The organism is Fibrobacter sp. UWH6, assembly GCF_900142465.1.
Taxonomy (GTDB): domain Bacteria; phylum Fibrobacterota; class Fibrobacteria; order Fibrobacterales; family Fibrobacteraceae; genus Fibrobacter.
The window spans coordinates 115,343-173,013 of sequence record NZ_FRAX01000003.1; the positions used below are offsets into that span (position 1 = coordinate 115,343).

Annotated in this window: 46 protein-coding genes (1 of these 46 cut by a window edge); 10 read left to right on the forward strand and 36 right to left on the reverse strand. The window is 49.8% G+C overall.

What is annotated here, in order from left to right; genetic code table 11:
• Positions 1-7: 7 nt before the first annotated feature.
• From BUB73_RS03925 to BUB73_RS03940, 4 genes are all read right to left on the reverse strand, one after another.
• Positions 8-769: an RsmB/NOP family class I SAM-dependent RNA methyltransferase gene (locus BUB73_RS03925; protein WP_073156971.1), complete on the reverse strand. Its 762-nt coding sequence runs from the start codon at positions 767-769 to the stop codon at positions 8-10.
• A gap of 126 nt (positions 770-895) precedes the next feature.
• Positions 896-2,167: an argininosuccinate synthase gene (locus tag BUB73_RS03930; protein WP_073156974.1), complete on the reverse strand. Its 1,272-nt coding sequence runs from the start codon at positions 2,165-2,167 to the stop codon at positions 896-898.
• A 50-nt stretch (positions 2,168-2,217) separates the two neighbouring features.
• On the reverse strand, positions 2,218-3,156 hold the full coding sequence (gene mtgA / locus BUB73_RS03935) for a monofunctional biosynthetic peptidoglycan transglycosylase (protein WP_073283771.1): 939 nt from the start codon (positions 3,154-3,156) through the stop codon (positions 2,218-2,220).
• Positions 3,156-4,262 (reverse strand): CHC2 zinc finger domain-containing protein, encoded by a 1,107-nt coding sequence (locus BUB73_RS03940; protein WP_073156979.1) that lies wholly within the window; start codon positions 4,260-4,262, stop codon positions 3,156-3,158. Before BUB73_RS03940 ends, mtgA begins: the two co-directional genes overlap by 1 nt.
• Before the next feature lie 97 nt (positions 4,263-4,359).
• Between BUB73_RS03940 and murB the strand changes: the two genes are divergently transcribed.
• Entirely contained in the window at positions 4,360-5,289 is a 930-nt protein-coding gene (gene murB, locus BUB73_RS03945; RefSeq protein WP_073234596.1) for a UDP-N-acetylmuramate dehydrogenase, read from the forward strand.
• 2 nt (positions 5,290-5,291) lie between these two features.
• Positions 5,292-8,042, forward strand: a complete 2,751-nt coding sequence (locus BUB73_RS03950) for a TIGR02171 family lipoprotein (RefSeq protein WP_073234593.1) — start codon at positions 5,292-5,294, stop codon at positions 8,040-8,042.
• Here BUB73_RS03950 and BUB73_RS03955 read toward each other — a convergent pair.
• Positions 8,034-8,480 (reverse strand): VanZ family protein, encoded by a 447-nt coding sequence (locus tag BUB73_RS03955; RefSeq protein ID WP_073283774.1) that lies wholly within the window; start codon positions 8,478-8,480, stop codon positions 8,034-8,036. The two genes, BUB73_RS03950 and BUB73_RS03955, sit on opposite strands and share 9 nt — an antisense overlap.
• Before the next feature lie 26 nt (positions 8,481-8,506).
• A complete protein-coding gene (locus tag BUB73_RS03960) occupies positions 8,507-8,848 on the reverse strand; it encodes a hypothetical protein (protein ID WP_073283777.1) in 342 nt (113 codons plus the stop codon).
• A 61-nt stretch (positions 8,849-8,909) separates the two neighbouring features.
• On the opposite strand from BUB73_RS03960, the gene BUB73_RS03965 reads away from it, so the two are divergent.
• Positions 8,910-10,103 carry a class I SAM-dependent rRNA methyltransferase gene (locus BUB73_RS03965; protein ID WP_073156995.1) on the forward strand — a complete coding sequence of 398 codons (1,194 nt, stop codon included), beginning with the start codon at positions 8,910-8,912 and terminating at the stop codon, positions 10,101-10,103.
• A 51-nt stretch (positions 10,104-10,154) separates the two neighbouring features.
• On the opposite strand, the gene BUB73_RS03970 is transcribed toward BUB73_RS03965, so the two are convergent.
• Both BUB73_RS03970 and BUB73_RS03975 read right to left on the reverse strand, forming a co-directional pair.
• A complete protein-coding gene (locus BUB73_RS03970) occupies positions 10,155-11,612 on the reverse strand; it encodes a family 16 glycosylhydrolase (protein ID WP_073234981.1) in 1,458 nt (485 codons plus the stop codon).
• A 149-nt stretch (positions 11,613-11,761) separates the two neighbouring features.
• Entirely contained in the window at positions 11,762-13,165 is a 1,404-nt protein-coding gene (locus tag BUB73_RS03975; RefSeq protein ID WP_254795001.1) for a tetratricopeptide repeat protein, read from the reverse strand.
• 196 nt (positions 13,166-13,361) lie between these two features.
• Between BUB73_RS03975 and BUB73_RS03980 the strand changes: the two genes are divergently transcribed.
• Positions 13,362-13,565 (forward strand): hypothetical protein, encoded by a 204-nt coding sequence (locus BUB73_RS03980; protein WP_073157004.1) that lies wholly within the window; start codon positions 13,362-13,364, stop codon positions 13,563-13,565.
• A gap of 82 nt (positions 13,566-13,647) precedes the next feature.
• Here the strand turns inward: BUB73_RS03980 and BUB73_RS03985 are convergent, their stop codons facing one another.
• Positions 13,648-14,640 (reverse strand): GSCFA domain-containing protein, encoded by a 993-nt coding sequence (locus tag BUB73_RS03985; protein WP_073283781.1) that lies wholly within the window; start codon positions 14,638-14,640, stop codon positions 13,648-13,650.
• A 13-nt stretch (positions 14,641-14,653) separates the two neighbouring features.
• Positions 14,654-17,431: a glycosyltransferase family protein gene (locus BUB73_RS03990; protein WP_254795002.1), complete on the reverse strand. Its 2,778-nt coding sequence runs from the start codon at positions 17,429-17,431 to the stop codon at positions 14,654-14,656.
• 360 nt (positions 17,432-17,791) lie between these two features.
• Here BUB73_RS03990 and BUB73_RS03995 point away from each other — a divergent pair, with 360 nt between their 5' ends.
• Together BUB73_RS03995 and BUB73_RS04000 are read left to right on the forward strand one after the other, a co-directional pair.
• Complete coding sequence (locus tag BUB73_RS03995; protein ID WP_073283784.1) at positions 17,792-18,622, forward strand: phosphatase PAP2 family protein; 831 nt, start codon at positions 17,792-17,794, stop codon at positions 18,620-18,622.
• Between the two features lie 116 nt (positions 18,623-18,738).
• Positions 18,739-19,437, forward strand: coding sequence for an FISUMP domain-containing protein (locus tag BUB73_RS04000; protein WP_073157012.1), 699 nt, complete (start codon positions 18,739-18,741; stop codon positions 19,435-19,437).
• A gap of 111 nt (positions 19,438-19,548) precedes the next feature.
• Here the strand turns inward: BUB73_RS04000 and BUB73_RS04005 are convergent, their stop codons facing one another.
• From BUB73_RS04005 to BUB73_RS04020, 4 genes are read right to left on the reverse strand one after another with little or no spacing between them, the layout of a single operon-like run.
• Positions 19,549-20,532 (reverse strand): hypothetical protein, encoded by a 984-nt coding sequence (locus tag BUB73_RS04005; RefSeq protein ID WP_073283787.1) that lies wholly within the window; start codon positions 20,530-20,532, stop codon positions 19,549-19,551.
• A 36-nt stretch (positions 20,533-20,568) separates the two neighbouring features.
• Positions 20,569-21,375: a metal ABC transporter ATP-binding protein gene (locus BUB73_RS04010; RefSeq protein WP_073283789.1), complete on the reverse strand. Its 807-nt coding sequence runs from the start codon at positions 21,373-21,375 to the stop codon at positions 20,569-20,571.
• 17 nt (positions 21,376-21,392) lie between these two features.
• Positions 21,393-22,274 (reverse strand): metal ABC transporter solute-binding protein, Zn/Mn family, encoded by an 882-nt coding sequence (locus tag BUB73_RS04015; protein WP_073283792.1) that lies wholly within the window; start codon positions 22,272-22,274, stop codon positions 21,393-21,395.
• A complete protein-coding gene (locus BUB73_RS04020; RefSeq protein WP_073157023.1) occupies positions 22,274-23,071 on the reverse strand; it encodes an HAD-IIA family hydrolase in 798 nt (265 codons plus the stop codon). Before BUB73_RS04020 ends, BUB73_RS04015 begins: the two co-directional genes overlap by 1 nt.
• A gap of 38 nt (positions 23,072-23,109) precedes the next feature.
• Here BUB73_RS04020 and BUB73_RS04025 point away from each other — a divergent pair, with 38 nt between their 5' ends.
• Both BUB73_RS04025 and BUB73_RS04030 read left to right on the forward strand, forming a co-directional pair.
• Positions 23,110-23,850 carry an RsmE family RNA methyltransferase gene (locus tag BUB73_RS04025; RefSeq protein WP_249269296.1) on the forward strand — a complete coding sequence of 247 codons (741 nt, stop codon included), beginning with the start codon at positions 23,110-23,112 and terminating at the stop codon, positions 23,848-23,850.
• A 70-nt stretch (positions 23,851-23,920) separates the two neighbouring features.
• The gene (locus BUB73_RS04030) at positions 23,921-25,615 is read left to right on the forward strand and encodes an HD domain-containing phosphohydrolase (RefSeq protein WP_073283794.1); all 1,695 of its coding nucleotides are present in this window, start codon (positions 23,921-23,923) and stop codon (positions 25,613-25,615) included.
• A gap of 75 nt (positions 25,616-25,690) precedes the next feature.
• On the opposite strand, the gene purT is transcribed toward BUB73_RS04030, so the two are convergent.
• The 14 genes from purT to BUB73_RS04100 all read right to left on the reverse strand — a co-directional run bounded on the left by purT (position 25,691) and on the right by BUB73_RS04100 (position 42,820).
• Entirely contained in the window at positions 25,691-26,875 is a 1,185-nt protein-coding gene (gene purT, locus BUB73_RS04035; RefSeq protein ID WP_073283796.1) for a formate-dependent phosphoribosylglycinamide formyltransferase, read from the reverse strand.
• A 144-nt stretch (positions 26,876-27,019) separates the two neighbouring features.
• The gene (locus BUB73_RS04040; RefSeq protein ID WP_254794867.1) at positions 27,020-28,591 is read right to left on the reverse strand and encodes a hypothetical protein; all 1,572 of its coding nucleotides are present in this window, start codon (positions 28,589-28,591) and stop codon (positions 27,020-27,022) included.
• A gap of 206 nt (positions 28,592-28,797) precedes the next feature.
• The gene (gene ftsZ / locus BUB73_RS04045) at positions 28,798-30,504 is read right to left on the reverse strand and encodes a cell division protein FtsZ (protein ID WP_073157032.1); all 1,707 of its coding nucleotides are present in this window, start codon (positions 30,502-30,504) and stop codon (positions 28,798-28,800) included.
• Between the two features lie 39 nt (positions 30,505-30,543).
• Positions 30,544-31,788, reverse strand: coding sequence for a cell division protein FtsA (gene ftsA, locus BUB73_RS04050; RefSeq protein WP_073157035.1), 1,245 nt, complete (start codon positions 31,786-31,788; stop codon positions 30,544-30,546).
• Entirely contained in the window at positions 31,781-32,623 is an 843-nt protein-coding gene (locus tag BUB73_RS04055; RefSeq protein ID WP_073157038.1) for a cell division protein FtsQ/DivIB, read from the reverse strand. The genes ftsA and BUB73_RS04055 overlap by 8 nt, the downstream gene beginning before the upstream one ends.
• Positions 32,624-32,632: 9 nt before the next feature.
• Entirely contained in the window at positions 32,633-34,015 is a 1,383-nt protein-coding gene (murC, locus tag BUB73_RS04060) for a UDP-N-acetylmuramate--L-alanine ligase (RefSeq protein ID WP_073157041.1), read from the reverse strand.
• Positions 34,015-35,085, reverse strand: a complete 1,071-nt coding sequence (murG, locus tag BUB73_RS04065; RefSeq protein ID WP_073235679.1) for an undecaprenyldiphospho-muramoylpentapeptide beta-N-acetylglucosaminyltransferase — start codon at positions 35,083-35,085, stop codon at positions 34,015-34,017. Before murG ends, murC begins: the two co-directional genes overlap by 1 nt.
• On the reverse strand, positions 35,082-36,260 hold the full coding sequence (locus BUB73_RS04070) for an FtsW/RodA/SpoVE family cell cycle protein (protein ID WP_073235676.1): 1,179 nt from the start codon (positions 36,258-36,260) through the stop codon (positions 35,082-35,084). The genes murG and BUB73_RS04070 overlap by 4 nt, the downstream gene beginning before the upstream one ends.
• A gap of 15 nt (positions 36,261-36,275) precedes the next feature.
• Complete coding sequence (gene murF, locus BUB73_RS04075) at positions 36,276-37,658, reverse strand: UDP-N-acetylmuramoyl-tripeptide--D-alanyl-D-alanine ligase (RefSeq protein ID WP_073157050.1); 1,383 nt, start codon at positions 37,656-37,658, stop codon at positions 36,276-36,278.
• A complete protein-coding gene (locus tag BUB73_RS04080; protein ID WP_073283798.1) occupies positions 37,651-39,087 on the reverse strand; it encodes a UDP-N-acetylmuramoyl-L-alanyl-D-glutamate--2,6-diaminopimelate ligase in 1,437 nt (478 codons plus the stop codon). Before BUB73_RS04080 ends, murF begins: the two co-directional genes overlap by 8 nt.
• The gene (locus BUB73_RS04085) at positions 39,087-41,003 is read right to left on the reverse strand and encodes a penicillin-binding protein (protein WP_249269294.1); all 1,917 of its coding nucleotides are present in this window, start codon (positions 41,001-41,003) and stop codon (positions 39,087-39,089) included. Before BUB73_RS04085 ends, BUB73_RS04080 begins: the two co-directional genes overlap by 1 nt.
• On the reverse strand, positions 41,000-41,311 hold the full coding sequence (locus BUB73_RS04090; protein WP_073157055.1) for a hypothetical protein: 312 nt from the start codon (positions 41,309-41,311) through the stop codon (positions 41,000-41,002). The genes BUB73_RS04085 and BUB73_RS04090 overlap by 4 nt, the downstream gene beginning before the upstream one ends.
• Positions 41,308-42,354 carry a 16S rRNA (cytosine(1402)-N(4))-methyltransferase RsmH gene (gene rsmH, locus BUB73_RS04095; RefSeq protein ID WP_073157058.1) on the reverse strand — a complete coding sequence of 349 codons (1,047 nt, stop codon included), beginning with the start codon at positions 42,352-42,354 and terminating at the stop codon, positions 41,308-41,310. The genes BUB73_RS04090 and rsmH overlap by 4 nt, the downstream gene beginning before the upstream one ends.
• A complete protein-coding gene (locus tag BUB73_RS04100; protein WP_073157061.1) occupies positions 42,341-42,820 on the reverse strand; it encodes a division/cell wall cluster transcriptional repressor MraZ in 480 nt (159 codons plus the stop codon). The genes rsmH and BUB73_RS04100 overlap by 14 nt, the downstream gene beginning before the upstream one ends.
• 313 nt (positions 42,821-43,133) lie before the next feature.
• Between BUB73_RS04100 and fliB the strand changes: the two genes are divergently transcribed.
• Together fliB and BUB73_RS04110 are read left to right on the forward strand one after the other, a co-directional pair.
• Positions 43,134-44,342 (forward strand): flagellin lysine-N-methylase, encoded by a 1,209-nt coding sequence (gene fliB, locus BUB73_RS17175; protein WP_073283800.1) that lies wholly within the window; start codon positions 43,134-43,136, stop codon positions 44,340-44,342.
• Complete coding sequence (locus tag BUB73_RS04110; protein WP_073283802.1) at positions 44,339-45,319, forward strand: DUF1848 domain-containing protein; 981 nt, start codon at positions 44,339-44,341, stop codon at positions 45,317-45,319. Before fliB ends, BUB73_RS04110 begins: the two co-directional genes overlap by 4 nt.
• 25 nt (positions 45,320-45,344) lie before the next feature.
• Here the strand turns inward: BUB73_RS04110 and BUB73_RS04115 are convergent, their stop codons facing one another.
• From BUB73_RS04115 to BUB73_RS04150, 8 genes are all read right to left on the reverse strand, one after another.
• Positions 45,345-47,603, reverse strand: a complete 2,259-nt coding sequence (locus BUB73_RS04115) for a hypothetical protein (protein WP_073283804.1) — start codon at positions 47,601-47,603, stop codon at positions 45,345-45,347.
• Positions 47,604-47,622: 19 nt separating this feature from the next.
• Positions 47,623-48,321, reverse strand: a complete 699-nt coding sequence (locus BUB73_RS04120; RefSeq protein WP_371522103.1) for an ABC transporter permease — start codon at positions 48,319-48,321, stop codon at positions 47,623-47,625.
• 148 nt (positions 48,322-48,469) lie between these two features.
• Positions 48,470-50,158: an energy-dependent translational throttle protein EttA gene (ettA, locus tag BUB73_RS04125; RefSeq protein ID WP_073157073.1), complete on the reverse strand. Its 1,689-nt coding sequence runs from the start codon at positions 50,156-50,158 to the stop codon at positions 48,470-48,472.
• A 95-nt stretch (positions 50,159-50,253) separates the two neighbouring features.
• Positions 50,254-50,847, reverse strand: a complete 594-nt coding sequence (locus BUB73_RS04130) for a hypothetical protein (protein WP_139258198.1) — start codon at positions 50,845-50,847, stop codon at positions 50,254-50,256.
• Positions 50,848-50,943: 96 nt separating this feature from the next.
• Positions 50,944-51,465: an OmpH/Skp family outer membrane protein gene (locus BUB73_RS04135; protein WP_073157078.1), complete on the reverse strand. Its 522-nt coding sequence runs from the start codon at positions 51,463-51,465 to the stop codon at positions 50,944-50,946.
• 9 nt (positions 51,466-51,474) lie between these two features.
• The gene (locus BUB73_RS04140; protein WP_249269292.1) at positions 51,475-54,228 is read right to left on the reverse strand and encodes a BamA/OMP85 family outer membrane protein; all 2,754 of its coding nucleotides are present in this window, start codon (positions 54,226-54,228) and stop codon (positions 51,475-51,477) included.
• Positions 54,229-54,437: 209 nt separating this feature from the next.
• Entirely contained in the window at positions 54,438-56,135 is a 1,698-nt protein-coding gene (locus tag BUB73_RS04145) for a LamG domain-containing protein (RefSeq protein WP_175552186.1), read from the reverse strand.
• A 28-nt stretch (positions 56,136-56,163) separates the two neighbouring features.
• Positions 56,164-57,671, reverse strand: the 3' portion of a protein-coding gene (locus BUB73_RS04150; protein ID WP_073283810.1) for an ATP-dependent nuclease. The gene runs 295 nt beyond the window's last position; the window shows 1,508 of its 1,803 coding nt (coding positions 296-1,803); the start codon falls outside the window, past its right edge; it ends in the stop codon at positions 56,164-56,166.

Below are 57,671 nucleotides of genomic sequence, written 5' to 3' on the forward strand. Positions count from 1 at the left end.
GCAAACTTTAAAGAGACTTGACCAATTTAGCGCAGTAAATCGGGCCTCTTCCGTCTGATGTGTCGGGCAAAATATGCACACCGAACTCCGTACGGTCCGCGCCTGGCAAAACCTCTTCAATTTCTGCAGGCTGCATAGAAGGACGCTTCTTGAGGATCTTCTTGACCACGTCATCGTTTTCCATGGGAGAAAGGGCGCAAGTGCCGTACACAATCGTTCCGCCCGGTCGCAGGGCATCTACCGCAGAAGCCAACAGAGCCCCCTGTTCTACAGACAAACGCTTAACACGCTTCGCCGACCAAACTTTCAAATGTTCCGGAGAGTTCAGCACATGCCTGTCAGAAGAACAAGGCGCATCCAGCAGAATCTTGTCGTAGGACTCCTTCTTGTGCAGGCCAAACTTCATTCCATCATAACCAGAAATCTTGATAATGGAACGCCAGGCCTCGGGCAAAGTCTGCTCCACCACGCGCTGCAAGCGAAGTCTACGATCCGGAGAGCGGTCGTTACTTTGTAAAGAACCCTCCCCCTTCAGCATAGATGCAATCACGAGAGTCTTGCCACCCGGAGCGGCACACATATCCAGCACGTCATCACCAGGCCGCACGTTAAGCGCACGTGCCGCATAGACAGAAGCCTCGTCTAGGTAGTACGGCTCAAGGCCATCGCCAAACCTAAGTTCCATAGCCCTGCCCTCGCCCTTCAAGGACTCCAGCAAAGCCGGCCAGCGATTCCCAAACAACTTCTCGTAATAGTCAAAAAATTCCATAGGACCAAAAATAAAAATTTTCAGTTTCTCTCCAAAACAAAAAATCCCTCGGCTATTCACCGAGGGATTTTTTCTAGAAAGATTCTAGGAAGGAGTCTAGAGGGAACCATGGGGTTCCCTTTGCTACTACTTATTCGGGAGCTTCACTTCCTTACCGAACTTGACGTTGGTCTTGTTCTTGAGGAGGAGAGCGCGAGTCTTCAGCGGGAGGCCGAAGCAACGGATGAAGCCAGTAGCGTCCTTCTGGTCGTACATTTCGACATCAGAGAAGCCACCGAGGTTCATGTCGTACAGGCTGTAGGGGCTCTTCATGCCAGCCGGAATGATGTTGCCCTTGTAAAGCTTGAGGGTAACTTCACCGGTAACAACCTTGTTGACTTCGTCATAGAAGGCGTCCATGCACTGGCGGAGCGGAGTGAACCACTGACCATTGTAAACCAGGTTTGCATAGGTCATAGACATCTTCTGAGCTTCGAACAAGGTTTCCTTGTCGAGAACCAGCTGCTGCAGGCATTCGTGTGCCTTGTACAGGAGGGTGCCACCCGGAGTTTCGTAAACGCCGCGGCTCTTGAGGCCGACGAGGCGGTTTTCAACGATGTCCAGGAGACCGCAAGCGTTTTCGCCACCGATCTTGTTCAGAGTTTCGAGGAGTTCAACTGCGTCCATCTTCTTGCCGTTGACGGAAACCGGAGTACCCTTGTCGAAGCCGATGGTCACGTGAGCCGGCTTGTTGGGAGCCTTTTCGTAGGTAGCGGTATGCTTGAGCATATCGTACTTGTGTTCCTTGTCCGGTTCTTCCAGGATGCCACCTTCGTGAGAGAGGTGCCACAGGTTGCCGTCTTCGGAGTAGATCTTCTTCTTGCTGATGCCGTTCAGAGGAATCTTGCGGGCGGCAGCGTAGTCAATAGCGTCTTCACGGCTGTGGATGTTCCACTTGGAGTCCTTCCACGGAGCGATGATTTCGAGGGTCGGATCGAGAGCGGCGTAGGTCAGTTCGAAACGGACCTGGTCGTTACCCTTACCGGTTGCACCATGGGAAACAGCGTATGCGCCTTCCTTCTGAGCGATCTTCACCTGATACTTGGCGATGAGGGGGCGAGCGAAAGAAGTACCCAGGAGGTAGGTGTTTTCGTACTTGGCACCAGCACGGACGGTGGGCCATACGTAGTCTTCGAGGAATTCCTTCTTGAGGTCCAGGACGTAGCACTTGGAAGCGCCAGTTGCGAGAGCCTTCTGTTCCAGAGCCTTAGCATCCGGGAAATCGTTCTGACCGAGGTCAGCAGCGAAAGCGATCACTTCGCAGTCATAGTTTTCCTTGAGCCAGGGGATGATGATAGAGGTATCGAGACCACCGCTATAGGCGAGGACGACCTTCTTCTTGGAATCTTTCTTAGCCATTTTATTGTCCTTTTAAGAAAAAAAATTTAGACGTTGAAAATATAGCACTTTTAATGATTTTTGAAAGCCTTCGCCTTAACCTTCTTTTCGGTTGCAGGCTGTGGTTGAGCCACAGGAGTCAACGGCTGCGCAGGAGGAGCCATCAACTGCCTCAGGGAATCCACAAGAACGCTATCCTTCTTGGGGAACATATTCTGATAGATAACAGCACGGCGCTTAGCCATGAACTGGCTCTCCCTCATATTGGGGTGATGCTTTGCCGGTGCCGCAAGCATGGCGGCCAGATTGATGGCCTGGTCCAGACTGATCTTGGAGCAGCTCTTCTTGTAATAGGAAAGACAAGCCTCCTGACAACCAAAGATATCCTTGCCCCACTGGGCGTAGTTCAGGTAAAGTTCCAGGATTCGGTCCTTACCCAGTTCATGTTCCATCAACAAGGCATAGGCCAATTCCTTGAACTTACGATCAAAAGAACGCTCACCGCTAAGGAACAGGTTCTTGGCCAGCTGCTGTGTAATGGTAGAACCGCCAAACTTAGTCTTCCCGGCCATCTGGTTTGCATCCAGGGCTTCCGCAATGGCGCGAATGTCAAAACCGGGATGGAAATAAAAGCCGGCATCTTCGCTGGCAATAACCGCCTTACGCAGATGGGTGCTTATAGAATCCAGCGGTACATAGGTATGTCTGATTTGAACATTTGGATTGGAATCCCTCAAGGCTTCCATGTACTTGGAATTCTCGGGTTGAGTAACCTTCAGTTCCTCAACACTTTCATAAATGTCATAGCCGTAGATGAAGACACGATAAATCAAGTAGCTAGCCGCCACCGTAAACGCGGTAGAATAAATAATGCAGATCAACAGGGCCTGTCGGAGGATAAAGTTGATCAGTCTATAAATCCACTTGATAATGAAGGCCAAGATCCGGATGACCAGTGTACCCGATAGCCACTTGAAAAAATCTCTAACCTTTCCAAAAAACTTCTTCATCACTTCTTTCCTCCAAACCAGTCATTAATGTCCTCGCCCTCTTTCATGGCCGTCGGCAAACCCTCCATGCCTTCACCAAGAATCACACTTCGAATACCAGCCTGAGTAAACAGGTTACCGATATATTCCATACCGCTTCTCCCGGCTTCGTCATGATCAAGACAGAGAACCACATTCTTGTTCTTAAAGTAGCTTAGCCATTCCACCTTAAAGGATCTTACTCCCGGAATACCTACAGCGTTTATCTTCTGCCCCAAAAAAGTCAGCGTGTCCACACAACCTTCACAAAGGTAGACCCAGCCGGGCTTTTCATCCAGCGCCGAAAAATTATAGGGGAAGGGAACCGTAGACCTCAAGTTCATTTCCTTGGGAACCACGGAACTGTCAATCGCGCGAGACTGGAAATAGAATGCCCTGCGCTCCTTATCCAGATAGGGGAAAATCAGGGGATGCTTGTAGTAACGCAGGTTGCCCTTGTCGTTAAACAGCCCCACATACTTCAAAACCTCGACACCAAAATCCGCTTTCAGGCTGTTGTTTACCGCTTCGTAATCCGTAATGGTTCGAAGGAGCATACGGTCCCACACCGGCTTATAGATTCGACGCTTGGCCAACCAACGGGCAGCGGGAGTATTGTCTACAGGACTGAGACGTTTCAAAAAAGAAAGGACAATACGCTTGCGATCTTCTTCGGGAACAAGTTCCTTGAGATCCGGTTCAGCAGGAGGTGCCGCAGGCACACTTACCTGACGTCCATTGATTATGGTTCGCAAGCCGGGGCCATCGGAACGGGAAACGGGCTTTTGCGCATTGCCAGGCACCAGGAACGGATACTGTTCCATAAGCCAAGCCAGGGCCTCGGTAAAAGAACAATCCCGTACAATTTGCACAAGCGAAATCACATCGCCGCGAATATCATCGCAAACCCAGCAGCGGAAATACCCCCGTTCCTCAGAAACTGAAACAGAAGGAGTTCTATCTCCATGGACATGGCGCTGTGGACAAAAACAGCGGCATTTACCCCGCACCACATTCACCCCAAGGCTCTGGGCCACGGCAGTGATAGAAATGGAGGCCTTGAATTGTTTCAGTTCTTCGTTGGTCATTTAGATTATCAAAATTTAAACGTCTATAAGTATAACAAAATCACATTCAAAAAAATCAAATTTCATGCAATTCATAACCGATAACTATATTTGAGAAATGGTTATCTTAGAAAATGAACCCATGAGTAGGCACACCTCCTTCAAAGTCGGAGGAGAGGCCCGCTATTTTTTCAAGGTGGAATCCGTAGACGAAATCCTCGATGTGCGGAAACGACTGGCAGACCAGAACCTCCCCTTTTTCGTTCTTGGTAACGGAACAAACTTGTTGGTTTCCGACAAGGGATTTGGCGGCGGAATCATCACCCTGGGGAAATCATTTTCTGAAGTTCAGGATCTTGGAAATGGCAAGTTCAAGGTTGGAGCAGGCGTATCCCTCGGCGCATTTGCGCGCAAATCCATTAAGATGGGTTACAGCGGGATACACAAGCTAGCCGGTATTCCAGGAACGTTAGGTGGAGCCATCTACATGAACGCAGGCGCATACGGTCAGGAAATCTGCCAGACTTGCGTAGAAGTAGAAAGCCTTGACGCCAATGGGACCGTACATACACGAACCGCAGCCCAGTGCGACTTTGGCTATAGGCACAGCGGTTTTCAGGTTTCCTCCGACGACCGTGCCAAAGGTCAAGCTGAAATTATCTTGTCCGCAACATTCCAGTTAGAACCTGCAGAGATGTCCGGCAAAGATAGCTACACTCTGGAAACCGAAATGCAGGAGTGCATGGCCAAGCGCAAGGCAAGCCAGCCCTTAAATATGCCCAACGCAGGTTCCACATTCAAACGCCTTGACGTTGGTGCCGAAGACATGCCTCAGCAAATCGCTCCAGGCTATTACATCGAGCAGGCAGGACTCAAGGGCTACCGCATTGGCGGAGCAGAAGTCAGCACGGTTCACGCCAACTTCATTGTCAACGCAGACAACGCCACCGCTTCAGACATCAAGGCTCTTAGCGAGTACGTTCAACAAAAAGTTTTCGAAAAATTCGGAATTCAACTGAAGAGAGAAATCATTTTACTTGGGGGGTAACAATGTTGCGGTCTCTTTTTCTTCTGGCACTGATTTTTATCTGTAGCTGCACAGACACCACCTCATCTGAATCCACATTCGTAGAGGATTCAGACATTGACGGTTTTATTTTAGTTCGGGCATCAGGGTCAGACGGATTTGTAGGAACAGACGACAATTCCGCAAAGGCCAATGAACGCCCCAAAATGAAGACCACTTTCTCTTACGACTTTTCTATGGGAAGGCATGAAGTCACCTGCGGCGAATTCCGAAAAGTCATGAAGGAAGAACTGGGATCGAAGTCCCCTGTCCAGAAATGCGAAAATGATTCTCTCCCCATCGTGAACGTCACCTATTTCGACGCCATCGTCTATGCCAACGCCCTAAGCAAAAAGGAAAAACGGGATACGGCTTACACCTACACCACCAAGACCTTCGATAGCGATGGACACTGCACAAGCATTATAAATTTGGCATTGAACACCGGCGCAAACGCTTACCGCCTCCCCACCGAAGCCGAATGGATTTTTGCAGCAAACACCAGCTGGGATTTAAACAAATCCTGGAACGCCGACAATTCCGACTACAAGACTCACAAGGTCTGCAAGAAAGCCTCTGGCAGCAAGGATTTCTGCGACATGGCAGGCAATGTCATGGAATGGGTAAACGACTGGCTCGATTACCCGCAAGACACGATCATGGACAACTACGTCGGGCCTTACGAAGGCAATTCCCTTGGAGAACGCATCGTAAAGGGTGGCAGTTTTCGCAATCCCAAAAGCGCAATCAGCTTGTTCAGCCGCGGTGATGTCTACACAGTCACCTCTTCGACAAAAGCCGACTACGTCGGTTTCCGCCTCGCCTTCGGAAAGATTCCTTCGCCTTCCTGGCTAAACGGCAGCGGTCTCATGACCGAAAGCAACATCAACATGATCTTAAGCCCAGACGCAATTAAAAAGCTAACGGGAACCTACAAAACAAAACTCGTATTCCGCAACGACATTACAGAAAGACTGGTCTATATCGACTACTCCTTGACCAAGACCAAGATTGTGGAATTTTACGATACCGTTTCTGCCTATCATCCGGATATTTCCCCCGATGGGAAATACGTCGCCTACTGTACCAAGCCCGAAGGCGTTCCCGGAAAGTCTTCGATTTACGTAAGAGAGCTGAATTCCAACAACCGTACCATCCACAAATTAGACGTAGAAGCCGCTGCAATCCCCCGCTGGCAAGTATCCTCTAACGGCGATACGACTATCGTTTACGTTACCAGCCAACAAAGCAACAAGGACGAGGCACAATTCAAGTCTAATTCCACTTGGCAAGTTTCCTTTAGAGACGAGACTTTCGGCACACCCAGGAAAATCATAGACGGAGCCTACCACGGAGGCGTTAGCGTAGACCGAAAAATCGCCGTCACAGGGGCCCAGCTTTTACGAACGAAATTCGCCTACGGAAGAACTAGACTAACCAACTCTTCCAAGGATTCAATCTGGTACAACAAGGAACAGGCTTGCAACGTCAGCCTTTCTAAAGACAGCACCCGAAGAACCCTTTTCCTGGACTTCGCCTCGACCACCGGCAAAAAATTCGTTGGGAAGTCCTACCATACTCATGAAAGAATGTTCATCGCCGACAGCACCGGCAAACTGATAAAGAGCGTCGGAGCCCCCAGCAAGAAAACCTTCGATCACACCGAATGGGTTTCCAAGAATTTTGTAATTGCCTCCCTCACGAACGCAAACGAAGTACACGAAAAAATCGCCCTGGTCAATATCAAGGACAGCAGTACAACTGAACTTGTAGAAGGAGATGAACTTTGGCATCCCAGCATGTGGTTTGCTGCAAGACCAGTCCCAGATACTACAATTGACCAAGATAGCGCAGGAACCTACCTAGTAGCAAACGACGTCTGGTCCTCAGTCATCATGCGTTACAAAATGGAACTGCTCTGGAGGTACATCGACTCCATGGAAGTGGCCCTCATGGGATCATCACGTACCTTATATTCCTTAAGCCCATATCTGCTGAAAGACGATTTCTTCGCCGTAAACCTAGCCCACGCCCCCAATTCTATTTACGCCACCAAGGATTACCTCAATAAGTACATCTACAAGAATGCCAAGAAGCTAAAGTATATCGTACTTTCTATCGACATTGACTTCTGGTGGAAAACAGACGGAAAGGGCAGCGATAATTTCTTCGCCGTCAACGCTCCCAATTACCCCGGTTATGCGTACGATGCCAATCATGACTATTGGGCTAAAGGCATTCCCGCAGGTCTGTTAGACGCCACCGAAAACGGCCTCGGCGTAGAAGACGCTCACAAGTACACAACAGACAAGGGACGTCTTTTAGGAATCCCCTGTCAATCCTGGGGCGAAACCGCTGAAGTCGAAGCGGACTCCACGATTTTCGACAAGAATCCGGAGCTTCTGGAAAATTCGATGAAAGCCTTGAAGTCTATTCTCAAAACTGCCGCCAGCAAGAAAATCAAGGTCGTGGGAGTCATCTTCCCGCAGAATCCAAAGTACAAGAAGACAGGCGCTTTCGGAAGACACGGCATGAAAAGAAGCACAGCCAAGGAAGTCATCAGTCAAATCAAGAATCTGACCAAGGAATATCCGAACTTCGTCCTGCTTGACGAAAACAAGATGGGCGATCATGACTATTCCAACAGCCTGGCCTACGACAACGACCACCTCTGCAGCGAAGCCACCTACAAGATTACAGCCCGAGTGGATTCTGTACTGAAGACCCTAAAGTGATTCTTCGGAATCCGGAGATTCATCGGATTCCGTTTGGGGCAGCGGATCATAACGGTTCAGGATTTTCACAATCAGAACGTAGACGGAACCGCCAATAAGACCTCCAAGCGTATCTGCAATCAGATCCATGGCATCGCAGCTACGGCCTTCTACAAAACGCTGATGGTATTCATCAGTGCAACCGTAGGCAAGAGCCAGCAACATTACTATAACAACACGAAACCAGGTTTTAGCCGTCCATTGGCCACGAGTCCACCACATACAAAAGCACCCTGCCAAGGTGGCATATTCACAAGTGTGAGCCAACTTGTCCCAAACATGAGGGAGCCCCTCCAGTTCCGCCGAGGTCATTGACGAAAGTTTAAAGATAATCGCCATGCAAAGGATTGCAGGAATCTTACGAAAGAAAGGGTATTTTTGAAACAGGGATTCAAACATAGGTCAGTCTTATATTGAAATAAAAATCATTTTTTATAGCGTCTGCGCCATTCATCCAAAGCTTCAGCACATTCTTCAGTCTTTTTCAGTAGGACTTCGTCAAGAGATGCGGCGTCCCTCCTGGGAATATAGACAATATAGTCAGCAGAGTGTTCTCCACAGAAAACAGAATCCTCTCCAAGAGCATCTACTTCTTTCTGAAGCCTGCTGCACAGGCTTTCCATATCACGGGTAGACACGCCACTAAATTCTCCATCGTAAAAAAAGGCCGTCGGTCCTGTCGCAGACGTTCCACTATCGGAGCAACCACAAATAGCATGCAAGAGCCCAGTCAGGACCATCAGCCCCACAATGTTTTTCCTATCCATTTAACAACTTCCAAATTTTCGCGACAAAGATACATTTTATTCAATTTCTATATTTTAAAGCATGAAAGCAATTACCTTGAAAGCCGGACGCGAAAAGTCAGCCCTCCGTTACCATCCCTGGATTTTTAGCGGAGCTATCGACGAAGTGACAGGCGATCCCCAGTTGGGCGACGTCGTAGAAGTCTACAGCTACCATAGCGATTTTTTGGGCCTTGCCGCCTATTCCCCCAAGTCCCAGATTCGTGGTCGTTTCTGGACCTTTGGCGAAAAGCAGAACATCGACCGAGACTTCTTCAGCGACATTCTGGATCGAGCCATTGCCGCACGCAAGAGCCGCGGCTTCGACATCGCCGACAAGGACGTGGCATTCCGTCTGATTAACGCCGAAAACGACGGCATTCCCGGTTGCATTATCGACAAGTACGCCGACATCTACTCCGTAGAAATTCTGGCAGCCGGCGCCGAAGTGAACCGCAAGATTATTTACGAGCTGTTGGCCGAAAAGACTGGCTGCCGCGGCATCTATGAACGCTGCGATTCCGACGTCCGCAAGAAGGAAGGTCTTCCCCTCCGCACTGGCGTGGTCTACGGCGAAGTTCCCGATGAACCTGTAGTCATTAACGAAAACGGAATTCTCTTCCCCATCGACGTGAAGAACGGCCACAAGACCGGATACTATCTGGATCAGCGTGACGCCCGCCGTCGTGTTGGCGAACTGGCCAAGGGAAAGAAGGTGCTGAACTGCTTCTGTTATACAGGAGGCTTCGGCCTTTACGCCCTTCGCGGTGGCTGCGAAAAGGTTTATCAGGTAGACGTTTCCAAGGACGCTCTGGCTCTGGCCAAGGAAGGCATCATGCGCAACAAGCTTTCTACCGCCCACGCTACCCACGTAGAAGCAGACGTATTCCAGTATCTGCGTAAGTGCCGTGACCGCGCCGAGACCTTTGACTTTATCGTGCTGGACCCGCCCAAGTTCGTGGAATCCAAGGACAACTTGCAAAAGGGTTGCCGCGGGTACAAGGACATCAACCTGTTGGCCATGAAGCTTCTGGCCGAAGGCGGTATGCTGGCAACCTTCAGTTGTTCCGGCCTTATGGAAATGGACCTGTTCCAGAAGATTATCGCCGATGCCGCAGCCGATGCCCACCGTCGCGTACAAATTATCGAACGTTTCGGCCAGCCCATGGACCATCCGGTAAATACAGCCTTCCCCGAAGGACAATACCTTAAAGGTCTGCTGGTCCAGGTGATTTAAAAAATCATATAAAAACAAGAAGTCCAAGGTTAAAACCTTGGACTTTTTTTATTACTGTTTGCGGCCTCTCAAATCGAAAATTTTCGATTCCCCGGTTCCGTTTCCAAATTCCACGTAAAGCATTCCGTTCTTGCGGAAAATCCGGCTTCCATACGCGTTGCCAATTTCGCGACCTGCTACCCGAAGATTCCTAACGCCGATAGACAACGTGGAGTCCTGTTTCGTGGTATCCTGCGTTACTGTATCCTTGGCCGTTGTGTCGGCACCGGGAGCCACATATTCGCTAGGCTTCATGATGCGCCATTTCTGATTCCATTCCCAGCTATCGTTCCAGTCTTGCACCACGCGGGCACCGTCAGAGGTTGAACGCAGGTAATGATTGCTATGGAGCATCTTCAGACGGTACTGATTGCTGTACTGATTTTCAAAGACAACCTTCTGGTGATTCTTGCCGTTCCAGGCGTACACACCGGCAGTAACGCCAGGATCCGTAGTTTCGTTAGGCATTTCCAAAGTCATGTCACCAAAGTCCACACGGAAGGTATTGGCAGAACCCAGCGGCTTGATAATGGCCACAGACTTTTCATCGGCGCAGTCCCCTAGAACCAACTTCTTTTCGTCACTAGGCTGCATGCAAGTCTTGAAGGCTTCATTGTAGAAAATCACCGTATCAGGCTTTGCCGGCTTAGCCTTCCACACACGAACCCAGTCCGCCTCAAAGTAGGCCGGATTATTCGCGGTCACCTCGATGTCGTTTCCGGCCCATCCGCCCACAGCCAGGTTCACAATAATGTACTGAGCCGACAACTGCTTGATTTCTGTGGGGCGGTTATAACTGGCAAACTTCTTGTCATCAAAGTAGAAGTTCAAGTTTGACTCATCCCATTCCACCGCATAGGTGTGGAAGTCTGCGGAACGGTCTACGTTATCATCCTTGTGTCCGCCAAAAGAAGCCTCATGATCCCAGGCGGAACCATGGTCATTGTACCAGCTAGGGTTTGTATAATGCAAATAGTAATGATGCTGCTTTCGGGATGCAGGAATTTCAAGGATATCGATTTCGGGAGGCCAGCCGTCCTGCAAAGTCCAGAAGGCAGGCCAGGTTCCCTTGTGCTTGGGAGCCTTGAAGCGGCCTTCGATGTAGCCGTACTTCACCTCGAAATGGCCGCGGGTATCAATGGCCGCCGAAGTATAGTCTACGGGAATCTCCTTGCCATCAAACTTTGCGGATGCGGGAGCCTTGGGATGTTTTTTCGCCTCGGCCTTAAGCATCAGCTTGCCATCCTTGACGATAACGTTCGCCTCGTCACAATAGGCCCGGTGATTGTGAGTGTGTCCCCAGTTGTACGTGGGATTCCACTTGCTGGTGTCAAGAGTGTTGCCGTCAAAGTTGTCTTCGAAGACCAGTTCCCAACCGCTAAAATTTGCAGGGGGATCAGCCACCGCTACAACAGTCATAGCACAGGCAACGCAAGCCAGCGCCTTCAAGTTCACTCCAGAATACTTCATACCCATCCTCGCCTGCGACACCCAAAACACCAATCCCGCAGGCACACCCCAAATATAATGTCAAACCGTCTACATTCAAAGCGAAAAGATTTTCACAAACGAAAAAGCCCCCGCAAAGCGGGGACTTTTCTATGGTCTAAACAACAAACTTAACGAACGCGGCGGGGCAATTCCTTGGCGTGCTTTTCCAGCCACACGGCATCTTCCAAGGCACGTTCGGCTTCGGTAGCCCAATCGGAATCCGGGAACTGCTGGACTACTTCACGGTAGCGGGTGACAGCGCTGTGGAAATCTCTGAGTTCGCGGTAGACATTGCCAAGCTGGAGCATAGTAAAGTAGCGTTCTTCAGGATTCTGTTCCGTTTCCAGCAAAGCCTTGTACATCTGCAGGGCCATTTCATAGCTGCCGGCGCCAAAGAGCAAGTTGGCATTGGCAATGGTCGGAACAGCAGAAGGTGCGGCAGCCACATCGGACTCTTCCGTTTCTTCAGCAGCCTTAGGGGCAGAAGCCTCGACAGCCTTTTCAGACTTGTCCATCTTTTCGGCCTTCACATCCTGCTTTACTGCTTCGGCAGTTGCAATCTTTTCTTCGGTCTTGGAAGCTTCAGCCTTTGCAGCCTTGATTTCAGCCAGACGTTCCTCGGCAGCCTTGCGGTACTTGCCGTTAGGAGCAGCCTTCTTCATGTAGTTAGCCAGGAACTTCACTTCTAGGTCAGACTTGTTCATCTTCTGATAGACACAAGCCAGGAAGTAATTGGCATCATTGCCTTCTTCCTTATATTCCAGACCCTTCTTCAAGTTGAATTCGGCCTTTTCGTATTCGCCCAGCTGGAAGCGGGTCAAGCCAGCGTAGAAATAAGCACCGGCGTGGCCAGGAGTCTTCTTCAGCACTTCGCGCCAAGCCTTGGCGGCATCGGCATAATTACCTTCGGCATACAGAGCCTTACCCTTTTCAAAAGGATCGGAAGGAAGTGCCTGAGCAGTTTCTTCCTTGGCAGGTTCAGCGGCAACCTTGACCGGTTCAGCCTTGGGTTCCACCTTGGCTTCAGGCTTAGGTTCAACCTTCGGTTCGGGCTTAGCTTCGGCCACCGGTTCTGCCTTGGGAGCTTCAACAGCGACAGGTGCCGGTTCGGCAACCTTGACCGGTTCAGCGGCAGGAGCGGGTTCAACAGGAGCGGCAACCTCTTCTGCAGGAGCGGGATTATTCTTGGGATCCTTGGCGCGTTCGGCTTCGGCCTTAGCCTTCTGACCCAACGATTCATAAACCTTGGCGGCACCTTCATAGGCGGCACTCATGGCGGGATCAAACTTGTAGGCCAGTCGATAGTTAGCCAAAGCACCGCTATAGTCCTTCATCTTAACACGGACTTCTGCTGCGGCAAAATAGGCTTCGGCGTTCTTGGGCTGTTCAGCCAAAATAGAACGGTATTCACCCAGAGCCATCTCGAAGTTTCCCTGGGCTTCAAAGCGGGCGCCCTGTTCCATTCGGGGATCAGCGGCAAAGGAAAATCCGACTAGGCAAGCAAGTGCAAATGCAGAAAATTTCATATTCATACTGTCAAAAATAACATTTTCAAAACATCCCAACTCATTGACAGTCAACAAGTTACGTGATTTTACAGGCATTTTACATTTTCCCAGTTAGACAATCCCTCCTGCGTTTACCCACCCCTAAAATTTTCCCAAAATTTACATTACCCCAGCCAAAATCATGTTAGTTTTATGAACGTGGAAAAATAGGAGAACACTTATGAGCAAATTACTTTCTTACTTAATCCCGGGAATCGCCTTTGCGGCACTCCTGGTACTGGTCAACGAGACCTTGGTCCCGGCCACGCTCCATAAGGCAGACTGGTTCAACAATTTGATGGCCATCCTGTGCCTGATCAGCCTCATTGTGCCCTGCGTCATCTACTTTGTAAAGACGCCCCCCGGACGAGGCGCCCAGCCCTAGGACTTTAATATTTGTGGGGTCCGCAAATTAACAATGCAGACCTAAAAAAGAAATAGGCGAACGCATAAGCGTCCGTCTTTTTTTATAGCGAAAGGAAGTACGTCTTTTCGGCACTTAGGTCCAGCCCGGGAATCCGTTTTTCAAGATCCTGGGCAATGTCCAGATGTTTCAATGCAAACGCCTTGTTCATGGAAGAAGCCGCATCGACGATTCTGTGATTGGCGGACTTCAAAAATTTTTCAACCCGCTTGACATTTTCCCGAACAGCCTCGTCAAAATACGTTTCCTGCAGGCGTTCAAAGATGTAATCTTCCGCCACCTCGGAAAGGTGGATCATGTCGGAATCGTAAAAGCGGTAGTCCCGCAATTCATCCAGCACAATCTCGTAACTGGGGAAATATTCAACCTGCGGATTCGCCTTCACCACCTGATCCACGGCCAGCAGCAAGGAGGACTTCGAAAGATTGTTCCCGTGAGCGCCATCCTTCAGGTGCCTCAAGGGGGATACGGTAAACACCTCCTTCACGTCGGGATTCAACCGTCTCAAATTACAGACAACAGAATTAAGCGCATCAGCAGCCCGTTCTACAGAAATCAACTGACGGTCAAACAGATCTGCGTTTCGGCGATGGCAATTGGAAACCACGTTCCCGGTCTGCTTCAAGAAATACACAAAGGCGGTGCCTAAAGTTATAAACACCACGTCTGCAGACTTCAGGTACTCGCGGGCACCAAGAACAGCAGCATTCAACCCCTCGATACAGGAATTTTCATCCTTCGCAGAAAAGGAACCATGAAAGTCCCAGCAGTTCCAATTTTCACCATCCAGGAAAACATTCCCTTCCTGCACATCCCGGGCCGAATAGGTTTCGCCGTTGACAATGCGCTCCACCATATATTCGATGGAAAGGGGATTGTAGATGATCCCGAAGGGATTCACCAGAGTCCTGAATTTCAGACGGGTGAATTTTTCAGAAATGTTCTGGGCAAAACAAGAGCCTATGAAAGCAAGCTTCCTGGTGTAATCAATCCGTACCGTCGACGGAGGAATTTCTACCCGAGTTTGCAGTTCCATAGGCCCGTTACCATTAACGCTTCTTGATGGCGGCAAATACGCCAACAGCCACCAGCAGAATCAGGGCAGCAAGGCTAACCTTTACAGCGGCGTGGAAAGGAGTGCTTCGATATTCCATGCGGACTTCAGACTTGCCTGCAGGAATTTCTACAGCGCGGAGGGTTCCGAATGCCTTGTAGACCTTGGCTTCAGCACCGTTCACGTAAGCCTTCCAGTACGGATGGTAGTTACCAGCCACCACCATGAAGCCGGGGCGGTCAGCTTCTACGGCGAACACCTGGGTATCCATCTTGGGAGAAGCCACAACCTTTGCAGAACCCTGGATGGGGCCGCTAGCGGCGACGCTACCCTTATAGTCATTAGCAGGAGCTTCGGAAAGAATCACCTTTTCGCGATAGAAGAACTTACCAGATACATCGGCATACTTGGGAGCGGCAGTTTCCTGACGGGGCTCGGCAGCAAGAGCGGAATCCACGGCAGCGCTATCCGTAACAGAGCCTTCCATGGGAGCTGTTTCTGCAACAGGAGACACGGAAACTTCCGGCTGTCTGATTGCAGCCTGTTCCTGCAAAGTCTTAATGGCAGCCGCATCATCCATCACCACAGCTTCGCCAAAGATGTAGGCTTCGCCCATGGCCGTAGGAATAGGCATGTAAGTTGTACCCTGACGGCTGTCGAAAATAATGGCGCCCACATTCATCAAATCCAGGAAGGGGTGAGCAGCCTGAGGGTCGTTAACGTTCATCAGATAGTTAGCGTCCTGCTGACCGCCGCGGAATGCACGGTAGCTAGCCAGTTCGTTATCGTGAATACCATCGGCATTACGCATGTGGTACTGGGGGAACACATTTCCGCTGAGAGCCTTGTTACGGGAAAGAGAAAGAACGCGAGGCGTATTCAGGGAATCAGCCTTGAAGGGAGCCTTTACTGCAGCGATAACACCATTGTTGGGCTGCAGGTATTCAGAAGCGGGAACGTTCTGGATAAAGGCGGCATTGATCATGAACAGGTCCAGAGCGGCAGCCAGAGCCAGCACACCAGCCTTGGCGCCAACACTAGCCTTCCAGCGGGCCACAACCAGGGCAACGCCAATCACCACAAGGACCAGCACGAAACCAGGGATTACCTTGCCGGCGGTGGCATTCATGACGATTTCGTTCAGCGGCTTAAAATACGGAGCGGTAATAGGATCGTTCAACAGTTTCTGGCCGCTCATGAGCATCACACCCAGGAAAGCGAAACCGAAGAGGACACAAGCCTGCACACCGCGATGGGTTCCCGGCAGGCCAGCCTTAAAGGAGTCCACAAAATTGGCAATGCTAAAGGACTTCTTCTGATCATCCAGGCTCATGACACCGAGGCATGCCAGCGCAAAGAGGATCATCACCACAAGGCCTACAGGGCCAATGAAGGTGGTCCAGGCAAAACGGGCAACCACAGCCAGCACCAACAGGATCACATACATGGCCGTACCGTGAAGCAGGGCGCGGCGATCGTCTGCAGCGGCAGCCTGGTCTTCGGGAGTTTCGGCAGCAGAACCAGCAGTCAAGGCCTTAAGAACAGGGCCAGCCATCATCACTAGCAAGAGGGGCAACCAGAACAGGGCCATACCCGGAGCACGGAAGTTCTTTACACCCGGCAGAACGCTATACCACAACTTGAACAGCGGAGAATGGTCGCCCATACCGTAGCTCAGGGCCACAACGGCACCCATACCCCAGAAAGCGGCATAGCGGCGCTTACCCGGCAGGAACAGGCAGAGGAATCCAAGGAAGGTCAGCAAGGCACCGGCATTATTATGGTCCAGCTTAAATGCGTTATGACCCCAATAGAACGGAGAGCCTCCAGCCAGTTTGCGGTACTCGTCCATGGTAAAACCAATGAAGGAACTGCCTTCAATATCGCCAGTCTTTTCGTTCTGTTCGTAAACGTCAACACCAACAAAACCCGGCAACAGAATCTGAGCCATTTCTTCCTGATGCAAGGACCAGCTTACAGCGTGACCGTAATTGGTATGGCCTTCATCGCCACGGACAGACTGGGTGGTGGTATAGAGATAAGGGGGAACAATCTGGAAGCAGGAAATGGCAAGACCAAAAGCCAAACCGATAGCGGCAAGACCCAGACGCTTACCGCGAGTTTTCAGAGCATCACAATGGAAAACCACTTCGTAAAGAGTATAAAGGCCTGCGCCCCACAGGAACAGGTAAGTCAACTGCAGGTGAGAACCAAGAATCATCCAGGCCACAGACAAGGCCAGCACAACCATATAGGGCAAGCTTCCGCAACGGACTACCTTACGAATTGCAAGCAAGGCCAGCGGGGCAATGGCAAACACCATCATCTTACCATCATGACCGCCGTAGAGGTAAGTGAAGAATTCCGGAGAGAAGGCATAGAGGCCGCCCAGCAGAACACCCCACCACTTATTTTCGGTCAGGTGCCAGCCCAGGCCAAAGGCGCTCATAAAAGCCACCAGCAAAGTGAGGATGAACTTGAAGCCCACAGCCCTGGCCGGATCCATCAGGAACTGGAACCAGACCAGCGGATGGTAGACGTCGGCAAAAAGAGCGTCGATCGTGGGCACACCGCCCAGGCGGGAATCGTCCCATTCAGTCACGATGACATCGAAGGTACGCAGAATGCGGCTACCGATACCGTTCAGCTGGTCGCTATTCAGCATCAGCTGCGTCGAGTCAAACGCAAAATCGCGGAAAACGATCAATAGAATTGCAAAGAAGACAGCAGATGCTGCCAGGAAAAATACGGGCTTCTTCTGTAGGAAATTCATGGCTTACAATTTAGTAAGAAGCAAACCCATAAAAAAATCCCAGCTAGATCGCCGGGAACACATTTTAGATAAAAATGTTAAAAAAAATTAGTCGACAGTGTTTTCGTCGGTCGCAGTATTCTTGATCAGACAGTAAACACCAAATGCGGAAATGATGCAAGCAGCGGCGATTGCAGCCAACTTAATGAGCTTTGCCATAGTAACTCCTTCGAGAAAAGTTTTGACGATCGGACTTTCAATCCATTAACGTGTATAAGATACTTGTTTTTTTGAGAAAATCAAGTGGCATTGTCAAAAACAACCCCTAAAAAGTCCCATTACACCATTATGGCACCCTATATTTTTTTAGCTTAGGCCCGTATGATTCCGTCCCCCGTAAAAAATCACCCCAGAAAAAGGCTAAACCGACTGATCCTGAGCCTGCTCCTGATTTTTTTCGGCCATTCCGCAGCCAAGACAGAATACACTCTATCCCCCTCCATCGACATTTCACTATCTGTAACGGCACTCCTGGTCACAGGCGGGGGAACCTATCTATATAACCAGATGGAAATTCCCAACGAGCAAGACAAGGTCAATAGGGAAAATCTTTTACCCTGGGATCGCAAATTCGCCGGCAGGTACAGCAGTACCGCAGACCTTATAAGTGACGTTGGAAGTCTGCTAGCCGTTGCGCCATTCGCCATAGGGGGTTCCGCCTGGTATTCAGGCCATTCCAGCAGAGAGGAATTCCTCACTTTTTCAGTCATGTTCATCCAATCCGTATTATTCCAACATGGAATAAACCTGGCTTTCAGATCCCTGGAACTGTGGCCGCGGCCATACACGTTCGCTACCGAAGGTGAAGGGGCTGTAAAGGCAAAAACCGCCAAGGCCGAAGCCTACGGATCCTTCTTTTCGGGGCACGCTTCAGCCGCCTTTACGGTTGCCGTCTTTACCACGGAATGGCTTGACCAAACCTACGGGAACCCAGGCGCCACAAGGGTTGTTCGGGCATTGGCTTTTTCGACGGCCGCATTCGAAAGCGTTCTTCGGGTAGCAGCAGGCAAGCATTACCCTACCGACATTCTAGTCGGTGCGCTGATCGGCACAGGCGTCAGTTACGGCATTCTCGAGATGCATAAAAAGGGCTGCAATTCCTATTCCTTATGGGTCGCTCCCGGAGCAGTAGGCATCTCTTATAGAATTTGAAAACTTTTTATAACAACCTGTTTAGTCCATCTTGGTATATATTTCAATCCCGTAGACGCAGGGCGGCAAATGTCCACCCACGAATGTGCGTTCTTAAGATTGTAAGGTAGGCTGTTATGCAGGGTTCTTTCTTCAAATTCACTGGTCGTGTTGTCACGACTTTGGCTATCACCGCAATGTTCGCGACCGCAGCATTTGCAGCCCCCATGGGCGCAGGCTCCGTCAAGAGCAAGATTGCAAAACCCGCCAAGGTCGGCATGGTCAAGAAGGCCAAGAAGATGGAAGCCCCTCAAGCTACCATGTCTGAAGAAGAAATCTTCCAGGCAGCTCTCCAAAGCAAGAATATTTCCGCAGACGGCAAGACTCTTACCGACAAGCGTGACGGAAAAAAGTATAGTGTCGAAATCCGTGGCGACAAGGCATGGATGAAGAACAATCTGGCCTTCAGCCTTTCTACTCCCCGTCAGTGCCTCATGGAAGAAGAATCCAACTGCAAGAAGTACGGCCGTTTCTACAGCCATACCGAAGCCAAGATGGCTTGCCCCGCCGGCTGGCACCTGCCCAACGACGGCGAATGGCGTGATTACCAGAAGGATCAGTCCAAGCTGGACTGGAACAACCTGGGCAAGGGCGGCTGCAAGAACTGGGACGGCTACTGCGAAAGTTCCTCCACCGGTCACTACTGGTCTGAATCCTCTGTGCAGAAGAACACCGGTCGTTCCTGGGAATTCCGCAGTGTAGCACACAGCATCAACCGCACCGACGAAAGCGCCAGCAAGGGCTTGTACGTCCGCTGTGTCGCCGACCTTCGCTAATATTTTCGACGTTCTTCAAAAACGATCAAAAGAACTTCCAATTTCCAAATCAAAACCAAGAAACACCGTCGAGCAATCGGCGGTGTTTTTTATTTCGGTTAGATGTTCTGATTACTTTTTCAAACCATCCAAAATCACGTTGACCGCAGCGCGGGCAATGGCATCGGTAGAAACGGATTCATCATCCGCAGCCTGCTTAGTCAGAATTCCCGTTTCCTTCTTGAATTCCAGAACCAGTCTTTCGATGCAGTAGGTGCTGTAATCCACCGACATGGAATATTTAGAGAAATCAAACTTTTCGTCTTCGTACTTTTCCTTAGAGAAGTCGTCGTAGGCGGCAGAGCAATCCGATTCATTATTGGCATAACGGATCGTAAAGGAAATGGGACAGTCGTCAGACTTGCTGTACTTCAGGGAAATCTGGCCAGAGGATTCCTTCAGATAATCCACCTTGATAATCACGTCACCATCAAACAGACTCAATTCATTGCAGGTCGGAGCCTTTACATCGTCACTAATCTGACGTTCCTTCGCGTTGCCATCCTTAGTGAATTTCTGGTAGAATTTAGTCAGGGCGTTATCAGCTTCGGCCATGGCTTCGTTATTTTCAAACAGGACCTTGTAATAGTTCTTCATGAAGCAACTGCCATTAAACTGGTAGACTTCCTTGAACTGCTTGCCATCGATACGGGTGGCATAACGGAATTTTTCGTTGGCAAGGCTACCTTCATAAAACAGGCCCTTGGGGAAATCCCTCCCTTCAAACCTATACTCGTACCAGCCTTTATCCCCATAATCACGAAGGCGGAGCGTTGTATTTTTCAGGCTAGCTTCAAGGGTATCCCTCTTATCGGCTTCTTGATTCCAGACCAGATAGCCAAGGGAGCTTTCCTTACATTCCGGCTTTTTCAGGATAAACAGGGAATCCTTGGATTTATAATCATAGTTGACTTTCGAAAGGATCACTTCGAAAGATTCGTCCATGGAAAAAGATCCTGTGCTGCTGCTATCGTCGCCACAGGCAACCAGAAATAGACCGACGAGGCCCAGGGTCCCAATCATCGGGACTAAATTAAACTTTTTGAAATTCTTCATATAAATCCTTCTTAATTTATATTCAATACTTGAAACTTATCGGATAAACGGGACATTCGTCTTTTGCGACGGGTCCTGCAACTGGAAATGGGTATGGGTACAGCAGCCACCATGAGCGTGGTCGTGGGAACCCAGCACACGGTGAGGAATTCCGTGAGCAATCAAGTCTACTTCGCATCCGTAGGTATCGGAAATCATCTGCTGAGTCAGGCCGGAACCTTCGTGATAATGGACGTTTCGGTTGACGCAGACAATGCTCTTCACCTTGTGAGACAGGGCCATCAAATCGTGGGTCACCACAACGATGGTCATCTTCTGGCTGAATTCGGCCAGCATGTTGTAAAGGTTTTCCTGGCCTGCGGCATCGATGTTATTGCTGGGTTCGTCAAGAAAGAGAATGCGGGGATTGCAAACCAGGGAACGGGCAATCAGCACACGCTGGCGTTCACCGCCACTCAGCTCTCCAAGACGTCGATCGAGGAATCCATCCAGATGAACCTTGGACAGGGCGGCCACGACTTCTTCTGAATTCGCCTTCAGTCCGATTTTTCCAAGGGCGACACACTCCCCCACGGTAATGGGGAATTCTACGTTGCGGTTGGTGTTCTGCGGGACATAGCCCACAGATAGCTTTTTCGTCGGGACCTTCTCGCCAAAAAGTTTGACTTCACCTTTTGACGGTTTTAAAAGACCCACAATCAACTTCATCAAGGTGGACTTTCCGCCCCCGTTAGGACCAATAATGGCAACGAAATCATTTTCCTCGATTTCCAGGTTCACATCTGTGAGAACCGGAGTCTTGCCGTAAGCGAAAGAAAGATTCTTGATTTCAATGGCGTTCATGGAATTCCCTGGGAGAGTTATTTTGCGGACTTTTCACGGATAGCATTCAGCAGGGCCCTGATGTTCTTTTCGTAGTCAAAGGCAAGAGGGTCTGTTTCCAGAATGGTAGCATCCAGTTCCTTGGCAATAGTCGTTGCGGCCCGCTTACTGAACTGGGGCTGGACGAATACGATGTGGACGTTGTTTTGTTTGCCGGTCTTAACAAGGTTTGCCAGATCCCTGGGTTTCGGTTCCTTGCCGTTCACCTCTACGGTAAGCTGTTTCATGCCGTAATCACGGGCGAAGTAACCATAAGCCGGATGGAACACGATAAAGGTTCGACCATCGGCAGGGAGTCCGTTAATGGATTGGCGAAGTTCCTGGTCTAACGTTTTCAGGCGGGCGACCAAATCGTTTGTACGCTTGCGGTAAAGGTCCTTATTGGAAGCGTCCAGATTCATTAGCGACTCGCAGAGGTTTTCTGCGATTTGCATCATCTGGACAGGAGATGTCCACAGATGAGGATCCAGTTCTTCCCCGCCGTCATCATGATGTTCGTCGTGATGGTCTTCAGCACCTTCGTGATGGTGATGTTCATCCTCTTCCATCCAGGCGATTCCCTTGGAAAGGGAAACGACATTTACGTTTTTATTGACACCCTTGAAGCGGGGCAGCCAGGCGGCATCCATACCGGAACCGTCGCTGAAATAGACCGTGGCCTTGGCGAAGTCCTTGAGAGCCGCAGGCTTGGGTTCAAAGGTATGCGGATCTGCACCTGCGGGAACCATAGTCACCACATTCACCTGGTCGCCACCAATCTCATGAACCACGCTGGAGTAAGGCTGCAGAGACACGGCAACCGTCAGTTTGGCGGCAAAAGCAGGAATCGCCAACAAAATGGCCAACAGAATTCTTCGCATTAAAGACGACCCTCGAAAAATGCGTCAAAGTCAATATCACTGACCATGTCCACAACCACTTCGGGCTTTACATCCAGTTTTTCCAGGTCGGCGAGTTTTGTTTCTCCACAGAGCGGCAGAACAAAACGGCAACCGCTACGCTTTGCCAATTCAAAGTCTGTGTAGAGACGGTCGCCCACAAAAAGAATTTCTTCGGGGGCATAAACCTTCAGAAGTTCAGACAGCATGGCCGGATTGGGCTTACCGAAACTGCGCTCCGGTTCCACACCGTAGGCGGTCTTAAGGAGAGCCATGAAGCTGCCGATATCTGGAACGGGGCCATTAGCATCGGGACACACAAAATCCGTGTGGGTCACCCAGAAGGGTATCTTGCGCTGGACGCGGAAAGAAAGTTCACAAAGTTCCCTATAGTCGAAGGAATTGTGGTAGGCAATCAGAACCAGTTCCGTATCAGCCACGCTGGGGCGAAGATTTAAAGTCGGGTCCTGAGCCGCAAACCATTCGGTAACTTCGGGGTTCGCGAAGAAGAAAACGTTCTTGACGCCTTCTTCGTGAATGGCCTTGAGGGAAAGAGTCAATGCAGAAATAATGGCGTCATCGCGAAGGGGCAAGCCCATCACTTTTAAACGGTTCTCATAAAACACCGGAGACTTGCTGGTGTTATTACTCAGGTAATATACGGGAACATGCTTTGCCACATTGTTCACCGTCTTGACAGCCTTGGGATAGGGGCGGCCGCTCAGGTACAGCGTACCATCCAAATCAAATACAACAGCTTTAACCGGCTTACGAGTCATACTCCACAAATTAGAAAATGAGCAATGCTCAAGGAACAATGGGCAAAGATAATTGCTACTTTATGGCCATGAAAACTCCTGATAGCCGTTTTTACTGTCCGCTGATTACCGAAGGCACAATCACTCTTGACGAAAACGAAAGCACCCACGCAGTACGAGTCTGCCGTGCCGCCGTTGGCGATGTGCTGCAACTTTCCGATGGCCTAGGTCATTACGCCGATGGGACAATCACGAAAGCTGACGCCAAGGCTTGCGAAGTCCGCGTCGATGTAGTGGAAACGGCTAGCAGCAATCGTCCCAAGGTTTCTCTTGGCATTGCCTGCCTCAAGGACGACGCCCTGGAAGAGGTGGTGTTCCACGCCGCACAGACAGAAATTGACAGCATCGTATTTCTGCGGACAGACTACTCCCAGGAGCCAAAGAACTCTGACCTGAAAAAGACTGTACGACGCGCCGAACTGAAAAGCCTTGTCAGCCTGAAGCAGTCCAAGAAGCCATGGCTCACAAAAATTGAAGGCCCCATCGAATTCAAGGACTGGTTAAAAAGCTACTCGGGCGACCTGGTCCTGTGCGATATGGACGGCGAAAACGCTCCCGCCACCGAAAGTCTAGCCTCCCCCACCACACTGCTGGTCGGCCCCGAAGGCGGCTTCTCCCCTGCAGAAATCCAGGCCATCAAGGATTTTTCTAACGGAAAGGTCCACTTAATGAAGCTGGGCCCCACCAGACTTCGCGCAAGAACAGCCGCAATCATCGCCCTAGGCAAGATTGTCTGCTGACACTCGTAAAATTTTATTTATCTTGTTGGTATACGTAACAAATCGTTAAGATTTGTGTTTTTGAGGATTTATGGTTCATTATTATCTAATCGCCACGTTAATTTTGTCACTTGCGAACATTGCCATCCTGATGGCAATCAACTCCAAGCGCAACATTCCCTATTACACAGCCATGTTCCATGTGATGACTGTACAGATAGGCGGACATCTGTTCCTGGCTTATTCCACCAACGAACAAGAAGCCCTTCTCGCAAATAAGATTGCCTACGTAGGAGCCTCCTTTGTTCCGATGCTATTCTTTCTTGGAGAACTGGCACTCTGCAACATCAAGGTTTCCAAGAAATTGCACATTTTGCTGTTCAGCATTAGCGCCATCATCCTCTGCCTTGCACTGACAACTGGTCAGAGCGACATTTTTTACAAGAGCATTACCCTTGTTGAAAATTTCGGCGTTACCGATTTTGTAGCGGAATACGGTCCGGCACACAACCTCTATAACATCATAATGGGGCTGTACCTTATTTCGGGTCTAGTCATTTTCTTCACTTCCTTCTACAAAAAGAGAAACATTTCCTACAAGAACCTGTTCACCTTGGCCGTACTTGGCTTCATCATGATCGGTTCCTTCTTTGTTATGCGTAGACTCAACTGCGACATGGTATTGACACCCGCTGTATTCCTGCTGCTCCAGTATACCATATTGTTCATGATCCACCGCATTGGTAAATACGACATCCAGAGCACCATTCTTGACACGCTGGAATTCCAGAACGAAAGTGCATACATTTCGTTCTCCGAAGATTTGCGCTACATCGGCTGTAACGACATCGCCCTGCACCACTTCCCCACATTAAAGCAGTTCCGCGTAGACTTTAAAGTACAGGAAAGCGATGAACTGGGAAAAATTCTGCTGGACCAGATCAGCAAATTCAACCCCAACGATTTCTCTTACACCTCTAGTTTCCAATACGGCAAGATGCATTACAAGAGCACCTTGAAAAACCTGATGCACGGAAACAAGATTTGCGGTTATATGTTCCGCATCGAAGACGACACCAAGATCCAGCGTTACATCAAATTGTTGGACAACTACAACAACAACCTCGTTACCGATGTCCAGAACAGAGATAGCCAGATCCAGGCTATTCAGGAACAGATGATCCTGGGCATGGCCAACATGGTAGAAAGCCGTGACAATAACACTGGCGGCCACATCAAGCGAACCAGCGAAGCGGTAAAGATTATCGTCAACGAAATGCGTAAGGACGACACCTACAGACCCATGAACAACTTCTTTAGCGCTTTGATAAAGGCCGCCCCGATGCATGACCTTGGTAAAATCGCCGTGGACGACGCCATCCTGAGAAAGCCGGGCCGATTCACCGAAGAAGAATTCGAAATCATGAAGACCCACGCCGAAAAGGGAGCCGCAATCGTAGAGAATTTGCTTAAGGGCGTTGAGTCCGAGCAGTTTGTGGCCGTAGCCAGAAACGTTGCCCATTACCATCACGAACGTTTTGACGGAACCGGCTACCCCAACCGCCTCAAGGGCAAGGACATCCCCCTGGAAGCACGCATCATGGCCGTTGCAGACGTGTACGACGCACTTGTCAGCCAGCGCTGCTACAAGGAAAAGATGTCTTACGCAGAAGCATACGAAGTGATTGTAGAATCTATGGGAACCCACTTCGACCCGCAACTGAAGAAGTACTTCATCAACTGCCACAGAGAGCTGGAAGCTTACTACGACAGCATGAAGCGATAAAAGCAAATTAACGTATACAAGAAAAAGCACCGCAAATAAGTTGCGGTGCTTTTTCGTTAAAACGAAATTCGTTTATTAAAGGGAAACCTTCACCTTTTCTCTCATGGCCATAACAGTCTTGAGAGCTTCGTCCACAGATTCGCGACGGGCAAGAAGAACGCCCATACGGCGGTGGCCCTTCAGCTCCGGCTTACCGAACAGGCGGAGGCCAGTGTCGGGTTCTGCAAGAACTTCTTCAAGACCGCTGAACTTCACCTGGGTGGAGTTGCCATCGCAAACGATTGCCTTGGAAGCACTGGGGCCGTGGAAAGCAATGTTAGGAATGGGCAGGCCGAGAATAGCGCGGGCGTGGAGAGCAAATTCAGAAAGGTCCTGGGAAATCAAGGTCACCATGCCGGTGTCATGAGGTCTGGGGCTCACTTCGCTGAATAGCACTTCGTCCTTGCAGACAAACAGTTCAACGCCGAAGATACCGCGGCCACCCAGAGCATCGGTCACTTTCTTGGCAATGACCTTAGCCTGTTCCAGAAGTTCAGGCTTCATGGGCTGGGGCTGCCAGGATTCCTGATAGTCGCCACCCACCTGATGATGTCCGATGGGTTCCAGGAATGCAGTACCTGCAACGTGACGGACGGTGAGCAAAGTAATTTCGTAGTCAAAGGGAACGAAGCCTTCGATGATCACGCGGCTAGCCTTACCGGTGCGGCCTTCGTTCTGGGAAATGTTCCAGGAGTTTTCGATATCGGCTTCAGTCTTGATGACGCTCTGGCCATGGCCGGAGGAGCTCATCACGGGCTTGATGACGCAAGGAATACCGATTTCCTTGACGGCTGCCTTGAAGTCTTCGAAGTTGTCTGCAAACTTGTAGGGGCTGGTCTTGATACCAAGTTCTTCGGCAGCAAGGCGACGGATGCCTTCGCGGTTCATGGTCAGCTTGGTAGCCTTGGCGGTAGGAATCACGGTATAGCCTTCGGATTCCATCTGGACCAGAGTATCGGTAGCAATAGCTTCCACTTCCGGCACGATGTAGTCGGGCTTTTCCAGCTCGATAACGCGGCGGAGTTCGGCACCATCCAGCATGTTGATCACATGGGAACGGTGAGCCACCTGCATGCCCGGGGCGTTGGCATAACGGTCTACGGCAACCACTTCGACGCCGAGACGCATCATTTCGATGATAACTTCCTTACCCAGTTCTCCTGCACCGCAGAAGAGAACCTTAGTTGCACTAGAGCTTAGCGGGGTACCGATTTCAGACATAACTTACTCCTGTTAAAGGCCCTATAAAGATAGATAATAATGATGGATGGGCCAAGTACGAATTACGAATTATTAAGTACGAGAGCTAAAATCGCGGCTTCGCCGCCTTACTTATTCTCATAATTCATACTTCATAATTCATAATTAGAATCTGTAGTCCACGGGGTTGAAGATGAACTTCACTCCGGCACGGATCCAGCCATCGGCACCATCGTTTCCAACTTCGTGGGCCAGATTTTCGTAAATGCGGAAACCACCACCCAGGTAAAAGCCAAACCAGCTATTGTACTGCATGGAATAAAGTGCATCCACAACATACTGGGTTTCTACCCGATTAGAAGGAGCATACTCATCATGAATCGCTTCGTCATAGTCGGTGTACAATTCGTTATCGCCCTGCTGCAACCAGGCAAGGGTCGCCTTTACTGTATGACGCCCATATTTCCAGGACAGGTCCAGCCAAAGATCCAAGGCGTCAGAACCGCGACGGTAACCGATGGGATAATCCACAAAGAACATATCTGCAAAATCCGGATCATCCTGGTCACGGTAGTTACTACGATAAAGGCGACGGCTAGAATATTCAAGAAGCGGGAGACGGCCGTTGTTATGAAGAGGGTCTGTGCGGACAACATCGAAGCGGAAAAAGAAATCACCGTAGCGCTGTGTGGGAATTTCCTGAGAGTATCCAACCAGGTAGCTTAACATACTGCGGTTTGTCCCCTTATCACTATCTTCACCAACGGGACTATTGATGTCTTCCATGTTCAGCTGACCATAAAAACGAGCGCCAGAAATCGGCTTAAATCCAATTTCTGCCGTAGTCACAGCCTTGGTGTATCCACCAGCAAAGTTATTGTGCAGGAACATAAAGGGATTCATGGAACGGAATTCCAGATCCTTACCGCCCACCATACTTTCTTCAATGATGGAAATCCAGAAATGGTTCATCTCGATTCCGATGCGGTGGTAAACCAGATTCTTTACATTTTCATCATAAACGCGATCGCGCTGATTGCTAGCCTGCTTATTTTTTTCAGGACATTTCTGTTCGGCGGCCTCGGAACCTTCGGGAGGGCATCCTGTTGTCGGGTCAATTATATCATTGAACAGCCAGGCATTCAGGGAACTGACCATGAAGGCATAACGGAAAATACCCGGTTCGAATTTCCAAAGGAGACCGTCGTGGTAAGGCGTTCCACCAATGGTCAAATCGTTGGGAGAGACCTTCAGATCTTCAGGGTTAAAACGGCCCAACTGGACATAGCCCACGGGATTTTGCCAAAGGGCATAACCATTAATAGGGACAGCAATGTCCAACTCACTAGGCTTATAGGTAAAGTTCGTTTTCAGGTCTGAATCGTACCAGGCTTCAATATCCTTGCGAAGAGGAGCTTCCATCAAGAAATGGAAGTTTTTATAGCCCGCACGGAAACTAATCATGAAGAAAGGATCAATATGATCTTCGTAACTGCGAGCCGTTTCCAGGGGAACTCTCAGACCGCGCCAGTTTCCGCCATACCGTTCAACCGTATCTGCAGCAAATTCAGGATCGGTCGGTCCCCCATTCAATCCAAAATTGAAATCAGTTCCAATTTGAACATAGCCCTTGTAGGAACTATCTGAAGACCACTGGGGAATATCACCGGCATTCATACCGGCAAAAGAAATGGCGGACAGTAACCCAAGAGAAAAGAGTATGTTTCGGATTTTCATAATACCAAATGTAAAAAGAATCGCCCAGGCAGGGAGACCCAGGCGATTCCTTTGTGTTGTGTGAACGTGCACTCGCACGTTCTGTGTGTGTGTGTTCCTTGTGGCTAGGCAACACCCAGCAATCCTGTTACAGAAATCTGCAACAGTATCGCCTATAGGGAGCGCAAGCCTAATTTCGGTTCATCGAGAACACTCGACTTTGGGGACTAGAAATTCTCCATGTCGACGCCCATACGGAGATAGGCAGGCATATTGTAGTCCACACCGTCAGCCTTCATTGCACATTCGGCAACATCCTGACGGGATACAGTACGAGTTTTCACTGCAGGTTCAGCAGCAGGTTCCTGCTGACGCATGTAAGCGGGGACGCTGAAAGCACTGGTAGCACTACGAGAATCCAAGCCACGGTTGTAGACGTCTTCGTCGGAAACAGCTTCGATTTCAGAAGTTTCCGACTTAACGGTCATGGATTCTTCAGCAGGCTGCTGGGCATTAAAATCCATGGCGCCGAAACGACCGGCATCAATTGCCGGGAAAGACTGAGAATCAGAGAGGCTCGGAGTAGTCAACACAGGAGCAACCATTTCTACAGTTGCGGGAGCTGCGGGTGCAGCTGGCATCTGCTGAACAGGAGCCTGGTGAGCATACATTTCAGGAGCGGGCTGAGCGGCAGCTGCGGGCTGAGCCTGCTGTGCCATAGCGAAGAAATTCACGCTAGTGGGACGCGGAGTAGACTGCTGAACTGCGGGCTGGGCAGGAGCAGCAACAGGAGCCACCGGAGCTACAGCGGGCTGCTGGGAAACAGGCATCTGAGCGGCAGGCATCTGGACAGTCTGCTGATTTGCAAACGGATTAGCAAACACCTGAGTGGGGCGAGCGACAGCGGGCTGCTGAGCAGCCTGTGCGGTACCGCAACCAGTTGCAATAATGGTAATGGAAACCTTGTCACCCAGTTCCGGAATAGTGATGTCACCAATGATGATGTTGGGATCACCTTCTTCACCCACCTTTTCATAGATGTGTTCCATAGCTTCGCTATGTTCGAGGAGGGAATAGTTTTCACCGTGGGCAACGTTGATAAGAACGCCGGTAGCACCTTCGATGCTAATGTCTTCCAGAAGCGGAGAAGCCAGAGCCAGGTCAGCAGCGGCAATGCCACGCTTTTCACCCTGAGCACAGCCGGTACCCATGAGAGCGCTGCCACCGTTCTGCATCACCTTGCGGATATCAGCAAAGTCAACGTGAACAAGACCATGATGGAACATGATGCCGCAGATACTCTGAACAGCATTGCCCAAAATTTCGTCAGCCATCTTGAAAGCTTCATCCATGGTAGCCTTCTGATTAGAAGTCTGGAGCATGGCGAGGAGCTTCTTATTTTCAACAACGATGATGGTGTCAACAGCAGCACGAAGTTCTGCAATACCCTGCTGAGCAACGCGAGCACGAGCATTACCTTCAAAACGGAACGGCTTGGTCACAACACCAACAGTCAGGATGCCCATTTCGCGAGCAACTGCGGCCACGACCGGAGCCGCGCCAGTACCAGTGCCACCGCCCATACCGGCAGTAACGAACACCATGTCGGCACCCTTCATGGATTCACGCAGTTCTTCAATGTTTTCTTCAACAGCCTTACGGCCCTTTTCCGGATCCATACCGGCACCAAGATTCTTGGTGGACTTTTCACCAATGAGAATCTTGTGATCAGCCAAGCTCAAGTCAAGAGCCATAGAATCGGTATTGACAGCATAGTATTCAACACCTTCAATGCTCATCTGCTTCATACGGTTTACGGTGTTTCCACCGGCACCACCGACACCGAAGACCTTGACTTTTGCATTACGGCTGGAGAGGTCTTCACCCATAATACGGGACTGGGCCTCAAAGTACATATCATTCATTTCACTCATGTTTAATCTCCCTGATTTATTGAGTGTTTTGGTTTGTTGTTAGAAATACTTCTTGATGAAACCGACAACCTTTCTAAATCCGTCTCCAACGGAAACCTTCAGCTGTGCGCCGGTATCATTCTTCTTCTTGTTATTATGTTCCTTGTTGGCGTAATGCAAAAGGCCTACACCAGTTGCATAAGACGGTCTCTGGAAAGCATCCTGAATACCGCTCATCCCCTTGGGATGACCAATACGGACCGGTTTACCAAAGAATGCCTTGGACGCCACATTTTCAATGCCTTCCAATTCACAGCAGCCACCCGTAAGGACGATGCCGCCATTGATCAAAGATTCCAGCTGTTGCTTCTGCAAGTCCTTTGCCAGCAACTGGAAAATTTCACTGACACGGGCCGTAATGACCTTGGCCAGCAACTTTCGAGAGCAGGGAACATCACCGCGGTCACCAACAGCGGGAACCGGGAATGTTTCATCTTCAATCAGATTGCTAATAACGCAAGTTCCATACTTCTTCTTAATTTCTTCTGCCTTGGACAGCGAAATAGGAACATTCAGACACTTACTGATATCGCTAGTGATTACATTACCGGCCAGGTCCAGAGAATTGGTATAGCGAACGGAATCCTTCAGGAACACGGCAATATCTGCAGAACCGGCACCAATGTCAACAAGGGCAACACCAAGTTCCCTTTCATCATCGGTAAGGACTGCGCAGGCAGCAGCCAAAGGTTCCAGCACATAGCCAGCCACATTCAAGCCAGCACGGTTAATGCACTTGGTCAAATTCTGCAGGGCGTTCTGGCGAGAGGTCACCAGCTGCACATCCACTTCCAGGCGACGGCCTGTACGGCCCTTGGGATTGCGGATACCCTTTTCGTCATCCAGGGTATATTCACCCGGGAATGCGTGAATCAAGCTACCAGCGCCATTAGGCAAGGTGCTAGCCTGCTTCTTCACATTTTCAATATCTTGCTCACGAACTTCGCCTGTGGGGAGTGTGATAATACCCTTGTAGCTGAAAGAAAGCACATGCTTTCCGGCGATGCCTACATAGACATCACGCACATCCACACCAGCGGAACGTTCCAGCTGCTGAACAGCCTGTTGCAAGGTTTCGACGACGAGGTCATACTCGTCAGCGTTTGCCAGCGGAAAATCACCGCATTCGACAACGCGAACAGAGTCCCCTTCGGAAATGCCAACAAACAGATTTACCTTCGAGGCCCCAATATCGAGACCGAAGATATAATCTTCTTTCTTTATTGCCTGCTTATTATCATCCATTGACACACCTCTTGTCATAATTCCTTACGTATGCAAAGCCATGGAATCTCATGTCCACAACTCCGGCACACCGCAAATCCTTCGTGAATCCATTTCCTAAAGATTCGTACAACACAAAAACATCCTTTGTCCAATCCGATGCCGGAAAAATCGTACGGAACCCAACATCCTTGAAATAAACTTCAATCCCTCGATCTTCTTCTGACCATGAAACCTGAGACACCTTTTCATACAAGTCACTGTTCACATTTTTCATAGCATCAAGAAACTCCGCAACAATCTTGACATGCCCAACAGAGGCCGTTTCCAAAACAGGAAGTCGCATTGCCGTAGCCACAGAAAACGGAAGTGCAGCTCCTTTCTCCGAATAAATCGTTGCCTTACCGCCATCCAGCACAGAGAGCATCGGAGAAGCTTCCTGCAACTTGATGTACAAGGAAGAGGGGAACTTCTTCTCTACGGTCACCGAATGAATTAGGGGAATCTGTGAAAGAGCTTCAGCCACAGAGTCAGCGTCCAATTCAGACATCAGCATACCCGTTTCAATCTGGGCATTCTGCATGACATCTTCCCAGGACAGCATTCTATTCCCTTCGATGTCCACATACTGCAAATGGCGCAGTTCCAGGGGATTGAATCGCTGCAGATAGAAACGCTGGTTCCAGACAACCGCAGACAAGGCCACAACAGCAACCAGAATAATCCAGCCGCGATGCTTAAACCAGTGGAATGCACTGGCAACACCAGATTTCACTTTCTGGTTACGCGCGTCCTTCTGCTTGCGTTCGTTAAAGCCGATTCTACGGCCTGACCATGTCGTCTTATCTACAGCCAACTAAAACTCCTACAGACATTCCTTCAAAATGGTTTCGCCCAGCTTGTAGATGCTGCCAGCACCCATCAAGACAACCACATCACCTTCACGAAGTTCCTTCTTCAAGATGGGAAGCAAGTTCATCTGATCGCCAATAAAGCGGGCATCGCGATGGCCACGTGCAGTTGCACTTTCAGAAACAAGAGCACCGGTCACACCTTCGATGGGGCGTTCACGAGCGGGATAAATATCGGTGGCAAGCAGGACGTCGCAATTGGCAAAGGCGCTGCCAAAAGCTTCGTGCTGGTCGCGGGTACGGGTAAAGAGATGGGGTTGGAAAGCGACGATAATACGCTTATCCGGGAAGGCATCGCGGAAGCCCAGGAGGGTTGCGGTAGCTTCGGTGGGATGATGAGCATAGTCATCAAAGACCATCACGCCATTCTTTTCACCAATGAATTCAAAACGACGCTTTACGCCACCGAAGGCAGCAACAGCCTTACGGGCCACATCGGCATCAATACCTTCTTCAATAGCCAAGGCTACTGCAGCCGTTGCGTTCAGCACGTTGTGACGACCAGGAATCTGCAAGCGGAACTCACCCAGACTCTTACCATCATTCAAAATTTCAAATACAGGGAATCCCTTTTCAAAACGCAGATTGTCTACGCGATACTTAGCCTGACGAGTAAAACCATAAGTAATCACAGGCTTCTTCAGACGGGCCAGGATCTGCTGGGCATTGGGATCATCCAGGCAGAGAATAATCTGACCATAGAAAGGAATCTTGTTTGCAAACTGGACAAAGGCGTCCTTAATGTCTTCAATATCCTTGTAGGTATCCAGGTGGTCTGCATCAATGTTGGTAATGATAGCAGAAGAGGGCATCATAGAAAGGAAGCTACGGTCGAATTCATCAGATTCGGCAATCAGGTAGTTACCCTTACCCACCTTGGCGCCACTGCCATGGCCCTTCACCACACCGCCAACGATAATGGTGGGATCCAAACCAGCTTCTTCCCAAATCTGGCCTACGATGGAAGTAGTAGTGGTCTTGCCGTGAGTACCGGCAATAGACAGGGTGTACTTCATACGCATCAGTTCGCCCAGCATTTCTGCGCGCTTGATGACGGGAATTCGGCGGTTACGGGCTTCGACCAGTTCCGGATTATCATGGGGCACAGCGGAAGAATAGACAACCAGGTCGGCGTCTTCCACATTCTTGGCATCGTGCTTGGGATCAACGCGGATACCCAGGTTTCTGAGGTAATCCACCACAGCACTTTCACTCATATCGGAGCCGCTGACCGCAAAGCCATTGGCATGAAGGACTTCAGCAATACCGGACATGCCTGCACCGCCAATACCGACGAAATGAAGGCGACGTACGCGCTTACAGTCATTAATCTGCATTATGCATTCTCCTTTTCCAGGATAACCATTGCAATCTGGTCTGCGGCATCGGGCATTCCGAGGCCCTTTGCGGCGGCAGCCATATTGGCCAGGCGGCTTTCATCAGCCAAAAGGGTTTCGACCTTTTCCCACAGGTGATTTTCTTCTGCATCCAGTTCAACAAGAGCAGCGCCAGCCTTTTCAACGACGCGGGCATTGTGTTCCTGATGATTTGCAGTTGCATGGGGGAACGGCAGCAAAATAGAGGGCTTACCAAAGGCGAGAATTTCAGCCAGGGCAGAAGCACCTGCGCGGCTAATAATCAGGTCAGCATGCTTCATATAGGCATAAATTCCATCCAGGAAGCCACGGACAGCCACGTTGGGCATTTCGCCAAGGCGATCATTAATCGTAGCCACGTTCTTTACGCCAACCTGCCAGACCACAGAAACATCGTCACGGGCAGTAATGCTCTTGATGCTTTCTTCAATCTTGTTATTGATGCCTACAGCACCCTGGGAACCGCCAACAATAAAGACGGCTTTCTTGCCTTCTGCAAATTCTGCAGGGCGAGCCAAAGAATCTTCAGTCGGCAATTCACGAACAGGATTACCAAAGACCATGCACTTTTCTGCAGGGAAACCCTTGGCGGCATCTTCAGAGGTTACGAAGATGGTCTTTGCATAGCGGGAGCCAACCTTATTGGCAACACCGGCCACAGCATTCTGTTCCTGCAAATACACGGGAATACCCATGGAACCTGCGGCCAGCACGATCGGCAAGGAAACATATCCACCAGTAGCCACAACGACATCAGGCTTCACCTTGCGAACGACGCTCTTGGCGCGGACCAGGGCCTTGGTCAAATTGAAAGGCAAGGCCAAATTCTTAAGGAACGGTCCACGATGCAGAGGTACCGCAGAAATGTATTCATAGGGCCAATTCTTGGCAACCAGGCGTTCTTCCATAGAATCCTTACGACCGGCAAAAGTAATGTCGGTAACGCCCATCTTCTTCAAACTATCTGCAATGGCAACGGCCGGAAAAATATGGCCACCGGTACCGCCACATACGAAAAGGAACTTTTTCATACGCCACTCCTTGTATAATCAAAATTTCTAAACGCGCTACTTTCAAGCGAAGAACCACTGGTATACGGTTCCTTGATATTCCTACCCGATGCCGGGCGAGAAATATTCAGCAAGATTCCAATAGCGATCGAGGTATAAAGCAAATTGGTTCCGCCAAAACTGAAGAACGGCAGCGGCTGACCCGTCATGGGGAATAGTCCGACACACACGCAGACGTGAACCACAAAATTGGAGAACAGGGAAAGAGTCAAACCCAAAGCCAGATACTTTCCAAAACGGGTAGCAGAGTTTCTTGCAATCTTAAAACCCTGGGCAAACAAAATCGCAAACAGGATCAAGATTACAAAAGTACCCACAAAGCCAAATTCTTCACCAATCACGGCGTACACCACATCCTTATGAGCTTCAGGAAGGTAACCCAACTTCTGGACACCCTGACCAAAACCAGTTCCAAAAAGTCCTCCGTTTCCAAGGGCCTGCAAGGCATGATCGCCCTGCCAGTTAGAAGCGGCCATTTCACCTTCATCGGCAAAGAAGGCCAGAATTCGAGCCCTGGAATGAGTAGAAGTCATCAGGCGAACCAATGCCAGCGGGATTCCCGCCAGGGCGACATACCCCAGATACTTGGCATTTACGCCAGCAGTGAGCATAATGCAGACCACAATGGCAGTCACCATGATCAGCATGGAGTAATTCGGTTGCAGCACAAGAATCAAGGCACACAGACAATAGGGAATTCCGGGTTGCACCAAAGTACAGGCAACGCTCTTGATATTGTCCCCCGCTTCAGAAAGTTTGGCACTTACCCAGATAATCAAGCCGAGCTTCATAAATTCAGAGGGCTGAATTCCAAAAATCCAACGGTTTGCGCCCTTGACGCTGCCGCCCTTTACCAGAGCAACTGCAGATAGAACGAAGAAAGCTATAAAGGCAATACGTCCAGCCCATTTCCAATGGCCATAATCCCAGAAACGGGCCAGGAACAACATCAGTACAACGCCACCAATAGCCTTGGGCAAGTGAGACATCATGTAAAATTCTGCCGGACGACCATTGGCCTGCGCATAGGGAGCGGATGCGGAATACACCACAGCCACGCCAAAGCAGATCAGCACCAAAACCACTGCTAGAAGCAGCTTATTCATGCCGGTCGTATTTTGAACAGAATTATCCATTGACTCTTACTATCCTTATGCCTTAACCTTGGTAAGCTTTAACATTGCTTCAACAACCTGTTCCATGTGCATGCCACGAGAGCCCTTCACCAGAAGCACATCCCCTTCGGCAACAACTTCAGACAGTTCCGCATTCAATTCCTGCACGGAATCGAAATGATAGGCGGACTTCATACCCTTGGACTTTGCGCCCTTCACATAGAGCTTAGCCTTTTCACCTACGGTGAACAGCATGTCAAAATTCATTTCGGGAACCATGGCACCCATTTCCAGATGGAGGGCGTCGGTCTTGTCCCCCAGTTCCAGCATATCGCCGAGAACGGCAATGCGACGGGCAACCTTCATGTTTCCGATAGTCTGCAGGGCCATCTTGGTAGAAGACGGATTGGCATTGTAGCAGTCAGACACGATGGAGAAACCGTTGGCCTTCTTCAGTTCCATACGCATGTTGGTAGAATGGAAACCAGCCAGAGCCTTGGCGATGTCCGTCTTGGAGACTTTGAAAGCCTCGCCAATTGCAATGGCGGCCAGGGCATTATAAACGTTATGGATGCCCGGAACAGACAATTCAAACTTGGTGCGGCCGATGTAGAAGGTAGCACAGTTGTCTTCATTGTAAGACAGCTTTTCGGGCTTATAGATACCACGCTTGATACCGAAAGTCACTACCTTGTAGCTGGTGTTGGAACGCAACTTGCACAGACGTTCGTCATCGGCATTCACGATCAGGAGGCCGTTCTTCTTGAGGCCTGCAGTAATGGTACGCTTTTCGGCAAATACGCCGTCAAAGTCAATCAGCTTTTCCAGATGGCTGGCACCAATATTGGTAATCACAGCTACATCCGGTTCAGTAGCCATAGACAGCGGACGAATTTCATCGGGACCGCTGGTACCCATTTCAATCACAGCCGCTTCATGGGAATGCTTCAGCTGGAACAAGGTCATGGGAACGCCAATGTGGTTGTTGAAGTTACCGGCAGTAGCGTGGGTGTTGTACTTCATAGAAAGTACAGCCTTAGTCATTTCCTTGGTGGTAGTCTTGCCGTTAGATCCAGTAATGGCCACCTTCTTCACCTTGAAATTCTTCTGGTAGCCCTTGGCGAGCTTCAGCAAAGCCTTGGTGGTATCGTCCACGGGGGCATACATCTTGAAGTTTTCAATACCTTCAGCATCCTGGTTCACAACACTCATCAGAGCTCCATTCTTTTCCATTTCGGTAACAAACTTGTGGGCATCAAAACGTTCGCCCTTAATCGGCCAAAAAACCACACCCTTGGCAGGTTCACGAGAATCCATGCAAAGGTTCACCTTGCGATTCTGTGTACGGGCGTTAACGCCGAAAGCCTGGGTTTCCAGGATTTCAAGCATTTCCTTAATTTTCAGGTCCAGCTTAAACATTTTCCATCGCCTTCACCACTTCTTCGTGGTCGTCAAAATGATGCTTAGTCTTGCCAATGATCTGGTAATCTTCATGGCCCTTACCGGCAACCACAAGCCAGTCGCCATCCTTCAGTTCAGCGCAGGCGCGCTTGATGGCTTCGTCACGAAGTTCCACAACTTCGAACTTGTCAGTCTTCATTCCTGCCTTCACATCGTTAATGATGTCAGCCGGATTTTCGGTACGGGGATTGTCAGAAGTGAGCCAGGCCTTATCGGAGAGACGTTCTGCAATTTCGCCCATAATGGGACGCTTAGTCTTATCGCGATCGCCGCCGCAACCAAAGATGCAGCTGAGCTTACCGCGACACAGGCTACGGGCAGTCATCAGCACACGTTCAAGAGCATCGGGAGTGTGAGCGTAATCCACAATCACATGAATTCCGTTCTTGTTCCAGACCTTTTCGAAACGTCCCGGAACACGAACTTCGGCAAGAGCCTTATCCATAGCAGCCTTGGAAATTCCAACGGCATTGGCCCAGGACAGAACCAACATCACGTTGTCCACATTGAAATCGCCACAAAGGGCAGTTTCAAAATGAGCGTCAGAAGCAGCGCAACCAAAGCCATTCAAATCAAACTTTAAACCGTCTTCAGTATTGAGGACCGTACCGCAGGGCTTTACGTCAGCCTTTTCAGAACCCAGGCGCGAAACGCCAACGGTTTTTAGTCCAGTAGGCTTGAGTTCATCACAAAGCAGGGCGCCATGAGCATCATCCACATTGATTACGGCAACACCATCAGAAGCCAGATACTTGGTAAACAGCAACTTCTTTGCATCGAAGTAGGCTTCCATAGTCTTGTGGTAATCCAGATGATCCTGGGTCAGGTTACTGAACAATCCGCTGCGATAGCTAATGCCAGCGACACGGCCCTGATGCAACGCATGAGAAGACGTTTCCATAACCAGGTCGGTACAGCCTGCATCAACAGCCTTTGCCGCAAAGGCAAACAAGTCCAACTGACCCGGAGTCGTCAGGTTTGCGGGAACAGAGGTATTACCCACCTTGTTCTTGATGGTTCCCAACAGGGCAACCTTCTTGCCCGCAGCAGTCAACATAGCATCCATCAAGAAAGCGCTTGTAGTCTTGCCGTTAGTACCAGTAACAGCATGGCAAGTCAACTTCGCAAACGGATCCTTGTAAAAAATCCTTGCCGCTTCCAGACGGGCAGCCTTCACGTTAGACACCTGGATCCACTTGGAAGTCAAACCTTCAGGGGCCACATTTTCACCAACGACAGCAACTGCACCGGCAGCCACCGCGTTACGTGCGAAAACTTCATAACCTTCAGTCGGCAGCGAGAAGAAAAGGTCGCCTGCCTTAACACGGCGGGAGTCGTCGCACAAACCACGAACATTCAAGTTCTTCATCAAAGTTTCAGAAAGCATTAGCTTCTCTCCTTCAACGTGAGTTTGCATACTTGCCCTTTACGTAACACTTCATCGGCCTTCGGGGATTGGGCAACTACGCGACCCTTGCCTGTATATTCAACATTCATGCGGAAGTTACCTGCAATTTCAAGAGCATCCTTCAAGGAGAGGCCTTTCAAATTGGGCATCTTGCCGCCATCCATATTTTCGAGAATCAGGGTGACTCCAACAGAATCATTCACATCGCGACGTTCAGACACAACGCGAAGCCCTTCACCTTCAAACTTGACATTGCAACCCTTGGAAGCAGCCAGGGACTTTGCCGCAGTAGCGAGCATTCCCACATAATCGTCGTTACACTTGGACTTCGCACTCACCAGTTCCAGACTGTGAGACGCAGGAGACAGTTCCGGATGATAGTAGATGCCTTCCATAATGCGGCGGAAAATCGGGCCAGCCGTGTTACCACCGTGATGCTGAGCCGTCTGAGGATCATCTACCAGAACCAGGCAGACATAACGGGCGTTTTCAACCGGAGCAAGTCCAATAAAGGAAGCAACCTGATGTTCTCTATCGTACTTACGGGTTTCCGGATTATACTTTTCTGCAGTACCCGTCTTGCCGCCAAAGACCACATCGGGAATCTTCTTGCTCATGACCTGCTTTGCGGTACCGTTATTCACCACGCGAGAAAGCATGGCGCGAATCATGGACGAAGTTTTTTCAGAAACAACTCGACGAAGTTCCGTAGGTTCGTTCTTTTCAACAAGCTTACCCTTGGAATCACGCCATTCCTTAACGAGCATAGGCTTCATCAGCTTGCCACCGTTTGCAATTGCAGCATAGGCCATCACCATCTGAATGGGAGTCACCAGCACAGAATGGCCAAAGCCCATAGACTTAAGGTCACTGCCGCTATTGCTGGCCAAGGTCACGTGATCCTTCAAGGCGCCAGATTCCTCGCCATAGAAATATTCAGAAGTCTTTTCGCCAAGGCCAAAATGCTTTGCGGTAATGTAAAGATTCTTAGCCCCCACTTCGGTGGCAATCTTCGCGAACACCACATTGGAAGACTGCACCATGGCTTCGGGCATATTCATATCGCCGTACACATGGGTGTCGCAAATGGGAGCAGACTTGGGATTCCATGTCCAGCAACGACCTTCGTTGGGGAACACCTGATTGGTATCCACAGCACCGCTTTCGAGAGCAGCAGCAGCGGTAATCAACTTGAAAGTAGAACCCGGTTCGTATGCCATAGCCACGATATCATTCTTGGCCATGCTGCCCACACCCTGATTCTTGGAATTGGGATCAAAGGTCGGATAGCTAGCCATGGCGAGAATTTCACCCGTATACGGGTCCACAACCACAGCGCTTGCGCTCTTGGCAATATAGCGGGACACGCCATCCTTCAATTCCTTTTCGACGAGTTCCTGCATATTGCGGTCAATAGTCAGCACCAGGTTCTTACCCGGTTCAGCCTCGGCCACATTTTCGGAACGTCCATAAATTTCACGTTTGCGAGCGTCCTGAATGCTCACGCGGAAACCTTCATTGCCGCGCAGGCGGGAATCGAACATACGTTCTACACCAAGGCTGCCTTCACCACTGCGGTTCACCTTCCCAACAATCTGGGAAGCCAGCTTGCCCTGCAAGAAAATGCGGCTATAATCTTCAGACTTACCGGTATCGCGAAGATTTTCGGCAAACACCACACCGTTACGATCCATAATCTGGCCACGTTCGGCATAGATGTTCTTGGTATGAGTCACCATGCTCTTGGTTTCAGCCTGGTAGATTTCTCGGTTCAGAACTTGAATATTGAAAGTCTGCCATGTCAAAACAAGGATAAAACCAAGAACCAGCATTTTCCAGATGGAAATTGCGTCCAGGTTAATCACCTTCAATGCTTCAAGATTCACAAACTTCACTTGGAACCCCCTACCACACGGACCTTGGTGGGAACCTGATTGAGGCCAAGTTCAGCTGTTTCAGCAAAGTCATTCAACTTTTCAAGAGAAGACAGTCTGTTGATTTCCAGTTCCTGCAGCAGAATCTCGCGGCGAAGCATATTCACCGTTTCAGAAAGTTCATGGGACTTCGCATAAAGACGAGTCATTCGATTCTGCATGTACAAGGGCAAAATCAGCAAGAGCCCTGCCACCAGCACAAGGCAGAGGAAACACCGCACAATAAAGCGGTTAGAGTAATTCACGAAATTTTTGGTTTCTTCGTTCATACCCTCTCGTACACTCTCAGCTTTGCAGAGCGAGCCCTACTGTTCTTTGCAATTTCATCATTGGAAGGAAGAATCGGCTTGCGATTTACCTTCTTCAGACGCTGGTGATTTCCGCCGCACATGCACACCGGCAAATGTTCCGGGCAAATGCAAGCCTTTTCAAATTCAGCACAAGTATCCTTCACGCAGCGGTCTTCTACAGAGTGGTAGCTCATGACCACCAGACGACCGCCCACCTTCAGGCAATCCACTGCAGAACGGATACTGGTTTCAATCTGGCGCAGTTCGCCATTCACTTCCATACGAACAGCCTGGAACACGCGAGCCAGCAGGCTGTTGGCGTCACGGCGCTTGTCCGGGAATACGGATTCCACAACGGACTTGATATCGCTAGGCAGGATATCGCGGCCCTCGCGACCAGTTTCTGTAGCAACTTCAATAATGCGAGTTGCCAGCTTAAAGGCGCGATCCATATCAGCGTTCTTACGCAGGGCTTCAGCCAAGTCATCGGCGCTTACACTACGCAACCATTCCTGGGCAGAAACTTCTTCACGACGATCCATACGCAGGTCTAACGGATTATTGCCAACGAAAGTAAAACCACGGGTAGAATCGTCTACCTGATGGCTACTAATTCCCAGATCATAGAGAACGCCGTCCAAGGAATCAGCCGGAATCTCTTCGCCCAGCATGGCAAAGGGAACCGGATGCACCACAAACTTGGGAAGACCTTCACCGTTGCTAACGGCAGAAAGGCGCTTAGTCGCAAACTTTACCGCATCATCATCGCGGTCAAAGGAATGCAAGGTTCCTTCGGCAGAAAGGCGGGTCGCAATAGCATAGGAGTGGCCGCCACCGCCCAAGGTACAGTCAGCAAAAGTTCCACCGGCTAGGATTTCAGCACCTTCAAGGCGGAGACCTTCAAGGCATTCCTTCAGCATTACAGGATCATGGTAGAACACGCCGCCTTCAACTCCGGCGACAGCTGCTTCAGAAATTTTGTTTGTACGTAGAGACTTTACCTGAGGGTCATTTTTGCTCATCAGATCCTCCCGCAAAATCTGCCATACAGAGTCTTTCGAACTCAGCCAGATCCTCTTCGGAATCCATAGCGAACTGAGCTTCATACTTTTCTGTATTCCACAATTCCAACGACTTACCGCCAACAGAGTCCACGAACATTACGCTGTTCGTAAGGCCTGCAAACAGGAGCTTATCCTTAGGGAGTAATATGCGATTCTGGCCGTCGAGCTCAACAGGGATGGCTCTTAGACGCAGACGGAATTTTTGGGCAGCATTGCGGTCGGACCAACGGTCAACCTCAGCTTTGAACTTATCATATTCGGCTCTTACAAACAAACGAAGTCTGTCCTTCATCCAGTTCGTGAGCACGAATTCAGAACCATCCTCAGGGGTCAGTTGACGACGGAATTCCCGAGGGAAGGCGCACCTACCCTTTCCGTCGATGGCCGATTTGGCCTGACCTATGAAATAGTTCTCTAAGCTCATTTTTTTATTCCATCACACAATTACACAACACATGGAATTATTAACACACATTTCAAATATAGCTTACTTCTCCCCACACTTCCCCATTTCAGTGGAAAAACACACCATTTACACCCCCGACTTCACCACACTTCCCCACGAGGTCCGACTTCTCCATCTCAATCACTCTGATTTTATTACAGAAATCATACCGCCGCAGCAGGTCCGCCCAGAAACAAATGCACACAAGAGCACTACTTTTCTATATTTCCACCCACAAACCACCCCACTACACCCCACAAAAACGTTTTTCTTTCGGGAGTTTTCACAGGATATGCTGCTGCGCGTACCGTCTTTCTACAACAAGTTTTGCTGCCTTGCCGACAAATGCACCGACACCTGCTGCGTCGGCTGGGAAATCGACGTCGACGAAATCAGCCTTTCCAAGTACAGGGACCTCGCCGAAAACACATCCCCGAAATGCGAAAGGGACGAAAAGAAAATCGCCTTCGCCAAAATTTTGATGGAAAACATCCAGGACGGGCATTTCATCTTAAAGCCCGGCGACCGCTGTCCCTTCCTTATGAAAAACGGCCTTTGCGAAATGATCTGCAAACTGGGGTGCAACGGATCCGACTTAGATGAATCCGGCGAAAGCGTTCTCTGTGACATCTGCCGCGAGCACCCCCGCTTTGTGGAAGTTTACGGGGACATCATGGAAAAGGGCGTCGGCCTTTGCTGCGAAGAAGCCGTTAGACTATTACTCACCAGCGATTCACAAGACGACTCCACCATCTGTCATTCTGAGCTATACGAAACTAAGAACTTTAGTTCTCAAGTTGAGTTATGCCCTTTGGGTAGAAGCACGAAGTGCGAAGTCGAAGAATCTAGCAACGTTCTAAATCTCGTCAAAAGTGAAATTGACGAAGAACCCGACGAAATGCCCGAAGGCGCCGAAGAAGCCCGAGACGCCATCTTCGCAGAACGGGAACACATTTTTGAATTACTGGCAAATAAAAGCAAGCCTCTGAACCAGAGGCTCATAGAGATTTTGGATTACGTCGAAAATACAAACGCAAACGATAAAGAAAATTCCGATCTCTTAAGTGATGCCGCTACCAAGCAAACCTGGATCGAAATCCTTGGCGAAGGGGAAAGTTTCGGACCCGCCTGGGATAAAGCCTTTGAACGAATGATCCGCAAAGGCTGGGACCAGTCTCAAGATTTATTTTCTGAAGAAGACGGCGAAAAAATCGTAGCCTACCTGATTTTCCGCTATTACGCCAAGAGCCTCTTTGACGGTGACGCCATCACCAAGGTACAGTTCGCTATCTTCTTCTGGATTATCCTGCAACATTTCGGAATGGAACTTTCCGCCGAAGTTCCTGAAGGCGCCGCAGATCTTACCCGCAAAATCAACGCGATAAAGCTTTTGAGCAAGCAGACAGAATACTCCGAAGAAATCATGGACATCCTGGCAGATAACTTCTACCAGAACGAGGCTTTCTGTACGGAACAGTTCCGCAGCATTCTATCCCCATGATCATTTCAGCCAGCATCCGCACGGATCTTCCCGCCTTTTACTCCAAATGGTTTCTGAATCGGATTCGAGAAGGTTTCGTCCTGGTACGCAACCCTTACAATCAGGATTACATTACCCGATACCAGCTGGACCCAAGTGTAGTTGACTGTATTTTCTTCTGCACCAAGAATCCAACCCCGCTCCTACCCCATCTTGACGAAATCAAAGATTTCCGCTGGGCATGGCATATCACCCTCACACCCTACGGCAAGGACATCGAGCCCAACGTTCCCGACAAGCGATTGATCGTGGAACAATTCAAGAAGTTGTCGGACTTGGTTAACACCCATAATGGCGGCCAGGATGCAGTACAGTGGCGTTATGACCCCATCTGCATTACAGGACGTTACACCGTGGAGCAGCACATCAAATCCTTCGAGGTGATGGCCGCTCTGCTAGAAGGCTACACCCACACCTGCATCATCAGCTTCGTGGACATTTTCAATTGCGTCACCAGGAACTTCCCTGACCTTAAAGAAGTTTCCTGGGAAGATCAAATTACCCTCACCAAAGCCTTTGTGGAAATCGGTCGCCTGCACGGCATAAACATAAAGACATGCGTGGAAAGTTCCGCCCTGGCAGAATTCGGAGCAGATTGCAGCGGATGTTCCACTCCAGATTTTTTTGAGAAAGCCTTAGGCCTTAAAGAAAAAGGTCTTACCTTCATGCCGCCAAAGAAGAAATTTGCCCGCGAGGAATGTTCCGCCTGCGTGGTAGGCGGAGACATCGGCAATTACAGCAACTGCCCGCACCTTTGCAAATATTGTTACGCCAACTACGGCAAGGATCAAGTGCTAAGCAAGCACAACATGCACGATCCGAATTCACCGCTGATTATCGGTAACGTTAAGCCCGGCGAAATCGTCCACCCGGCAAAACAAATCAGCTGGATAAAGAAAAAGCCCGACATTCAGCCGGACTTGTTCGAAAACATCTAGAGTTCTAAAGAGCCATATAGGCTACTTAGCGCACATTAATCACCTTATGTGCAGTCCCTGACTTCAGCAAATAGCGACCAGGTCGGGGCAGATCCAGCAGCATCGCATTTCTGTCGGCGGTAACATTTCTGATAACCCTACCCTGCATATCGAAAACGGCAACAGAAGAACCGGGCTTCAAACCGCTAATCATAACAGATCGATCAACAACGGAAATTCGCAATGCATTTTGCAAATGATTTTTCACAACCGTCGTTTCGGAATCACCATTCCCAGAATCATCATCCTCGGGATCGTCCGCCGGGTCCTTCACAGGATCCTTTGCAGGAATTTCAGAAGACTCAACAGAAATGAGCACCGTCTCTAAAGACTGTACAAAGCCGTACACCCCATCCTTTTCAGAAAGAACCGGACAAGTCTTTCCATCTTCACACACCAAAGACACGGCAGCCTCGAAACCTTCATCACAGGTTACCGTAAATTCAGCGGCACCTCCATAGAAAAGCTTTGCAGACAGACCTTCCACAGAGCAGTGTTCATCGTTGTTTTTAGCCACGGCATATTCACGTTTCTTACGTTCAACGCTAACAGAAACAGGAACCGACGGCATCAAGAAAATTTCAGACCAGCAGCCATCATCATCACAACTCAATAGTTTGAGTTTCATCTCCTGATTTTCATCTCCATTTTTATAGCTGAACATAACTTCACCTATATCGGAGCCCACTTCCTCTCCTACATAAATTCGAACGGCGTCTCCAGGCAAGGCATAATCCGCATAAACGGAATCCCCGTCCATATCAGCATCTGGGTACACCACGAAAGAGGAACTAGTATCCTCCAGAATCACCGCATACTTTAACTGTCCCCCAGACAAAACCACATTAGAAGCAGGCATGGTAAAGCTATACTCACCGCCAGCAGAATCAACGGACGAAAGATCAGAAGAACCCTCTTCACCGAACACAGGCAATTCCGCTAAAGCATAACCGGCTTCGCACACGACATTAAACTTAACCTTATCGCCAGCATTGGCAGAATCAGGCAATCCCTTGGCCACGCAAATTCCATCAAGTTCATTGCCAACACCATAATTGACCAGACCACGAGTCACCTTAAATACAACAGGTGCCGCCGGCATCTTGAAAGTACCGCTAGTGCAATCCTTATTGGCAGAACAGGAAAGAAGTTTCAACTCACCCTTAACAGAGTCAGCGCCGTCATAATAACTATAACTGATAGACTTGATAACTTCCGAAGAAAGGTGTTTAGCCTTTATGGTATAATTAATTCCCGAGTCATAGAACCCTTCGTTGGAAGTATAATAATCCACATAGGATTCCCCCTCATCTTCAAAGGTTACTTTATATTGAAGTTTACCCTTTACGACAGATGCGGAGTTGCCCTTCGTCATCGAATAAATGCCATTCTTATCTGCAGAAATATCCTTATAGCAGGATTTATCGTTTTTGTCTCCACATTCCTGATAAACCTTGCTCAAGAAATATCCTTCATCGCAATGAACGGTAAACTTCACACGGTCTGCAGATTCTGCCGTAGCCGGAAGACCACTGGTTTTGCAATGTTCGCCAAGATCTTCGCTAAGGGAGGTGTCGATTTTCTTAAACACGGCATCCACTTCATAGGCATGCCCCTGTCCATCATAACTAAATTCGGTAATTTCGTTAGCCTGATTAATTGATGTAGAATAAGGTTTCTTATTCCAGTTTCTCATATTTACAGACGACAGGTAGTAACCTTCATCCGCATCCACCAAGAAAACGACATTGGCAGAAACATAATAGTTTTCACCTTTATAGGTATCTCGTACGGTATTCTTAATCGTTACAGAGCCGTTGCCCTCTACATAGACCTTAATGGTATAAAGCGGGAAAATGCTTAAACTTACATCAGCATTCCATTCACTCATGGTAAATTTATAACGCTTACCCTTCTCAATTTCAGTCATGCGACCGTTTATGTAGTACTTCGGCGTGTGATAGGCATTCACGGCAAGATAGGCGGCGTCAAGCATAAAAACACCTTCATCATCTCGCTTAACGTCTACATCCACATAAAGAACCGTCCCCGGTTTCACCCTGGCGCTATCGGCGAGAATCGTACCATCCTCTGTAGACACCCTATAGGTTGCCCCACCGTTCTTGACTTTTCTCTGGACAAGCATCACGGTGCCATTTTCGTCGGTCCCATCCTTCTTTTCGCTATCTTCGGCATAGGCCATAGACACAATCATGAGCAAAACGAATACGATCCAAAATTTCATTCGCAACTTTTTCTACCTTTTACAAACTAATGAACTTCCGCATTCCCACAACAGTAGCGGCAACACAAACCGCTAACGAGAAACCAAGCGCCACCACAGGCATCATCATATCCCGCAAGAAAGTCTGATAACCGAGCTGCACCAAAAGCAAAAGCGGAATAATAAAGAACAGCGTCCCCTGAGTGGCTGCGCGAACAGTTTTCGCCTTAAGAGAAAGCAACAAAGAAAAGGCATTCACTAAAAGACAAGCTGACATAGAACCAAGAATCGCAGCAACCACCACCTCACCGTTCACAACATCAGAGTGCGCGCCCCAATACACTAGCTGACAAATCAACGAAAACATCAACGGGAACGGCAGCACCGCCAAAAACTTACCCCAGAACAGGTGTGCAGGCTTCACTGGAGAAAGCTGCAACAGTTCCAGGGAATTTCTTTCACGTTCGCCAGCAAAGCTATCGGCAGCAAGAGGCGCACCCATAGGCGCCATGAGGCAACCAAGCAACAGCATCATGTAGCCATCCATGCCCTGCATAATCTGCCCGCCATAGCGAGATACGGCAATCCCCTGGGACACCGCCAACAGCACCGGAGGAATCACAAAAGGAATCCAGAAGCGGGGCTCCCGGAAAACCAACCGCAGTTCATGCTTTAGAACGTGAAGAATCATAAGAAAAGCGTTGAGCAATGAGCTGTGAGCAACGAGCCAAATGCTCATAAAAAAATAATAAAAAGGCGCCCCCAAGTGAATGGATAGGCGCCATTATTTTCTCATACCTCAAAGCGTAAGTTCACTAAGTGAACTGCAGCGACCTCACACCTCAAAGCAAAAGGTCGCGCAGCGAACTTTCGCGCCCTAGCGCAACTTAGTTGCGCGTCAGAGTCTTGTACTTGATGGGCTTGGGGTTTTCGGCATCTTCGCCAAGACGCTTGCGGCGATCGGCTTCGTATTCGCTCCAGTTACCTTCGAACCAGACCACATTGGAATCACCTTCGTAAGCGAGAATGTGGGTAGCGATACGGTCCAGGAACCAGCGGTCATGGGAGATGATCACGGCGCAGCCTGCGAACTTGAGGATTGCCTGTTCCAGAGCCTGGAGGGTTTCGATATCCAAGTCATTGGTGGGTTCGTCAAGGAACAACAGGTTGCCCGGCTGCTGCAGGTTCTTGGCCATAAGCACGCGGTTACGTTCACCACCGGAAAGGGTGGAAAGCTTCTTCTGCTGGGCAGCGCCAGTGAAGTTGAACAAGCCACAGTAGGCGCGGCCATTCATCTTGCGGTCGCCCACCATAATTTCGTCGTTACCGCCCGTAATGGTTTCCCACACAGTCTTGGAATCGTCCAGGGAATCGCGGCCCTGTTCCATACTGATGATCTGCACGGTCTCGCCAATCTTCAAGGTACCAGCATCCGGCTTTTCGGTTCCGGTGATCATCTTGAAGAGCGTGGTCTTACCAGCACCGTTGGGGCCGATAATGCCCACAATACCGGAGCGGGGCAGGCTGAAGTTCATATCGTCGAAAAGCACCTTTTCGCCAAAGGCCTTCTGCAAATGTTCGGCCTGAATAACGATGTCACCCAGACGGTTGCCGTTGGCAATGTGAATCTGAGCCACGTTGATCTTCTCTCTGGAATCTTCAGCCAGGAGTTCTTCGTAAGCCTTAAGACGAGCCTTGTTCTTGGCCTGGCGAGCCTTGGGACTCTGCTTGACCCATTCCTGTTCGCGAGCCAGGCGCTTCTGACGGTCAGATTCGCCCTTTTCTTCACCGCGCATACGTTCCAGCTTCTGGTCCAGCCACTGGGCGTAATTGCCTTCCCAAGGAATGCCGCGACCGCGGTCGATTTCAAGAATCCAGTTGGTCACGTTATCCAGGAAGTAACGGTCATGGGTCACGAGAATGACGGATCCCTTGTATTCACGAAGGTGGCGTTCCAGCCAGGCCACAGTTTCTGCATCCAAGTGGTTGGTAGGTTCATCCAAGAGCAACAGGTCCGGTTCTTCCAAGAGCAGGCGGCACAGAGCCACGCGGCGCTTTTCACCACCGGAAAGGTTGGTCACCGGCCAGTCACCCGGCGGGCAACGGAGGGCGTCCATAGCAATTTCAATATTGCGGTCCAGGCTCCACAAATCCTGAGCGTCAATGATGTCCTGAAGCTTGGCCTGTTCGTCCAGGAGCTTGTTCATTTCATCATCTTCCATGGGTTCTGCAAACTTCATGGAGATTTCGTTGAAGCGGTCAAGAATAGCCTGTTTCTTGGCCACAGCCTGCATCACGTTTTCCTTGACGGTCAGGTTCGGATCCAGCTGAGGTTCCTGAGGCAGGTAGCCAGCGGTACGACCCGGTTCAATCCAAGCTTCGCCCTGGAATTCCTTATCGATACCAGCCATAATACGCAGAAGCGTAGACTTACCGGCACCATTCTGACCGATAATACCAATCTTAGCGCCATAGTAGAAGCTAAGGGAGATGTCCTTCAAGACTTCCTTGTTGGGGTAAGACTTGCACATCTTGTACATGTAGAATACAAACTTTTCTGCTTTATTTTCGGCCATAATGAGCTCGCTTCGCTTTGAGGTGTGAGGTCGGTCGCTACGCTCCCTTTGAGGTATGAGCGTTTTTATTTACTACTTAAATATAAAAAATTCATCTAGTCCATTACGCAGGGAATCGCTTCTTCTTCAACCCAGTTGCCGGCAGTACATGTGTAAAGCGTCCAATGGTCTTTATCATAGACCGTCCAGCCTTCCGTAGAACTAGCACACTGCATATTCAGGTTTTCAATATTGCTGATGGTAATCTGCGCACCACCTTCATAGCAATCTGTCGCAGGTTCAAAAATAGACTCCGAGCTCTCGCTAGAAGAAGACGGGCTTTCATCAATGACATCACTGGAGCTTTCTGCCAAAGCATCGGAACTCGAAGACGGCTCTGCAGAATCTTCACAAACAGAAGGCTGATAGTCGCTGAGATAAACCCAATCTTCCCCATCGCATTCCATCACATGATCCATTTCTACAAGATAAACATGGGCGCACTTGTACGATACACGACACTTGTATTCATTTGCCAGGGAATCCAGCGTCATTACCGTATCCGGCAACACCAGAGTGTCATTGCCCGGCACAGGATTTTCCTGATCCGTTCCAGAAGATTCACTAGGTGAACTGCTATCGTCTCCGCAGGCAACAAAATTCATTGCCGTGAAAAGCATTGCAATCAACATCCAAACTCTACGTTTCATATTCGCTCCAAATAAAAATACCGCAGGCAACCCCGCGGCATTAAGATAACTTTTAATCGGCGCCAAAACAAGTTCAGCCCGACTTGTGATGATCAATTATCTATTGTTCAAATAGTCCAGTACCTTATTGGTCAGGTCGTTTTCCTTCTTCCAGAAAAGCACGGCGCCGGTAGCACGATCCACCACCATGTCGTAACCTTCCTGCAAGGCAATTTCAGTGACAGCCTTACGGATCAGCTGAATAATGGGGCCGCTGATTTTTTCGTTTTCAGAAATCAGTTCTCCCTTACGGCCATAGACGCGGTCCATGAAGTTCTTCAGTTCCGTATCCTTCTTGGCGTATTCCGCTTCCAGTTCGCGCTTCTTTTCATCAGAAAGCATCAGAACCTGCTTGTCCAGTTTTTCCTTAATGGCAGAAAGTTCCTTCTGGAGCAGGTTACCCTGCTGTTCCCATTTTGCCACCTGGCGGTCATATTCTTCCTGAGCCTTCTTCGTGCCCTTATAACCGTCAAAAATCAGCTTGGAATCCACATGAGCAATACGCAGACCATCTTCGGCGAAACCGGAGGTCGCACCGAACAAGGCAATCATCAAAACGATCAGAAGTTTCTTAACCATAATTCCTCCTTAGAAGCCCTGGCCAATCACGAAGTTGAATTCCATGTCGCCAACAGCACTACGCTGGAAACCGCTGTAGGTTTCACCCACATCCAGAGGCCACGCGAAGTCGAAGCCGATAATACCAAGCATAGGCACAACAACGCGGAAACCAAAGCCGATATCCTTCTTCAAGCTAGTGGGATCCCATTCGCTAAGCGGGTTGTGGCTGGGCTTTTCAACCTTGGTCTTGGGATTATAACGCTCACCGAATACGTTACCGGCATCAAAGAAGAAGGGCAACAGGTAGAAGGTCTGAGGCACAAGGCCCAACTGAAGTTCCGCACCAACATACTGGTAGCTGCGGCCCAGACGGCGGTAGCCAAGAGAACCGGAACTATAACCGCGCATGCATCCTTCGTAGCCCATCACGCCACCCATGGAGTACAGAGTGCGATACTGCAACTGGTCACCGAAAATCACACCATACTGGTTCGTGAGAGCAATGCTCAACCGATCGCGGAACAACGGGAACCACCACTTAATGGTCAACTCCGTCTTCACGAAGTCGAAGTCACTGAAGATAGCGCCATCAGCCCACTGCACATCCAGCACATAGCGAGAGCCGTCTGTGGGGAACTGCGGCAGGTTCTTGTCGTCGCGGAGCAGGCGGAAGTTGATTGCAGATTCAACACCGGAGTAAACCACATAGCTGTCATCGATATTTCGGCCCTGCTTGTTCATGAGCCAGCTATAACCAATCTGACCATAGAAGTAGTCATCGGGCCACTTCAGACGCTTACCCACATAGACGCTTCCGCCATAACGGGTAATGTCCGGGTCGTCATAATCTTCCATATTCCACCAGGAGTAGCTCAAGCTGGCACCCAGGGTAATGGGCTTATCAAGGAACCAAGGTTCCTGGAAGCTGATAGAAGCACTCTTCTTGTCGGCACCGTATTCGACGCTAAAGCTTGCAGCCTGACCATCACCCATACAGCAGTTGGGAATAGACACGCTGGCAGTACCCACAAGACCATCGCTTTCGCTATAGGAAACACCCAGGCTGAACTGACCGGTACCCGCTTCCTTTTCCTGAACGGTAAAGTCAAGATCCACTTCCTGGTCGCCCACCACCTTAATGTCGGGCAGAACCATGTCGAAGTAGTTCAGCTGCATGATTTCACGGAAGGAACGTTCTAGCAGGGACTGGCGGTAAGTATCGCCCGGATACAGGCGAACTTCACGACGAATCACCTTTTCGTTAGTCTTGGTATTGCCATGGATGTGAACCTTGTGGATCTGGGCAGGCAGACCTTCGGTCATCTTGTAAGACAGGTTCACAATGGAATCGTTAGTGAAAGTACGTTCTTCTTCGTAAGTTGCAAACAGGTAGCCATCTTCACGGTAGGCATCAAGCAGAGCCTTGCGGGAAGCGTCATACTTGTACTGGTCAAACACTTCGCCACTATCAAGACGATAAGCATACTTCAGCATATTGTCGTTCAGCACTTCGTTACCGGAGAAGTGGAGGCCACCCATGTAGTAGCGACGACCTTCGATCATATGAATGTGAATGAGGATCGAGCTGGAAGTCTTGATGTTATCATACTTGTTCAAGGCAGAGAACATGTCTTCGATCATATAGCGCACCACAAGCTTCTGCTCGTAAGCACTCATCTTCTTGATCTTCAACAGGGAGTCAATCTTCGGGTTGTTCCACTTACGGCCCTTTACAATATCAAGCCATTCCTTGCGGGCATCTTCGTAGCGGATAATGTCGTTCAGGTACTTCCAGGCGTCTTCTTCAGACTTGACCTTGGGCATCGGTCTAGTCACCCAGGGCATCTCGCCCACGGCACGATGATTGCGGAACAGGTGAGTTACCTGCATAGTGGGCTTGCCAGCCATCTTGTAGAAAGCGGTGGCGGTATCACCGAGAGCCAGATTCAGCTGATTGTACAGCGGTTCCAGCTTGTCTCCCAGGGGAACCATACGTCCCAGATAGAACAGGCAGGAGGAGTCCGGCAGATATTCAGCGCTATATTCAGTCAGTTCAGCATCCAGGAAACCGAAATGGCGGATGGCGTTCAACACCGTATCGCGGTCGGCTTCGAACACGTTTTCCTTGAATTCGCCGCCGCCCCACCACTGGTCCTGCTTGGTCAGCATATGTTCCAGAATATCTTCGCGGGGCACATTGTCGTTACCCTGGATATCGAAATCACGAACCTTCACCTTGCCGCCTTCACGGACAATGAAGGTCACCAAATTCTTGTTCTCATCTACAGGAGTTTCACGATAGCCCACTTCGGCCAGCAAATAACCTTCGGAACGGTAGTATTCCAAAATAGCCTGGCGGTCACGTTCCAGCTGGCTCTTGCTATAAACCTGGCCCGGAATCAGACGGATCTTCAGGCGCAGATCTTCTTCGGAAACTTCATCACAGCCGTCCAGAACAGCGGTATCCAAGGCAGGAAGTTCCTTAATCTTGAAAATCAAGTCCACATCGGAACCATCACCCACATAGTCAATCCAGGCAGTCACATCGTCAAAAAGACCAGACTCGTACAGAGAAGTCACCGAGGACTGCACCTTTTCGGTAAGACCCGTAGGAGAATAACTCTGGCCATCACGAATACCAATTCGACTCAGCACGGAACGTTCGTCCATATGGACGGTACCTTCCACCTTCACCTTGTGGATCTTATTTTCCACCATATAGCTCTCGGACATTTCGGACATGTCCAACAGCTGGGCCTGAGCCAGACCCACAACAAACATCACTAAAAACAGCAAACGGGTACGCAGAATGAACCTACCTAAATAGAATTTTCAAATTTTTCCGTCCAAAAATACAAAACTTGGAGCTGGGGAGCCCACCCAAAAGACCATTTTTCACCCTATTTACACCACAAAAGAATCGTTAATTTATTCGTGTACGCAAAAAGGGCGGAAAAGTTCCGCCCTAAAACGCAAATTTTTAAAGAAAATTAGAATTTCGCCACTAAAACCGGCCAGTAATCAGAAGGTTTCTGATTCAGGTAAGTCATGTAAGTCCAGGAATTCTCACGATAACTCCCGCCAACGAAAACTTCGTCTATGGCACCGGCAAAACCGCCAATCCTAAAATCAGCAGCCTCACCACGAACGCCATCCCAATCAGACAAGACCGGCTTTTCGACCTTTGAAGAATTCACAAACAGGCAGCTGTTTCCATTGCCCAACCCATCCATAGAAAGCTTGCTAAAAGCCACATAGACCCACGAAGCCGCCTTCAGCCCTTCGGAACCCGACGTCCAGCTCAATTTATAGCTGGCGGTATCCGCAACATCATCCGAAGCCACCCCAGAGGCCAAGTGGTAAAAATTCACCACGAATCCGGAATCCAGAACGTAACGCAGTTCATATTCGCCAGCCTTTTCAAAAATCAGCTGTTCTTCGCCCAGATTATCCAATCGAATCCAGAGAGAGAAACTGAAGACATCTTCGGTACCGAACACCAGGTCCCCATGCAAAGAGGAATCCGCCTCTGCAGAATGATCCGCTACCAGGGCGCTTGTCGCTGACATCTTGACACCGCTACCCACAACCCCGTCCACCAAAGAAACCTTAAAGGCAGTACCGGGGAAGTTCTGCTTTTCTGCCCAGTCCGTTATGGGAGCGATACCATCATCAAAATGCCATACCATATTATAGGCCCTATTGGTGGGGAACACATCCAGCGCAAAGCCGGAAGTCAGGGCATTATTAAAGACCAGTTCCAGGGAATCTTCCAGATTCAGGGAATCCACGTTCACCCAGAATACCGCCTCCTGGGCCAGGGAATCGAAATAGCCCGAGGTAATGGGCAGTTTCTTACTGGCCGCCCCACCGGCATTAATACGGCGAACTTCCCAGCGGCCATCCATTCCCGCAAGAGTATCAAAGTTGCAGTTTTCAGGAGTCAGGCGTAAGGCCAGCGGAATATCGCTGACAAAGCCCATCAGGGAATCCACACTCCCCTTAGGGGCCGCCAACGGGGCCACAAAACGCATCACCACGGTATCCACCGTAGCAACCGGCTCCGCATCAAAGCCCACCTTTGCTGTATCCTGGGGAGTAACCTTAAGGTTCTTATACAGTTCCACGTTCCCGCCCAGCGACAATCTCAAATCAAGTTCACCCGCCGGCAGGGAGTCCACAAGGATCATTCCACCAGAAACAGAAACTTCACGATAAATCGTGGTTCCCACTGCGGTTATCACGCCCTCGGCCCCATCAGCCATTTCCGACTTCAGCATCGCATAGCCCGGAACCTTAAGGGTATCGTCCTGAATGACCACGGAATCATGATCCGAGACCACAACATCCTGGACCAGCAAACGTTCGCCAGACACCACAACCGCTTCAAGGGAATAAGTACCAGCAGCAACTCCGGTCAAACGATAGGAGCCTCTTTCGTCGGTTTCGCCAAAGATACCGACTGAATCGTCAAACACATTGAAATCTTTAGGAACGATACTGACGCGGGCCATAGAAGCCACGCCCTCGCCCAGGTAAAGTCGGCCCTCGATAGAAGCCAACTCCGGCGAACCCGTTTCAGCGCTGTTTCCCGCCACAGAGGTATCGTTAGAACACCCCACCACTCCGGCCAGGAATCCAGCCAGCGCGACACCAAACGTCGCAAAATACGATCTTGCAAAACCCACACTCATCATCCGATATAAATATACCAAACTATTGGTATTGTCCATGACTTCCCGCGATAATCCAGCGGCAAAGTTCCTCGATACTGGCATAATCTGGCAGGGTTTTTACAAAATTCTGTGATTTACTCCGTTCAATGAACTTGCTCCAGGCGGTTTCGCTCTTGGCTTCAAGTCCTAAATGTTCTTCGATGGCACCGCGGGTCCACACCCAGATTCCCTGACTGCGAAGCTTGGCATGAATGCTGCGGATTGCCATTTCGGCCTCGGGCATGGCCGCCATCATGGCGTAAGCCTGAGCCGCCGTGGTATTGCTATGCTTGCTCACCGGCAAACCATTCACCAAGCGTAAATGGTGCTGGAAGGCCAGCTCTCGGAACAAGTTCTGACAATACTTGATATCAGGATCGTTGTAATCCAGGAAGCCATCATGGGTAGCCGTAGTAAAGGCGTAATCCAAGTCCACAATAGCGCGAACAGGCATATCCATGGCCCCGAGGACCTGCATACTCTTGCGGGTATTGCTAACTCCACCCTGACGAACCAGGGCGCACTTGATTAAGGCAAAGCTCTGCCCCGTAATACGTTCAAACAAGGCGGGCAGAACCCTCAGTTCTGTCTTACCTTCGGTTAGCAGTACATAGTCAGCGAACAAAAGTTCATTACTATTAGAAAGACTGAACAACATCTGCAGCTGGCTGGGCGCATCCTGAACCACCTGGTGTACCGCATCTTCCATGCGCTTACGCATAAAGGTGCCACGTTCCTTGTTCTTGCGAATCAAAAGGGACGTGCTTACATCTTCGCTGGTCACCATCTGGGCGCTGTGGGTGGCAAAAACCACCTGGTACCCCTCGTTAGAAAGATTCTTGAGGGCCACGCGGACAAGTTCCACCGCCTGAGGGTGCAGATACAATTCCGGAGAGTCAATCAGCAGTAAGGTACGACTCAGATAATGGTTGTTATGATGCTTCTTGATATCAGCCAGATAGCGGATCAGGGCCATCTGGATAGCGCGCTGGGACCCCGCCCCCATGCGGCTTATATCTCGCTCGAAACCGTCATCCTCATCCATGACCTTCAGGCTAGCCCTCTTCAGGAAGGTTTCCATGGTCGGCACAGGAATATCCAGTTCCACCTTCACGCTGGGGAACAACGGACGGAGCTTTTCATTGACATCGCGATCGAAAGCGCCGATTTCTTCGGCCCGATTCTCGCTATCGGGAGAAAGCAAGTCGTTAAACTTGTTCAGCAGCATGTTGATTTCGCCACCGAATCGACGTTCCAGCGGTCTAAAAATTTCGTGGAGCAACTTCACGAAGGCCTGGTTGCCTTCAAAATCCCAAATGGCGATGGATTCCGGGAACATACGGCTAAAGGCCGCCATAAAACTATCATTTACTCGGGTCCATTCCCGCTTATAGGCTCCATTCCGCTTGTTAGAAGGCACAAATGCGAAAAATTCCATGGATTCTGAATTGCCACCAGGAACCCGCTGCACCTTTTTTACCCGCAACTGTCCCATATTGGGGCCAGCAT

Coding starts and splice junctions, on each gene's coding strand:
- BUB73_RS03925 (WP_073156971.1), bottom strand. CDS start 769: ATGGAATTTTTTGACTATTACGAGAAGTTGTTTGGGAATCGCTGGCCG.
- BUB73_RS03930 (WP_073156974.1), bottom strand. CDS start 2,167: ATGGCTAAGAAAGATTCCAAGAAGAAGGTCGTCCTCGCCTATAGCGGT.
- mtgA (WP_073283771.1), bottom strand. CDS start 3,156: ATGAAGAAGTTTTTTGGAAAGGTTAGAGATTTTTTCAAGTGGCTATCG.
- BUB73_RS03940 (WP_073156979.1), bottom strand. CDS start 4,262: ATGACCAACGAAGAACTGAAACAATTCAAGGCCTCCATTTCTATCACT.
- murB (WP_073234596.1), top strand. CDS start 4,360: ATGGTTATCTTAGAAAATGAACCCATGAGTAGGCACACCTCCTTCAAA.
- BUB73_RS03950 (WP_073234593.1), top strand. CDS start 5,292: ATGTTGCGGTCTCTTTTTCTTCTGGCACTGATTTTTATCTGTAGCTGC.
- BUB73_RS03955 (WP_073283774.1), bottom strand. CDS start 8,480: ATGTTTGAATCCCTGTTTCAAAAATACCCTTTCTTTCGTAAGATTCCT.
- BUB73_RS03960 (WP_073283777.1), bottom strand. CDS start 8,848: ATGGATAGGAAAAACATTGTGGGGCTGATGGTCCTGACTGGGCTCTTG.
- BUB73_RS03965 (WP_073156995.1), top strand. CDS start 8,910: ATGAAAGCAATTACCTTGAAAGCCGGACGCGAAAAGTCAGCCCTCCGT.
- BUB73_RS03970 (WP_073234981.1), bottom strand. CDS start 11,612: ATGAAGTATTCTGGAGTGAACTTGAAGGCGCTGGCTTGCGTTGCCTGT.
- BUB73_RS03975 (WP_254795001.1), bottom strand. CDS start 13,165: ATGAATATGAAATTTTCTGCATTTGCACTTGCTTGCCTAGTCGGATTT.
- BUB73_RS03980 (WP_073157004.1), top strand. CDS start 13,362: ATGAGCAAATTACTTTCTTACTTAATCCCGGGAATCGCCTTTGCGGCA.
- BUB73_RS03985 (WP_073283781.1), bottom strand. CDS start 14,640: ATGGAACTGCAAACTCGGGTAGAAATTCCTCCGTCGACGGTACGGATT.
- BUB73_RS03990 (WP_254795002.1), bottom strand. CDS start 17,431: ATGAATTTCCTACAGAAGAAGCCCGTATTTTTCCTGGCAGCATCTGCT.
- BUB73_RS03995 (WP_073283784.1), top strand. CDS start 17,792: ATGATTCCGTCCCCCGTAAAAAATCACCCCAGAAAAAGGCTAAACCGA.
- BUB73_RS04000 (WP_073157012.1), top strand. CDS start 18,739: ATGCAGGGTTCTTTCTTCAAATTCACTGGTCGTGTTGTCACGACTTTG.
- BUB73_RS04005 (WP_073283787.1), bottom strand. CDS start 20,532: ATGAAGAATTTCAAAAAGTTTAATTTAGTCCCGATGATTGGGACCCTG.
- BUB73_RS04010 (WP_073283789.1), bottom strand. CDS start 21,375: ATGAACGCCATTGAAATCAAGAATCTTTCTTTCGCTTACGGCAAGACT.
- BUB73_RS04015 (WP_073283792.1), bottom strand. CDS start 22,274: ATGCGAAGAATTCTGTTGGCCATTTTGTTGGCGATTCCTGCTTTTGCC.
- BUB73_RS04020 (WP_073157023.1), bottom strand. CDS start 23,071: ATGACTCGTAAGCCGGTTAAAGCTGTTGTATTTGATTTGGATGGTACG.
- BUB73_RS04025 (WP_249269296.1), top strand. CDS start 23,110: ATGGGCAAAGATAATTGCTACTTTATGGCCATGAAAACTCCTGATAGC.
- BUB73_RS04030 (WP_073283794.1), top strand. CDS start 23,921: ATGGTTCATTATTATCTAATCGCCACGTTAATTTTGTCACTTGCGAAC.
- purT (WP_073283796.1), bottom strand. CDS start 26,875: ATGTCTGAAATCGGTACCCCGCTAAGCTCTAGTGCAACTAAGGTTCTC.
- BUB73_RS04040 (WP_254794867.1), bottom strand. CDS start 28,591: ATGAAAATCCGAAACATACTCTTTTCTCTTGGGTTACTGTCCGCCATT.
- ftsZ (WP_073157032.1), bottom strand. CDS start 30,504: ATGAGTGAAATGAATGATATGTACTTTGAGGCCCAGTCCCGTATTATG.
- ftsA (WP_073157035.1), bottom strand. CDS start 31,788: ATGGATGATAATAAGCAGGCAATAAAGAAAGAAGATTATATCTTCGGT.
- murC (WP_073157041.1), bottom strand. CDS start 34,015: ATGCAGATTAATGACTGTAAGCGCGTACGTCGCCTTCATTTCGTCGGT.
- murG (WP_073235679.1), bottom strand. CDS start 35,085: ATGAAAAAGTTCCTTTTCGTATGTGGCGGTACCGGTGGCCATATTTTT.
- BUB73_RS04070 (WP_073235676.1), bottom strand. CDS start 36,260: ATGGATAATTCTGTTCAAAATACGACCGGCATGAATAAGCTGCTTCTA.
- murF (WP_073157050.1), bottom strand. CDS start 37,658: ATGTTTAAGCTGGACCTGAAAATTAAGGAAATGCTTGAAATCCTGGAA.
- BUB73_RS04080 (WP_073283798.1), bottom strand. CDS start 39,087: ATGCTTTCTGAAACTTTGATGAAGAACTTGAATGTTCGTGGTTTGTGC.
- BUB73_RS04090 (WP_073157055.1), bottom strand. CDS start 41,311: ATGAACGAAGAAACCAAAAATTTCGTGAATTACTCTAACCGCTTTATT.
- rsmH (WP_073157058.1), bottom strand. CDS start 42,354: ATGAGCAAAAATGACCCTCAGGTAAAGTCTCTACGTACAAACAAAATT.
- BUB73_RS04100 (WP_073157061.1), bottom strand. CDS start 42,820: ATGAGCTTAGAGAACTATTTCATAGGTCAGGCCAAATCGGCCATCGAC.
- fliB (WP_073283800.1), top strand. CDS start 43,134: ATGCTGCTGCGCGTACCGTCTTTCTACAACAAGTTTTGCTGCCTTGCC.
- BUB73_RS04110 (WP_073283802.1), top strand. CDS start 44,339: ATGATCATTTCAGCCAGCATCCGCACGGATCTTCCCGCCTTTTACTCC.
- BUB73_RS04115 (WP_073283804.1), bottom strand. CDS start 47,603: ATGAAATTTTGGATCGTATTCGTTTTGCTCATGATTGTGTCTATGGCC.
- BUB73_RS04120 (WP_371522103.1), bottom strand. CDS start 48,321: ATGAGCATTTGGCTCGTTGCTCACAGCTCATTGCTCAACGCTTTTCTT.
- ettA (WP_073157073.1), bottom strand. CDS start 50,158: ATGGCCGAAAATAAAGCAGAAAAGTTTGTATTCTACATGTACAAGATG.
- BUB73_RS04130 (WP_139258198.1), bottom strand. CDS start 50,847: ATGAAACGTAGAGTTTGGATGTTGATTGCAATGCTTTTCACGGCAATG.
- BUB73_RS04135 (WP_073157078.1), bottom strand. CDS start 51,465: ATGGTTAAGAAACTTCTGATCGTTTTGATGATTGCCTTGTTCGGTGCG.
- BUB73_RS04140 (WP_249269292.1), bottom strand. CDS start 54,228: ATGTTTGTTGTGGGTCTGGCTCAGGCCCAGCTGTTGGACATGTCCGAA.